This is a genomic window from Mesorhizobium sp. P2_F5, from assembly GCF_056403715.1.
The window spans coordinates 175494-232494 of the sequence record NZ_JBFUEY010000003.1 but is presented as its reverse complement, the minus strand read 5'-3'; the positions used below and the strand labels follow the sequence as shown (position 1 = coordinate 232494).

Sequence of the window (57001 nt, the reverse complement as noted above, 5' to 3'; positions counted from 1 at the left end):
GTCGGCCTCGTTCATGTGAGTGCGCCTCTACGGAACCGGGTCTAGCTGGCCGGCTTTATCGAAACGCCCGCGCCGACCGGCACTTCGGTGCCGTTCTGCAGTACCGCGATCAGGCCACTGCTGGCAAGCTTGACGGAAGCCACGACGCCCGTCGTCTTGCCGTCGGCGGAAGTGATCGAACGGCCGATCAGCGCGTCCGCCTGCGACAGCGCCGAGGACTGCATGATCTGGTCGAGCTTGGTGTTGGTCTGCACCGATTGCTCGACCTGCGAGAAGGTGGCGAGCTGGGCGACATACTGTGTCGAATCCATCGGTTTCGTCGGATCCTGGTTCTTCATTTCGGCGATCAGCAGCTTCAGGAACGACTGGTAGTCGACCGCTGTCTTCGAAGTCTGCTGGGTGCCCTGGTTGGCGCCCGTCGGGATTGTCGTCGTCATGTCCACATTCATCAGAATCGTGCTCCCACGGCCAGCGGGCGCTTCGCGCCCTGAACATCGTCATTGCCGCCAAGCGCGCGGCGTTCGAGCGGATAAAGCGCACGGATAGCCTTCAGCGCTTCATAGATATGGTCTTCGCCGACCATGCGGTCGATCTGCTTCAGCGCGCCGCTGATCTGCTCGTCCTCGAAGCTTGCCAAAAGCAAGGGCAGCGAGCGGCGGAACATGGCGCGGGCCTCGACGGCGCCGGCCGGGTTCATCAGCATGACCTGCAGGATGAAGTAGAGCTGCTTCAGCGGTGTCGAGGCCTCTTCGGCCTGGATGACATGGTTCTCGAGCAAAAACTGCACATCGTTCATCAGCTCGACGGTGACCTTGCGGTCGACACGGATGACGGCGCCGTTGATGTAGATCTTCTCGTTCGGCTTCAGCGATATCTTCAGCGTGTTGGTCATTGAATGCCATCCCGGATGATCTGGGACACTTCGATCAGGCCTTCGAAATTGTCGGTGCGGCCCTGACGGATGTCCTCGGCCTCGCGCAGCAGCCACAGGCCGATGGAGATGAGGTTGGCACGCAGTTCCTTGGGCAGGACATTGTCGCTGGAGCCGAGATCCTCGACGAAGGTGGTCCAGACCCGGTTGGTGAAGTGCAGCGCCTCGACCGCTTCCATCGAGGTGTGGCCGACAGCGGCCGCCGCCGCCAGCATTTCGATCGAGCGGGTCAAAAGCTGCCGCTCGCGATCCTTGGCATCGGTGACGGAGTCGGTCTGGACGTCGGCGTAGGAGAATTGGTACATCGTTTGGCTCTACCGTTGCGGTTGAGATTTTCAGGTCAGGTAGTTCAGCAGGCTCATCTGCTGCAGGCGCGCGGTCAGCGCGAAGGACGTCTCGATATGCTGGGTCAGATCCGCGACGCGGGTGGCGGCCTCGGCCGGGTCGACGCCTTCGAGATCGAGGATGTGGCGTTCGAACAGGTCGACCTGCGTTTTCATGCGGTCGCTGGCGTCGGACACACGCTTTTCGGCAAGGCCGGTCTCGGCCTGCAGCTGGCCGAGCCCGCCCAAGGCCTCGCCGACCATCGCCTGGGCGCGGCCGACAACGGTGGTCTTTGCCGCATCGCTGAGGTTGCCGGACAGCAGGCCCGTGACCATGGCGGAAGCCATGGCGAGCTTGCGGATGCTGTCGTCATTGGCGCTGGCCGAGGTCTGGGTGGTTTCGCCGAGCGAAATGCGGCTGACGATCTGCTGGTCGGTGGCGTTCGACCAATTGGCCTGCCAGCCCGCGCCCATGAACTGCGGCACGACATTGCTGGTGATGAAGCCGTCCATCTGGGCGGCGGTGATGTTGGCGGCGAGCGGATCGCTCTGCGTGAAGCCGAAATAGGACGAGAAGGAAGCGTCGAACGCCGCCTTGGCTGGCGAGCCGGTGGCGGTGAAGTCGTCGATCGGCTTGACGTCGGTGTTGGTGCCGGCAAACAGATATTCGCCGTTGACGCTGGCGTTGAGGATCGAGGTCATCTGCTGCACGGCGGCCTTGCCGGCTTGCTGTGTGATGGTGCTCGAGGAATTGCCGGCGGCGGTCAGCGCAGTCAGCAAATTCTGTGCAGTGTCGGAAAGCTGGCCAAGCGCAGCCTGCGTCGAGGACAGCCGGGCGGTGACCAGCGAATTGGAATCGATGATGACGTTCAACCGGTCGAGATCGCGCGAGAAGGTCACTGCCTGCGAGGTGCGCGCGCCGAGCGCAAGGCCGACATCGGCGACGGTGCCGGTCGTCGATTCCTTGGTGGCTTTGACCAGTTCGGCCTGCATACGCATCTGCTGATAGCGCGCGGCGTTGGAAAGGGCGGCTGAGGAGACGGATGTGGCTTTCATGGCTTATCCCACAGCATCGAGCAGGGACGACAGCATGTCGTCGACGGTTTTCATCATGCGCGCCGAAGCCTGATAGGTGTGTTCGAGGTCGAGCAGCAACGACATCTCCTGGTCGACATTGACGCCGGTGTCGTTGGACAGCGCCTCGGCGGTGCGCGAGGCCAGCGCTTCCTTGGCGTCGGCGTTGCTCGAGGCCTGCTGGCGCTGGCCCTCGAACCAGCCAATGGCGTTGGCGGCGTAGTCGGAGACGCTGGAGGTGACGGTGATGCCGGCCGAAGCGTCGAAAGGCATCGGCTTGTCGAGCTTGTCGCCATAGCCGATCAAGAGCTGCGAATAGGAGGCGTTGCCGGCGGTGTTGGCGATATAGGCGGCGCCATTGGCGCCGCCGTCGCGCAGCAGCACCGGATTACCGCCGACGCTCGGATCCATTGCGGCATTGACTTTGATCGAGCCGGCAAGGCCGTCGATCAGCGTGCCGGCGGCCGGAATGGCGGGCGCGCCCGACCAGGTGAACAGGCCGGTCCGGTCGGGCTGCGAAGGCGCGGTCTCGGCAAAGGCGGTGATGAGGCCGCGCGCGACTTCGTCGAGCTGGCTCTGCATGGTCGCGGCGACACCGTCACGCAAGGTGATCAGCCCGGCGAGCTTGCCGTCGGCGCTGGTGTTGCCGCCGGTGCCGGCGCTGACCGGCACATTGTCGATATAGATGGTGTTGCCGGGCGTACCGGCGGTGTAGCCCGCCGACGGCGCGAAACTGACCGAGCGCGGAATGGTCTCGAACAGCGTCGTGCCATCCTTGGTGGTGATGACCATGTCGTTGTCGCCGCGCGTGAAGGTCGACACCGGCACATAGTCCGCGATCTTCTTCAGCAGGGAGTCGCGCTGGTCTAGCGCGTCGGACGCATCCGTGCCCGAACGGGTTGCGGAGATGACCGCCTTGTTGGCGTCCTGGAACTGGCTGAGCAGCGAGTTGAGATCGTCGACTGCGGTGGCGATCTCGCCGTCGGCCTGGGTGCGGAAATCCTGGATCGCCTTGGTGCCGTCGTTCAGCGAGCGCACCACCTGCTGGGCCGCGTCGATGACGCTGGAACCGAGATTCTGGTTGGATGGCGTGGCGGCGTAAAGCTGCAGCGCGTTCTGCAGGTTGCCGATCGCGGTCGAGGCAGAGGAGGCATTGTCGACGCCGTTGACGGCAACGGCGAGGCGGTCAATGCCGCTGTAAAGCGTGCTCTGGCCGCTCCATGCCGATTGCGCGCTGAGGTTCTGGCGAAACAACAGGGCGTTGGTGGCGCGCTGGATCTCTACGGAGCGGGCGCCCGGCGCGGCGCTGATGACGACCGCCGTGCGGCGGGCATAGTCGGGATTGCTTGCGTCGGCAATATTGCGGGAAAGGACGCTGGTCTGCTTCGACGTGGTCTGAAGCGACTGTTGGGCGATGGTCAATGCGGAAGTCAGCGACATGCGGGTCTTTCACGAGGCCAGTGGGAGGGGGATGACGTTTCTGCCCTGTCGGCGGCGTCAGCGTTCGGAAACCTCCAATTCCAAACCACACCAGCCGGTTCGCCGGTGTGGCCTTGAATTCGAAATCCGCGCACCGCGCCGCTCTGGTTTGGGTTCATCCCACTAGCGCCCGTCGTTTATCTCTTCAGGTTGACAAGGACATCCATGAGGTCGGAACCGGTCTGGAATACTTTCGAGTTCGCGGTGTAGCTGCGCTGCGCCGCGATCATGTTGGTCAGTTCCTCGGCGATATCGACGTTGGAATTTTCCAACGCGCCGGAGATGATGCCGCCGAGCTTGCCTTCATTGGCGAAGCCGATGCGCACGGTGCCGGAGTCGGTGGATTGCGCATAGACATTGCCCGGCAGTGCGGTGAGGTTGTCGGGGCTCTGGACGTCGGCCAGCGGGATTTTGAAGAGCGGCTTGGTCGAGCCGTCCTGATACTGGGCATAGATCACGCCGTCTTCGCCGATCTGGATCTTTTCGATGGTGCTGGGGGCGTTGCCGTTGACCTTCGCCTCGGAGACGGTGAAGCCGGTGCCGAGCTGGGTCAGCTTGGACAGATCGAGGTCGAGCGACGCACCGCCAGGTACGGGGATCGTTATTGAGTCGACTGCGCCGGTGAGCTTGCCGGTGGTGTTGTCGAAGGTCAGGTTGGCTGTGGCCAGCGCGCCGCCCGTATAGGGGAAGGAGGTGCCGGGCGTCGCCTTGGATTGGTCGAACACCGAGACCGACCAGGTGCCGGTGCCGGTGTTGGTGAAATAGACGTCGAGCAGCTTCTTGTTGCCGAGATTGTCGTAGGTGACCATCGAGGATTTCGACGTGTATTCCGCGGTCGGGCTGTTGGTGGACGGCAGCGGACCTGCGGGTGGCGTGGCGCCGGCCGGCAGATTGGCGTTGAAGTTGCCCGTGGTGCTGGGCGTCGCCGTCATTTCCTGGTCGGAGATCTCGACCGGCACCAGTCCTTCGAAACCGTTGGCTGTCGCCGCCGGCGTGCCGTTGGCGTAGCTGTAGGCCATCAGCTGATAGCCGGCCGCATTGACCAGCCTGCCCTGGGCATCCGGAACAAAAGCGCCGGCGCGGGTGAGGAAAGGTGTGCCGCTGGGGTCCTGGACGACGAAGAAGCCGTTGCCGTTGACCGCGAGGTCGGAGACCGAGGTGGTGTATTGCAGCACGCCCTGGGCGCTGACCGCTGAGCGGATCGTGGTGTTGACGCCGCCGGAATTATAGGCACCGCCGACCTGCGGCATGACCAGCGTCGAAAACTCGGCCGAGGACCGCTTGTAACCGGTGGTGTCGGAATTGGCGATGTTGTCGGCCACGGCGGACAGGCGGTTGGCCTGTGCGTTCATCCCGGAAACGCCGGTCCGCATCATTCCGTAAAGGCTCATCGAAACGTCTCCTCAATGCCCATGTCTGTGGTCGCGAGGGTATAATTTCTGTCTTGCGCGAGGCTGGCGCGGACCGCCATCAGAACACCAGCCGGTAGCCGAGGAAGCGCTTGGAATCGATCGGGTCCTGGCCGAGCTTCTCGCGCAATTTCTTGCGCAATTTGCTGATGTGGCTCTCGACCACGTTCTCCTCGACCTCTTCGTCGAAGATGCCGTAGATGGCGTTGAAAACCTGGGTCTTGGTGACGCGGCGTCCGCGGTTGCTCGCCAGATATTCGAGGATGCGGCGCTCGCGGCGCGGCAGTGGCAGCGGCTGGCCATCGATCTCGGGATCGCGGCCATCCATGAAGATGCGCATGGCGCCGATCTCGGTGTAGCTGACGTCCTCATGGGCGCGGCGGCGGATGGCGGCAATGCGGGCCAGGATCTCTCTGATGTGGACCGGCTTGCGGATGACGTCGTCGACGCCGCTCTCGAACAGCCGCAGCGTATTTTCAAGCGAGTGCTGTTCGCTTAGCGCAATGACCGGAGCGCCGGTGCGGTCGCGGATCTGGCGTGGCGAGATGGCGCCTTCGCGGCAGTCGCCGATGAGGAAGGCGCGGACCGATTTCAAATCGGTGTCGGCCGCGGATGTCACCCACTCGCCGAATTCGCCAGGCGCGAAGCCCGCACAGGCGACCCCCTCGCGATCGAAAAGTGAGTTATACCCCTCAGTTACGAGCTCACGCTCGTCAACGATTACAATCATCGGCCCCGCCTCCGAATCAGATCATCTGCCCCGTGGGAAGAGGCGTAACCGGTGCCGGGAATCCTGAACAACCATCATTTCTTGTAGCTATTTTCTTGGGAGTTATTTCGGGTTTCGAAATAACAGCAGTCACGGAGTTGTATCGTTGGCGGCTGATACCGGGGACGTGCCGGGCACCGGCAGGGTTGGGGCCTGCTCATATTTTCGAAAGGCGGATGCATCTATGGGTTGCAGAAGGCGCGGGCGTTGGGCGTCCATTTGCCGAAGCCGGTGGCGACCATGTTGGCGATGACGCGGCAGACATAGAACTTCTGCGCGGGGTCATTGTCGGGGCCGGCGTGGTAGCGAGCGACGGCCATCGACCAGCTGACATGACGGGCATGAAGGCTGGCCAGGAAGCGCGCCGCATAGTCGACATTCTGGCGCGGGTCGAGCATGTCGTCGACGCTGCGAAAATGCGATGCGTGATAGTGATGGTTGATCTGCATGCAGCCGAGATCGATGAGCGTCTTGCCCTCGCGCCGGGCTGCTTCGAAGGTAGCCAGAGCCTCGCTACGGCTCCTTGGGAAGACAGCTTTTCCTTCTATATTCAAGGCATTAGGCTGCAAGCTACCCTTCTTGCCGGTCTCCGTCAGCCCGACGGCATAGAGGATGCCGGCGGGCACGCCATAGCGATCGGCGGCGCGCAGGATCTCGGGCTCGCAAGGGTTGGTGGCGGCGTTGGCCGGGCCGTTGGCGAGGCTAGATAAACATATCGTCGCCAGCACGCTCGCGAACAGGCACGCCAGGGCGGCCGAATTCCTGTGCATCGTCATTGCGGTTTCTTCCCGACTGCTGGCCGCCCGAACCCGCATTGTTGCCGCTCGAGTTCCCAGGCTGAAAAGCTGACTGGTCGCGGCCCTGCGGCATCGGCTGGGAGTTGCTTGCATCGCTGCGCACCGAAGCATGGACTGCTATCGAGGGTTGTAGAATGGTGACCTTGTCGACATCGAATCCGAGCCCGCGCAACGACTTGACGATGGCGTCGCTGTCGGTGGCGAGGCGGCGGTAAGCCTCATGGGTTTCGGGCTTCAACTCTATCGAAAGTTGTTCCCCGGCGAGCCTGAGACTGGCAGTGACCATGCCGAGTTCGGCCGGGTGAAGCTCGATCTTCAATATATGTGTCGGAACGGCAACAGAACCGGCCGTCTGGGCGGTCGTCGACGGCGTCGAAACCGCTTGCCGCAGCCCGTTGTCCGAAGCGAGTGCGTCGATCAGAGCCGACGTCGTCTGGTTCATCGGGCTCTGCGCCGGCGCCGGGAAGCTCTGCTCGGCGACAATGTCGACGCGCCCGGCGGACGGTGCCTGTTTTCCGGATGCGGATGTCGAGTTGGACTGGGCTCCATCAACGGCCTTTGTTGATAGCGCTGACCGCTTTGCATTGGGCGCGGAATGCTCGCTTGCCGACTCGTCCGCCGGCAGAGACGGCGTCGCAGCATCCTGGTGCGGCAGCTTGCCGGACTGGGGTCCGATCGCGCCCAGCTTTTGCCCCTGATCCTTTGCGGAAACGTCAACGCCGGCCTTGGCTCGTTCTGGTCGCGGCGTCGTGTCGAGGCTGTTGTCGGCGCCGGATGTCGCTCGGAATTTCTTCAACGACAGAGGCGGCGTCTGCGCAGAAACGGTCTCGCCGTCGAGCGCGGGCTGTTCAGTTTGTTCATTCGTGGCGGGGCCGTTTCCACCTGTTCTCGCAGCCGAGAAACGGATGATGTCATGCAGCGCCAACAGCAACGGCAAATGGTCCTGCAGCGGTGCTGTACCCGTGCCTTGTCCGGCCGCGTCAGCGTCGGCGGACGCTTTGTCCGGATCGCCGTCAATATGGTCTTTTGCGGCTTTCCCGACAACCGGTTTGGAGGCCGTCTTGCCCGTCTCTGCGTGTACAGTTTCGCCCTTGGCGGGAGCGGCCGCGCTGCGTCGGGTCCAGCGAGGCTCGTGCGGCGCGGCCTCGGTTGCTCCCTGGCCTTTTTGCGTCGGCGCATTGTCCTCGCCGCGCACCAGTTCACCGAAGCTTTTGTCGTCGCCCTTGGCGTTCGGCGCCGACTGCTTCGATCCGGCGTGCACGGGCGCAAATCCCGGCAGGGCCTGGCCAACATTGGTGGTCATTTCGGAGCTGCTCCAAGCATCTGGTCAATCAAATCGAGCTGGCGACGCGTCTTGGCCATGGCGGCGTCGGTGGCATCGGCGGGTTCGGCGCCAGCTGCAGGCGCCGATGCCGGTACGACAGGCGCCGCATCACCCGCGGCGGTGACTGCAGACGCTTCCGGCGCCTTTGTCTGGGGCGTGCTCTGTGCCTGCGCGGCTGGCTCGCCTGGCGCATTCGGCCCGTCGGTTGCGGCCGGTCCGCCTGATGCGCTAGCTGCTGGCTGCTCAGGCATTGCGCCTTCGACCGGCGGCAGCTCGGGCTCATCGGGGTTTGCCGCTGCCGCGGTCTTGACCGGCTGCTGTTTGACCGCCGCCGGCGCGGGCTTGTCGGCAGGCAGCGGCGCCGGCGGCGCGATCACTTCGCCGGCCACGGCCTGCGCGGCATCGAGCAAGTCGCGGTCGCTTTGCGAAAGTTGGCTGCGATCGATCTTGTCGAGCTTGGCGCGGACCTCGTCGATGGTTCCGGACGTCACCGTGGACAGGCTGGAATAGAGCTGGGCGCGCGGGTCGTCCTGATTGTGGATGCCGTCGCGGCCCTGTTCGGCCCTGGCCGAGGCAAAAGCGGAGAGATCGGCGAGGCCATCGATCGCGGCGCGGCGGGCAATGCGCAGATAGATCACCTTCTCGCGTTCCGGATCCATCATCGCGGTGATGTCGGCGAGCTTGTCCAGACTGATCGCCATGTGCAGCGTGATGACGCCGGACACGAAGGCGTCGGCGAATTGGCTGGCATAGGGCGAATAGAGGTAGTCCTCGACATATTGGGTCGAGGCAAGCGCGAAGCGCGCGCCATCGCCTTGCGCGGCGGCGATGCCGACCGAGCGGCGCAGCGCTGCTTCCTCGACCAGCGTGCCGGGGCTGAGCAGGCGCGCATCGTCGAGCAGCGCCAGCGCGGTGACCGGCTCTTCGGTGGCGAGCAGCGAGCCTTTGACCAGCGCCAGGAAAGCACCGAGATCGGCGGGCAGGGTCATCGGATCGATCGGCTTCAGCGCCTCGATCGCGGCGGCCGGGCGGCCGTTCAGATAATCGACAATGCCCCTGGCGATAGCCAGGCTTTGCGGGTCGGTCTTGGCGCGCGACACTGCCACCTCGACGCTGACGGGGTTGCCACCGCTCATGCCATAGACCAGCAAGGCGCGAAAATTCTTCGGGTCGCTGAAATCGTCCGCGTCCGCCGCGCGAAGCCTTGTGTCGGTCATTTCGAGCAGCTTGCCTTGCATCGGCAGCGCGGCATGGTCGCCGGCGGCGATGCGGTCCTGCACCAGCTGCAGCGAACGCACCAGCTGATAGGGCTGCAAGTCGTCCTCGGCAAAAGCCGCCGGCGAATGGACAGCGCTCAGCAGCAGCAGACCGATGGCGCGGCCGATGATGGCGGAGCGCCTCATCCGTCGGTCGCCATCAGGATTTCGATGCGGCGGTTCGCGGCAGCCATCGGGTCAGCCGCAACCTTCGGCTCGCGGTCGGCGAAACCGGCAACTTCGGTGATGCGGCGCTCGTCGACGCCGCCGCGCACCAGCATGTAATAGGCGGAATGGGCGCGCGCCGTGGACAGCCGCCAATTGTCGTAGGTGTCGCTTCGGAACGGCCGCGCATCGGTGTGACCGTTGATGCTGATCGTGCCTTTCTGCTCGTTGACGATGCGGCCGATCTTTTCCATCGCCAGCACCAGTTCACGGCGCGGCACTGCCGAGCCGATCTCGAACATGCCGAAATCGAACTGGTCGGTGATCGAGATGACGACGCCCTTGTCGGTGGCCTCGACGGAGACGCCGTCGTGCAATTTGTCGCCAGGCTTGAAGGCCTCGTCGAGTTCCTGCTTGACCTGTGCCGCGGCCTTGACGGCGGCGGCACTCGGTGCCTTTTCCGCGGCTTCGGGCTTGGGTGCGGGTTGCGCTTCGGCGGCTTCGGCCTTTGCCTCTTCCGCCTTTTTCGCTTCGGCCTTTGCTGCTTCAGCCTTGGCCTCTGCTTTGGCTTCAGCCTTGGTCTGCGGCTTGTCGGATGCGGATTTCGCCAACGGCTCCAGCGGCGCATCTACCACGGGCGGCGCGGGCGGCACGGCCTTCACTTCAGCCACTTGCGTCTGTGCCGCCTTGTCGCCGGGCTTGAGCGGATCGCCTTCGATCTTGCTGCGTTCGGCGGTGGCTTCGGCGCCAGGTGCTGCTACCTGTTGCGACCAGAAATCCGGCGCGAACGGGTCGCGGTAGGATTGGCCGCCGGATGCGCCGGTGGCCGGGCCGGACGGCTGCGCGCCGCCATCGCCCTTTTCGCTGACGTTCTGCATGACGCCGGTGTCGGTGGCGATTTCCGACAGCACCGCATAGGGATCGGCAAACAGATGCTCGTCGGAAAGATCGGTCTTCGGCGCCGATTCCTTCGGCTGCTTCTTGTTGGACGTGCCGGCCCCGCCGATGCCGTCCTGTCCGGCCTTGCTGGTCTTGTCCTTCGGGTCGTCAGCCGTCAGTCCGACCTTGCTCGGGCCATCGCCAAGGTCTTCGAGGCCCTTGCGGCTGGCGTTGCGGTCGACCAGCTTGACCGGGTTGAAATAGCTGGCGACGGCGGCCTTGGTTTGCTCGTTGGCGGCATTGATCAGCCACATGACGAGGAAGAAGCACATCATGGCGGTCATGAAATCGGCAAAGGCGATCTTCCAGACGCCGCCATGGTGGGCGTCGTCGTGGTCGTCGTGGTTGCGCCGCACGATGATGATTTCGTGCCTGGGCTCAGCGGCGTCGGCAACGCTCATGATAGGGCCTCGGACAAGGCAGACGACCATTCGGCAATGCGGGTTTCGAACACCGCCTCGTCAATGGCGACGGTAAGGTCGAAGCCGGGCGCCTCGACGAAATCGAGATTGGCCGCGCGTGGGCCAAGTGAAGCCTTAAGCGTTTCGAACAGCGACAGCGGTCCGCGCACGGCGATGCGCACCGCCTCGCTGTCGCCGATCGCCTCGCGGATCGTGCCGGCAAGGGCTTCCAGCGAACGCTTCTGCAGATCGTCGGTGACGATGCCGCCAATGATGCGGGCAACTGTGGCGCCGACAAGCTCGCTGACCTTCGCCTCCATGGCGTCGATACGGGCAGTGACGGCGGCGCCAAGGTCACCGCCGAAGCCTTCCAGGAAAACCCTCGCTTCCTCGGCGCTGGCCTGACGCTCCGCTTCGAGCTCCGCCTGATGGGCAACAGCAAGGCGCGCCTCGAGCGCCGCTTCGGCATCGATGACCGCTTCAGCGATCAGCGCGCCGATGTCTGCCTGCGGCGCCGGTGTGTCTGGCCGCGGCTCGGCCTTGGCGGTAGCCGGCGATTGACCGGCGCGCTGGGTGCGTGCGCCAAAGTCCGGAAGAAGATCGAAAAGCGCTGCTGAGGCCATAGTCTACACCGTGGCTTCCTGGGCCGCCCATTTGCGCAGGATCTGCGCGGTGCGCTCCTCGTTGAGATCGACCATGCGGGCAAGCCGTTCCTGCGGCGCCGGCCTGATCTTCTGGCGAAGATCATCGAGCGGGGTCGGGCCGGGGCGGCTGCCAGGCAACGCAGCCTGCGCGGGTTCGGCACTGGCGGTTTCGGGTGTCGGCAGCGAACGTTGGACATCGTCGAAGCTAGGGCCGGCAAGTGCGGGCGTCGGCCGAGCGGTCAGCGCAGCGGCCATCGGCCTCAAGCCGAAGAAGGCGACCAGGAACACCACGATGATGAACGCGCCGGCATTGATCATCGTGCCGGCATAGGTCCCGATCGACGCCATTATGCCCGGCTGCTCGACGGCCTCGCCGTCCAGCCCGTCGATGAACTCGACCGCCGAGACATCGATGATATCGCCGCGCTTGTCGTCGAAGCCGGTGGCCGAAGCCACCATCTTCTGGATGTCGGCGACGCGCTTGGCGATCTGCTCGGGCGTGGCGTCCTTGCCGAGAATGGTCATCAACCGCTGCTGGTTGACGACGACGGCGATCGACATTTTGGTGACGGAATAGCCGTTGGAGACGGTGGCGATCTTCTTGGAGTTGATCTCGTAATTGGTGATCTCCTCCTTGCGGTCGTTCGCCGATGTCGTCTGTGGGCCGTCGGTGCTGGTCGCCTGGGTCTCGGGCAGGTTCTGCTCGACGCTGGCCGGGGTCGAGGCCTGCTTCTGGTTGCTGTTTTCGTTGGCGCGCACCGACTGCACCGAACGCTCGACGCGCGACTCCGGATCGAAGATCGTCTCTTCGGTCTGGCGGGTGTCCGTGTTGACGTCAGCCTTGACGCTGGCGCGGAAATTGTCTGGGCCGAGATAAGGCGTCAGTGCGCGGCGGATGTTGTCGCCGATCTGCGCCTCGACGGTCTGCTCGACGCCGAGCGTGCGGGCAGCACTTGTGTTGGAAGGGTCGTCACCGGCGGCGAGCAGGTTGCCGTTGGAATCAAGCACGGTCACCTTGTCGGCCGACAGGCCGGGCACGGCGGCGGCGACGAGATGGCGGATCGACAAGGCGCTCTTTTCGGCGTCGATGCCGGAATAACGGATGACCACCGAGGCCGAGGGCTGCTGTTCGTCGCGGCGGAAGTTGGCGCGCTCGGACATGACGATGTGGACGCGTGCCGCCTTGATGCCAGCGATCGACTGGATGGTGCGGGCGATCTCGCCTTCCAGCGCGCGCACGCGGGTAATCTGCTGCATGAAGGATGTCAGGCCGAGCGAGCCGACATTGTCGAACAGTTCGTAGCCGGCATTGGCGCTGGTCGGCAGGCCCTTTTCGGCAAGCAGCATGCGCGCCTGCGCGGTGGTGCCGGCCGGCACCAGCACGGAGGTGCCGTCGGAGCCGACGTCGAAGCCAATGCCGGCCTCGCCGAGCACCAGGCCGATCTGGTTCACGTCGGAACGATCGAGGCCGACATAGAGCGTCTCATAGGCGGGGCGGTTGAGATAGACCGAGCCCACGCCGATGACGGCCATCACCAGCGCGGCGATGCCGGCCAGCATGGCAAGGCGCCTGACGCCAAATGCCCTGAGATTCGAGATGATGCTCTGGATCTGTTCCGGCACGATTCAAGCGCTCCCAGCATGATATTCCGTGGGAACACTAGACCGCGAAGCTTGTGCGAAGATGATAAGCATGTCGCCCGGAAGTGTGCAGCGGTTCCGGGCCAACGACATGCGTCAACACACAGCCACAAAGCGAAAGGGCTGCGCTGGCGGCGCGGCCCTTCAATTCAAGGGAAGGGGAAGCCGGGTCCGGCCTATTGCTTGAACAGCGCCAGGATCGACTGCGAGTTGCCGTTGGCGATCGACAGCGACTGGATGCCGAGCTGCTGCTGGACCTGAAGGGCCTGCAGACGGGTCGATTCCTTGTTCATGTCGGCGTCGACCAGAGCGCCGACACCCTTGTCGATGGAGTCCGACAGGTTCGACAGGAAGCTCTTCTGGGTGTCGATGCGCGACTTGGCGGCGCCGAGATAAGCGGCACCCGTGGACAGTTTGGCGAGCGCCGTTTCGACGGCTCCCAGCGCCGTGTCGATGGCTGCCGGAAGAACCTGGGTGGTGCTCGGATCGAAGAAGGTCGCGGCAAGCAGGCCGCCGACGATGCCGCCGGTGCCGGCAATGTCGAGAACCTGCGTATCGGCAGCCTTGACGTCGATGGTGTCGATGGCGACGGTCGTGCCAGTGCGGTTGTAAGAAGCGACGATCTTCAGGTCGGAGGCCGCGGTAGCATCGTTCTGCAGCAGGTTCGATCCGGCATAGGAGGCGTTGGTGACCGACGACTTGATCTGGTCCTGGATGGCCTTGATTTCGGTCGCGATCTTCTGCTGGTCGTCCTTGCTGGCGCTGCGGGCGGTGACCAGCTTGGCCTTGATCAGGTCGACCTGGTCCTTGATGTCGGTGATGGCGGTGTAGGCAGTGTCGACCTTGCCGGCGCCGAGGCCAAGCGCGTCCTGAACGGCCGAAAGCGCCTTGTTGTCGGATTTCATCGTGGTGGCGATCGACCAGTAGGCGGCGTTGTCGCTGGCGGTGGCAACGCGGTAGCCGGTCGAAATGCGGGCCTGCGTCTGCTCGAGGGATTTGTTGGTGTTGTTCAGGCTCTGCAGCGCGGTCAGCGCCGAAGCGTTCGTCATGATGCTAGCCAAGATATTTACCCCTTCTCAAAAACTGGCGTGTCCCGCACACGCCGGATCAACTTCATCAAGGGGGTAGGCATAAGCCCATCGACCGTCTGGTCTGCCCGCCATGGTATGGTTAACCATGACTACCGAGATATGGTTAATGGCCTGTTAAAACAGGCCGATCCGGGCGCTGGCCAAAAGCAAAATCGGCCGCCATTTAATGAGAAAATCAGCAGCCACAAAAGAAATCGGGCCGCGCTGTTGGCGCGGCCCGATCGGATCGTGTCAGCCGTAAAGTCGAGAGATCAGCCGCGGAAGAGCGACAGGATCGACTGCGAGTTGCCGTTGGCGATCGACAGCGCCTGGATGCCGAGCTGCTGCTGGACCTGGAGGGCCTGCAGGCGGGTCGATTCCTTGTTCATGTCGGCGTCGACCAGAGCGCCGACGCCCTTGTCGATCGAGTCCGAGAGGTTCGACAGGAAGCTCTTCTGGGTGTCGATGCGCGACTTGGCGGCGCCGAGCGAGGCAGCGCCGGTGGACAGCTTGCCGAGCGCGGTTTCAACGCTACCCAGTGCCGTGTCGATGGCGGCGGCGGTGACTGCGGTGGTGCTCGGATCGAAGAAGGTGGTGGCGAGCAGGCCGCCGACGATGCCGCCCGTGCCGGCGACGTCGAGAACCTGGGTATCAGCAGCCTTGACGTCGATGGTGTCGATGGTGACGGTCGCGCCGGTACGGTTGTAGGAAGCGACGATCTTCAGGTCGGAGGCCGCGGCAGCGTCGTTCTGCAGCAGGTTCGAGCCGGCGAAGTTGGCGTTGGTGACCGACGACTTGATCTGCGCCTGGATGGCGTTGATTTCGGTCGCGATCTTCTGCTGGTCTTCCTTCGAGGCGCCGCGGGCGGTGACGAGCTTGGACTTGATCAGGTCGACCTGGTCCTTGATGTCGTTGATGGCGGTGTAGGCGGTGTCAACCTTGCCGGCGCCGAGGCCGAGCGAGTCCTGAACCGACGAAAGCGCCTTGTTGTCGGACTTCATCGAGGTCGCGATCGACCAGTAGGCGGCGTTGTCGGAAGCGGTGGCGACGCGGTAGCCCGTGGAAATACGGGCCTGGGTCATTTCGAGCTGCTTGTTGGTGCTGTTCAGGCTCTGCAGCGCGGTCAGCGCCGCGGCGTTGGTCATGATACTGGACATGGCTACTCGTACCTTGTTTTTTTACAGGGTGTTTTTGACATACCGGCTTTTCCGGTATGACGGAGCGGCATCATGCCAATGATCGTGAGACCCGATCACCCGCCATCTGCGAGCAATATGCGGGCGAGTCCCTACCAAAGGGCTAAACGGGACGGTTAACCGGAAATATATTGCATAGAATTTTAGCTAGGGTGCCGTGCGCAGGTCGCTGGTGATCAGGTGAAGGATCGCACCAGGCTGCCGACGAGCAGGTTCCAGCCGTCGATGAGGACGAAGAACAGGATCTTGAAGGGCAGCGACACGACGGTCGGCGGCAGCATCATCATGCCCATGGCCATGGTGATGGTGGCGACGATCAGGTCGATGACGAGGAACGGCAGCACGATCAGGAAACCGATCTCGAAACCGCGGCGGATTTCGGAGATCATGAAGGCCGGCACCAGGATACGCAGGTCGACGGTTTCCTTGGCAACCACCTGGCCGCGTTCGCGGGCGAGATCGGCGAACAGATCGAAATCCTTGTCGCGGACATTGTGCAGCATGAAGGTGCGGAACGGGTCGGAAATTTTTTCGAAGGCCTCGGTCTGGCTGATCTGATTGTCCATCAGCGGCTTGACGCCGGTGTTCCACGCCTGGTCGAAGGTCGGCGCCATGACGTAGAAGGTCATGAACAGCGACAGCGAGATCAGGATCAGATTGGCCGGCGTCGACTGCAGGCCGATGCCGGCGCGCAGGATCGAGAAGGCGATGACGAAGCGGGTGAAGCTCGTCACCATGATCAACAGGCCCGGCGCCACCGATAGCACGGTGAGCAGGCCGAACATCTGGATGATGTAGCCGACGGTGGCGCCGTCGGCCTTGCCGATACCGCCGAGATCGAGCTGCTGGGCAGCGGCGACAGAAGTGGCGGCGACGACGATCGCGGCGGCGAGAACCAGTTTTCTCATTCGAGCAGCAATGTCCTGATCAGAACCTGTTTGGCATGGCCACCGCTGCGGATCGCGGCGCGCTCCTCGAGGTCGGCTTTCAAATGCTGGTAGCCGCTGGCGCCTTCGATCTGATGCATCTTCAGGGTACGGACCATGGCCAGCAGGTCCTGGTGAATGCTCTCGGTGAGCTCCGGCGGTTGCGGCGCATCGTAGACCACCGAGGCTTCCAGCCTTATCCAGATATCGGCAGGCGCGGCCAGATTGGTGGTGATCGGCGCCAGCTGCACGAGCGTCGGCCCGGTGCCCGGCTCATGCGCGGTGGTCGTGCTCGGCTGCTCGGCGTTGGACTGGTTCTCGGGTGCGGCAGGCACCGGTACCGGCCCGCCGACGCCCTTCAGGTAGCCGCCGGAGACCCAGCCCATGCCGATGGCAGCGCCCGTCACCGCCAAAAGCATGGCGAGTTGGATGACAAGCGACGGACCCTTTTTGGGCTGGACCTGTTCGACATTTGCCACGGCGCCGTTCTCCTGATCCTAGAAGGGGAGGACTTGGTCGAGGATCTGCTGACCGTAGGCAGGTTGCTGGATCTCTGCAATTCGGCCGCGGCCGCCATAGGAGATGCGGGCCTCGGCGATGCGTTCGTAGGAAATGGTGTTTTCGGCGCCGATGTCCGAGGGACGCACCATGCCGGCGATGGTCAGCACCCTGAGCTCGTAATTGACGCGCACTTCCTGCGAGCCGCGGATCATCAGATTGCCGTTGGGCAGGACTTCGGTGACGACGGCGGCGACATTGAGCTCGAGGTTTTCCGAGCGCTTGATTTCGCCGTCCGCATTGGTTTCGGTGCTGGAGCTCAGGCCGGCGTCGCCCTTGCCGCTGGTGCTGGCATCTTCCCATCCGAGCTTGACGTCATAGCCGAGCTTGCGCGCGGCGGTGCGGCTGCGGTCGTTCTGGTTCTTGAAGTTGGCCTTGTCATTGAGCTTGATCCTGACAGTCAGGATGTCGCCATCGCGCAGCGCGCGCGGGTCGGTGAACAATCGGCTCTGGCGATCGTCCCACAGCGAGAATTTCTTCACCGGCGCCCGCGGCTCTTCCGGGTATGAGTAGGGCGCATTGACGCTGCCGGTGATGCCGGTGCCGACCGGCGACAGCGCCGGCTCCCTGCCGATCTCCTTCGGGTCGACCGCGCAGCCAGACAGTGCTGCGGCGGCGACCAGGACGAGCAACTGCAACTTCATGACGGATCTACCCTTCGGGCCGCGCTGGCCATGATGCCGGTGAGCGCGGCGGCCGCCTTCTGGTCCATTTCATTGAGAATGACGCCGGCCTTGCGCGAATCGAGTTTCATCAGGATGGCGGCGGCCAGATCGGGGGTGACCATGGCCAGGCGCTCTGCCGCGGCGTCCGGTTTCATGCCGGCATAAATCTTGACGACGCCGTCCTCGGCGCGGGCCAGAAAAACTTCGCGCCGCTTCAGCCATTGCTCGTATTCGGCGCGCTTCTCGTCCAGCGCCTTCATACGCTGGTCGATGCCGGCCTGCAGTTGCTTCAGCTCTTCGGCCTGCAGCGAGTAGCGGCGGTCGCGGGCGGCGTCGGCGATGTTGGAGCAGAAGCGCTGGATTTCACTTTCGTCCGGGGCTTTCTCGCGGACCAGCTGCTGAGGTGCGGCGGGCGCCTGTGCGCCGGGCAAAACTTGCCGCACCGCTTCTTCCGCGCGAACCGGCATGACTGAGACGAGCGTGGCGACGGCGCAAGCTGCCAGGGCTGCGTTGCGACGGTGCTTGAGGGAAAGGCGAGCGGTCATCGGCATGGCCTATTGGAGAACCAGATCGGCTTGCAAAGCGCCGGCCGACTTGATGCCTTGCAGGATGGCAATGATGCCGTCCGGCTTGACGCCGAGACGGTTGAGGCCGGACACCAGCGTTTCGAGGTTGGGCCCGTCGAGTACGGCGACGCGCGCATCGGGCCGGGTTGCCTCGATGGTGGTGAAGGGTTCCTCAGCCGTCACGCCCTTGGAGAAGGGTTCCGGCTGGACGATTTTCGGCTGTTCGGTGATGCGCACGGTGAGCGTGCCGTGGCTGATCGCCACCCGCGAGATCTTGACCTCGTTGCCGATGACGATGGTGCCGGTGCGCTCGTCGATGACGACGCGCGCCGGTGTGTCGGATTCGACGACAAGATTCTCGATCTCAGCATAGAAGCGCGCCGCCGAAACATTCTTCGGCCGCCTGATCTGGACGGTGCGCGCATCGCGCTCCGCCGCCACGCGCATGCCGAAGCGTTGCGAAGTGTAACCGTTGATGGCGTCGGCGATGCGAACGGCGGTGGAGAAATCGGGATTGCGCAGCTGCAAGGTGAGCAGCGCCTGGTCTTCGAACTCGGCGCGCACGGTGCGCTCGACAATGGCGCCGTTGGGCACGCGGCCGGCCGTCGGCACGCCTTGCGTCAACTGTTCGGCCTGCCCTTGCGCGGTGAAGCCGGAAACGATGACCGAGCCCTGTCCGACAGCGTAGATTTCGCCGTCGGCCGCCTTCAGCGGCGTCATCACCAGCGTGCCGCCGGCAAGCGATGTGGCGTCGCCCATCGAGGAGACGTCGATGTCGATGCGGGCGCCCGACTGGACATAGGGCGGCATGTTGGCGGTGACGATGACGGCGGCGACGTTCTTGGCCCGCGCGCTGCCGCCTTCGGTGGCGATGCCGAGATTTTCGAGCATGGCGCGGATCGACTGTTCGGTGAAGGGCGAGTTGCGCAGGCTGTCGCCCGATCCGGCGAGGCCGATGACAAGGCCGTAGCCGACGAGCTGGTTGTCGCGCGAGGCCTGCAGTTGCGCGATGTCCTTGATGCGCGAGGCAACCTGGCCAGGCGGCAGCGAGCTTGGGCCGTTGGACACCCTGAACATGCGGCTTGTGGTGGCGGGATCATATTCAGGATCGACAAAGACGCCGCCATTCTGGCCGGCCAGATCGCGCTTTTGCTTCGGCGTAAGCCCGTCGGCCAGCGCCGGCTGCAGACCAAGAATGGCCGCGAGCAGAAGGGCAGGTCCGCGTCTCATGAAGCGCTGACCCGGATAGTGCCGTCGGCCATCACCGTGCCGGAAAAGATCTTGCCGCTGTCGGTGTTGCGGACCTTGATCAGATCGCCCGCGGCGCCCGGCTGCAGCGACACCGCCGTGGCCGAAATGGTGAGGTCGCCAGCGATGAAATAGACCTGGACAGCTGCACCCTGTTCGACCAGCCAGGCATCGCGGATGGCGGCGACCGGAATGTAGCGGCCAGGCAGCAGCGTGCGCTTGGCAACCTTGCCCTGGAGTTCCTCGGCCTGCGTGGCAACCGCATCCGGCCTGTGCTTGCCGGGGAGCAACGTCACCGGCTTCAAGGCACCTGTATCGATCATCTCGCCGGGATAGATGACCCGGTTCGGGATCAGCACGACCTCGCCGGCCGCTTGGTTGCTGGCGATCTGCGTTGCCTGCTGGTCTGCACTCTCCTGCGCAAAGGCCGGCACGCTGCCGGCCACCAGCGCGAGGATCAGCGCGGTGCGGCAAAGCGCGGAGCGGGAGGCCGGAGAGACCATCAAACCTTACCTGATGTTCTTGGACACGACCGAGGCCATGTCGTCGGCGGCCTGGATGACCTTGGAGTTCATCTCATAGGCGCGCTGCGCCGAGATCAGCTCGGTGATTTCCTTGACCGGATCGACGTTGGAGGCCTCGAGATAGCCTTGCTGGACCGTGGCGAAGCCGGGATCGCCGGGCACGCCGACATTGGCTGGGCCGGAGGCCGGCGTTTCCTGGAACAAATTGTCGCCGAGCGGCGCCAGGCCCGCTTCGTTGGCGAAGTTGGCGAGCTGCAGCTGGCCGAGCAGCTGGAGATCGGTCTGGCCGTCGATGCGGGCAAAGACCTGGCCGGTCTTGTTGACGATGACCTCGATGGCATCTGTCGGCACCGTGATGGCCGGGATGACATTGGCGCCGTCGACGGTCACCAGTTGGCCGGTGGCGTTGGTGTTGAAGGCGCCGGCGCGGCTGTAGAGCGTGCCGCCATCGGCACCCTCGATCTGGAACCAGCCGCGGCCGGTCAGCGCCATGTCGAAACTGTTGCCGGTCGAGGTCAGCTCGCCCTGCGTATGGACGTTGCGCACCGCGGTTGTCTTGACGCCGAGACCGATCGACACGCCTTCCGGCACCAGCGAGGAATTGGAACGGTTGGGCACGCCTTGCGAGCGGTCGACCTGGTAGAGCAGGTCGGAGAATTCGGCGCGCGCGCGCTTGTAGCCGGTGGTGTTGATGTTGGCGATGTTGTTGGCGATGACTTCCAGATTTGTCTGCTGGGCGTTCATGCCGGTCGCTGCAATGGCGAGTGCTTTCACGGCAAGTCTCCTCAGATGCCCATACGGCTGATTTCGAGATAGGCGGAGACGACCTTGTCGCGGATGGCGATCGTGGTCTGCAGGGCCTGCTGGGCACTCATGACGGCGTCGACGACCTGGCGGGTATCGGCGTCGCCCTTGAGCGCCTGGATCGAAACCTGCTCGGCATTCTGCAAGGTGTTGACGGTCTTTGAAGCGGCCTGGCTCAGCGCCTCGGCGAAGGTGCCGCCGATTTCGCCGCCGGCCATTGGCGCCTTGGTGCCCTGAAACAGGTCGGTGGCGGCGTCGGTGCCGCCGATCTCCGGCTTGAGTGGAAGCGATCCGATACCGCCAATGCCGCTGATCATTACTGGTTCCTCATCAGGTCGATGGTCATGGAGATCAGATCACGCGCCTGCTTGATGACCTGAAGGTTGGCTTCGTAGGAGCGGTTGGCTTCGCTCATGTCGGCCATCTCGACCAGCACGTTGACGTTGGGCATCTTGACGTAGCCCTTGTCGTCGGCGGCTTCGTTGCCGGGCTGGAATTCGACGGGAAAGTCGCTGGGATCGCGGTCGATGGAGTTGACCTCCACCATCGTGCCGCCGGAAGCACGGTCGAGCTCGGAGACGAAGCTGATGGTCTTGCGGCGATAAGGGTCGGCGCCCGGCGTGTCGCCGGTCGACTGCGCGTTGGCAAGGTTTTCCGAAACGACGCGCAAACGGTCCGACTGGGCGCCGAGGCCGGATGCGGCAATCTTGAGGGCTGCGGTGAGCGCGTCCATGGTCAGGTCTTAACCGCCATCATCATCATCGAATGGAAGGCCTTGACGATCGCTGTGTTGAGCTCGAAGGAGCGGCGGACCTCGCCGGCCTTCATCAGCTCGTTCTCGACCACCACGGTGTTCTTCGACGGCATGATGGCGCCGGTCGTTTCTTCGGGCTTGACCGTGAAGCCGGCATTGGTGGCAGCAGTGCCGAGGTGGCCTTCCTGTGTGGCGGTCAGCGACACAGCGGTGCGGTCGAGCACCTTCTCGAACGGCTCGACATCGCCGGCGGTGTAGCCCGGCGTGTTGACGTTGGCGATGTTGCCGGCAATGGCGGACTGACGCACGGACAGCCATTGCGACTGCTTGGCTGCAAGATCGAAAAGGTTGACGGGCTCCATGGGGATCTCCAGGCTGGTACGCACCAGACTAGGCCGCCAGTCTTGCGCGGACCTTGCGCGGGCCCGGTGGTAAGCCGCATGTTCCGCTACTTGGAGAGTTCAATCACCTGGTCGGCGCTGGTGACCATGACCCACTTGCCGCCGCGCTGCTCGATCGACGACACGATGCTGGTATCAGGCAGCTTCGAGCCGCGTTGAACGATCCAAAGGCCGGCATCGTCCTCGATCATGGCGCGGCCATTGGCGACATGAACCATGCGGAATTTGGGGTCGGCCGGAAAGGGCTGCTCGTCGACGCCTGGGGGCTGGGCCTTGTCCTCCGGATCCTGCAGCGTGCCGGTGGCGAACAGGTCGACATCGGGAACATCGTTTGCCGTCAGCGGCTGGCCGGAATTTTCCATTTGCGAGCCGCCGCTGACACGGCCGGCATTGGTGCCGCTGCCGCCGAACTTGATCGCCTGCACGCCGAATTGGTCCTGATTGAAGAAGATATACCAGGGGAACAGTGCGCAGATCAGGCCGAGCGTGATGCCCAGCGCAGCGAAGACGATATCACTGCGCCGGTCATCTTTCTTTTTCACCTTGGGAAACGGCGCCCTTGGCGGCTGCGGCCAGTCGACATTGGGGAAGAGCCCGTCGAGCAGCGAGTCACGGCTAGCCGCGATCGCCTCGTTGAGTTCGGCATGCGGAGCCTTGGGCAGTGTGGGTTTGGCGAAAGCGGGCGGAGCAGGTCTGGCGGCCTCGGGGAAGGCAGGTTTGCTGACATCGCGCAATGCAGGTTCGACTGTCCTGAGCGAGGCTGGCTTGGCTTCGCCGGTCGATACAGTCTTGGCGATCTTGCGCGAGGCAGACTTGGCCGCTTTACGCGCCGCCAGCTTGGAGGCGTTGATCGATATGAGTTTCGCGCTGCCCAATGCAAGCTTGGACACACTGCGCAAGGCAGCCTTCGGCGCACCGACCAAGGCAAGCCTGAACGCGCCGGGTGTGGATGGCTCACCCATGCCGGGCAAGGCTAGGTTGGCTACGCTCGGCAAGGCAGCCTCGGGCGAGCCGAGCAAGGCTGGTTCGGGCACGCTGCGCAACGCAGGCTGGACCAGTCTCGGCAAGGATGGCTTGGCCGCTCTTGCCAATGCGGCCTCGGTTTTGGCTGCCTTGGCGCGATCAGCTTTCGCTTTGGCAGCCCTTGCTTCGTCAGCCCTGGCTTCCTCGGCGGCGGTGGCCTCGGCCAGCATCTCGCGCAAAAGCCGTTCGGTGTATTGGCGCTCAGTCTCCGGCATCGACATTCTGCTTGCCTTTCAGATGACGGGCGAGGTCGGAGAATGCATCGGCCGAGGCGCGATCCCTAGGCGACTGCGTCAGCGCCTCGTAGATCAGCGGCACCTGGCGCACCGCAATGTCGAGCTCGGCATCGGCGCCGCCTTGGTAGGCGCCGAGCAGGCGAATATCGCGCGTGTCCTCGAAGCGCGAAATCATCGACTTCAGCCTGGTCACCAGCATGCGCTGCTCGGGGCTCCATGCCTTGTCGGCGAGGCGCGAAATCGACGACAGCGGATTGACCGGCGGATAGCGGCCCTGTTCGGCAATGGCGCGATCGAGCACGACATGGCCGTCGAGGATGCCGCGCACCGAATCGGCGACCGGATCGTTGTGGTCGTCGCCGTCGACCAGCACCGAGATAATGGCGGTGATGGACCCCTGGCCTTTGACACCTGGGCCTTCAGCGCCGGGTCCGGCACGCTCGAGCAGCTTCGGCAGGTCTGTGAAAACCGAAGCGGGATAGCCGCGCGCCACCGGCGGTTCGCCGGTTCCGGTCGCCACTTCGCGCAGCGCGTGGGCAAAGCGGGTGATCGAATCCAGCACCAGGAGCACGCGGTGACCCTGATCGCGAAAATGTTCGGCGACGCGCATGGCGGTGTCGGGCGCGCGCCGCCGCATCATGGCGCTCTCGTCGCTGGTGGCGACGACGGCGACGGTCTTGGCCAAGCTTTGCGCGCCGATCGTGTCTTCGAGGAATTCGCGCACCTCACGGCCGCGTTCGCCGATCAGCGCCACGACCACGGTGTCGAAGGCATCGGCGCCGGCCAGCATGGCAAGCAGCGTCGACTTGCCGACGCCGGAACCGGCGAACACGCCGAGGCGCTGACCGAAGCAGAGCGGCGTGAAGATGTCGATGACCTTGACCCCGGTCGTGAAGGCGGTGCCGACGCGCTGCCGCGCCATGGCACCGGGCGTGGTGCCGTCGCCGCTTGCCGCTTCGCCGTTCCTGATCAGCGGCGGACCGCCGTCGATAGCACGGGTCAGCGCGTCGATGGCCCGCCCGCGCCAGGAAGCGTGCGGCGTCACCACCAGCGGGCCACGGCGAAACACGGCGTCGCCGATGCCGGCATCGGCGCTGCGTTCGAAAGGCGCGATGACGACCTCGTCGCGGCCGATCCTGACGATCTCGCCGCGGCGTGTGCCGGCTTTGCCGCGTTGCTCGACGAGGTCGCCGAGCCTGGCGATTTCGGAAAGGCCGCGCACCGTGTAGTGCGTCGGCGAAACCTCGGCGACGCGGCCGCCGCGCCGCAGCAGCGTTTCGGTATCGTCGAAGCGTCGCCAGATCCGCTCCAACGCAGCCAGCCGGTTTTCCGGCGCCGCTTCCGGCTGCCTTTCAAGCGCGCGTATCGATGATTGGCTGCTCGACATGCCGCTACGACTTGGAGCCGAGCGTCTTGATGGCGTCGTCGGTCGAGGCGTCCGTCTGGCGCATCAGCGCAGCCGTGTTCTCGAAGGCACGCTGAACCATGATCAGGCGCGTCATCTCCAGCACCGGATTGACGTTGGATTCCTCGACAAAGCCTTGCGCGACGCCAAGATCCGAGCGGTCAGTGACCGGCTCCGGCGTGCGTGCCGGAATGATGCCCGAATTGCCGTAGCGGACGAAGTTCAGGCCGGGGTCGAAATTGAACAGGCCGATGGCGCCAACAAGCTTGTCGCCTTGTCGAAGCGAGCCGTCCGCGCCCGCCTTGGGCGGGCCGTCGCGCGGGTCGAGCTGGATCGGCGCGCCGCCGGCATCCAGAACCGGATGGCCTTCGAGCGACATCAGCTCGCCGTTCTCGTTCATCGAAAAACGCCCGTCGCGCGTCATCACAGTGCCGGCCGGCGTATCGATGCCGAACCAGGCATCGCCCTGGACGGCGAAGTCGAACGGGTTGCCGGTCTGCGTCATCGCGCCATGCGCGCCCGACAAATAGGTTTTGCCGGAGGAGGCGAAGGACACCGATTTGGGACCCGTACCGGAGACGACATCCTCGAACTTCACGCCGGTGGCGCGAAAGCCGATCGTCGAGGCGTTGGCGACATTGTCGGCGATGGTGTCGAGACGGCGCTCGAGCGCGATCTGCGAGGAAAGGGCGACGTAAAGGCTGTCCTGCATGGTGCTCTCAGAATTTCAGTTTCTGCATGGCCATCATCAGATCGGTCGAGATGCCGACGGTGGTCGGTTGTGCAAAGAGCACGCCAACCGAGGTCTGGGCAGTCGATGTCGGATGATTGATTTCCCACAGGCTGGTGAAGCGGGTCAGGAATTTATCGAGCTTGGCCGGGTCGGTGAAATCGGTCAGGTCGAGCTTTGCCTCGAAGGCCTGCGCCTGCTTGTCGATGTCGGCGGTGGCGAAGGAATCGGGCAGGCCGATCGCGGTGCGCACGACGCTGGCCAATGCCGTGTCGGCAAGCACGTCGTACCAGTTGGTGATGGTCGGAGCCTTACGCTCGAAATAGAGCGCAAGGCGCACGCCCTCATTGGTCTTGCCGGCATCCTCTTCCAGCGTCTGGCGCATGTATTTTTCGACGACCGGCTGCTGCGACGGGTTGCGGGTCGTCGCCGCTTCGCCGTAAGCCTCGAAATTCAGCGAGGTGGCGAGCCTGGCATAAGCCTTGTTGGAGAGCTTGTTGGCGATGCTGTTCGGGTCGCTGACGCCGCCCTCCAGGACATCGCGGACGAGATCCTTGTTGGTGGTTGCCGGATCGAGCCCGCTGGCCGACAGCGCGTAATTGTACAGCCGGCTGTCGGCCATCAGATCGTCGATCGACTTCACCTTGGTGATGTTGGCGAGGTAGTAGCTGGTCTCGGCCTGGACGGCGTCCGCACTCGGCTTGATGAGACCAAGACTGGACTCGGTCGTGTAAAGCTTTGGCGTGGTCTTCAGCACGGCGTCGCGCGTGGTCGTCTGATCGCCATATTGGGCGAAGTCGAAGGCGCTGACGAAGTTGGCGTAGCTTTTGTTGGTCAACAGGTTGGCGGGGCTGAACGGATCGGTGACGCCGCCGTTGACCATGGTGCGGATCTGCCTCGGCGTTTCGGTGGATGCATCCAGACCATACGAAGCCATGGCGAAGGTCAGCAGGCGCTTGTCCTTCAGCAGGTCTTCGATCGACTTCACCTTGGAGATGTTTGCCGCGTAGTAGTCGGCCTCGCCCTTGATGTATTGCGCGGTCGGCTTGACGAGCACCAGCCCGGTTCCGGCCATGATGGCCTTTGGAACTGCCTGCTGGACGGCGTCGCGCGCCGTTGCCTGGCCGCCATACTGGACGAAGTCGAAGGCGGCGACAAAAGCTGCATAGCCCTTGTTGGTCGACGTGTTCGCAGGGCTGTTCGGGTCGGTGACGCCGCCTTCCAGCATCGCCCGGACGGTCGCAGGTGCTTCGGCGTCGGCATCGAGGCCGAAGGCGGCCATCGCATAGGTGAGCAGGCGGTTGTCGCCCATCAGATCGTCGATCGATTTGACGTTGGAGATGTTGCTCACGAAGTAGGAGGTCTCGCCCTTGTAGTAGTCGAACCCGTTCTGCAAGGCGCCGAGCCCAATCTGGGCCGTGTAGTTCTTGGTCACGCCCTGCTGCGCCGGGTTGTAACTGGTGGCATCCGCACCGAGCGCCGCAAAATTGAAGGCCGAGACGAATTCGGCATAGCGCTTGTCGGTCAATTTGTTGGCGAAGCTGTCGGGGTCGGAGACGCCTTCCTTCAGGGCCTTGACCATGAAGGCCTTGGCGTAAGCCATGTCGCCAAGGCCATAGGCCTTCATGGCATAGGTGAACAGCCGGGTGTTCTTGACGAAATCGTCGATCGATTTCACGCTGCCGATGTTGGCGAGATAGTAGTCGGTGTCGCGCTTGGTGACCGGGTCCGCCTCGATGCGGTCGATCGCCTTGGGGATATCCCTGGCGATGAGCTGGTAGCTGGTAAAAGTGCTCAACACGACATGCCTCCGGTCGCAGCTTCTGAGTCAGAGTATGCCGGTTTGCTTGCGCGAGGCTGAATCGGTTCGCCACGCACGATTCAAGCTTCACACAAGGCACGGGGGCTATCGGTTAGGCCTGACGTGATGTGGAAGGATCTGGCGTGGGCATTCTGATCGGACTGGTGGTGACGCTCGGCTGTGTTCTCGGCGGCTTCATGGCCATGGGCGGCCATCTGCATGTGCTTATGCAGCCCTGGGAAGCAGTGGTCATCTGCGGCGCCGCGCTTGGCACCTTTCTCGTCGCCAACCCGATGAAAACCGTCAAGGACACCGGCAAGGGCATTCTCGAAGCCTTCAAGCAGGCGGTGCCTAAGGAGCGCGACTATCTGGAGACGCTGGGCGTGCTGCACAGCCTGATGCGCGAGCTGCGCTCGAAGTCTCGTAGCGAGGTCGAGGCGCATATCGACAACCCCGAGGAATCGGCGATCTTCCAGGCGTTCCCGACCGTGCTCAAGAATCATGATCTGACGCATTTCATCTGCGACTATTGCCGCATCATCATCATCGGCAATGCGCGCTCGCACGAGATCGAAGCGCTGATGGACGAGGAAATCCAGACCATCAAGACCGACAAGATGAAGGCCTATCACGCGCTGGTGGCGGTGGGCGACGGTCTGCCGGCACTCGGCATCGTCGCGGCCGTGCTCGGCGTGGTCAAGGCCATGGGCGCGCTCGACCAGTCGCCGGAAATCCTCGGCGGCCTGATCGGCGCCGCGCTCGTCGGAACCTTCCTCGGCATCTTCCTGTCTTATGCGGTCGTTGGACCGGTCGCGACCAAGATCAAGACGGTGCGCGAGAAGAAGAACCGCCTCTACATCATCGTCAAGCAGACGCTGCTCGCCTACATGAACGGCGCCTTGCCGCAGGTGGCAATCGAGTTCGGCCGCAAGACCATCTCGTCCTATGAGCGGCCGACGATCGACGCCGTCGAGCAGAGCACGATGAACACAGCCTCCGCCGAGAAGAAAGCGGCCTGAGCCATGCATGACGACAGACAGGTCCGCACGCCGTCATGACAAGTCCTGGTAGCCCCTCACAAGCTCGCTCGCTGATCATCGAGCGTCTGGTCGGTGACAGCGGTGAGGCCGGTCATGTCATCGGCACCGGGCGCTCGATGGGTGAGCGTGCGCTGCCGCTGCTGCAGAAGAGCCTGGCCGGCGAGCTCGGCGCTCAAGTAACCGTCGACCTGCGCGCGGTCGAGGTCAGCCGCGTGCCGGATGCGCGCATGCATGCCGGCGAGAGCTTTGCCTTGACCATCATCCCATCGCCGACATCGTCGGATGCGATGACGCTGGTGATCGATGCGCCGGCCATCGCGGTCATGGTCTGCGCGCTGTTCGGCGGCGATCCGGATCAGCCGGTGGCGCCGATCGAGCGCGAGCTGTCGCAGATCGAGACGGATGTGGCGACGACGGTGTTCCAGGAGGTTGCGCAGGCGCTGAACGGATCGGGCCGCCGCTCGCTCGAATTGCGGCTGCCGGTGCCGCGGGCGCTTTCGGGCAACGAAGCCAGGCGCCGCGTGCTGCGCGATGGCGCGGCGGTGCGCATCGTGTTCGGCATCTCGACGCCGACCGACAGCGGTACGGTCACGGTGATGATCCCGCAGCGCATCCTGCTGGCGACCCGCGGTATCGCCGATGTCCATGACAGCGAAGGCACGACCGACTGGCGGGCACGCTTTTCGGAAGAGGTGATGCGCTCGACGGTGACGCTCGAAGCGACCATGCCGTTGGCACGCCTGACGCTCGGCGACATCGCCGGCTTCGAGCCGGGCCAGGTCATCGAGTTCGAGGAAACGGCGCAGTCGCACGCCAGGCTAAGCGCGCGCGACAAGACGCTGTTTGTCTGCGAGTTTGGTAAACTCGGGCAGAATTACACCGTCCGGATCAGGCACCCTTACGATGCCGGTCAGGATTTTATCGATGGGCTCATGCCAGGCTGACGCCGGGCAAGCTCAAGCATTTGGAGACGACTTATGGCCAAGACCAAGGTGGAAGCCAATATCGACCAGCCTGACGAACAGCTCGACCGCGCCATCGAGGAATTGCGCGGCGTCCTCCAGGAGGAGGAAAAGCGCCCCGACGCCGCCTTGCGGGCCGCCATGTCCGGCACCAATTCGAACGTCATCATGAGCATCCCGGTCGACGTGCAGATCATCCTCGGCAGCACGGAAATGCCGGTGTCGGACCTGATGGCGCTGCAGAAGGGCTCGACGGTGGCGCTGAACCGGCGCATCGGTGAGCCGGTCGACGTGGTGGTCAATGGCCGCAAGATCGCGCGCGGCGAGATCACCGTGCTCGAAAGCGATCCGTCGCGCTTCGGCATCAGGCTGACCGAGATCATCGCTGCCACCAAGAGCGCCTGAGGGATAGACGGTATGCGGTCTCAGCAGCGATCGGAGCTTATGCCATGACGACGCAGGTGACGCTCACGCGCCCGCAAAAGGCTGCCGCCATCCTGGTGGCGATGGGCAAGCCATCGGCCAGCCGCCTGCTGAAATTTTTCAAGCAGGAAGAGCTGAAGGCGCTGATCGAAGGAGCGCGTCTGCTGCGAACCATTCCGCAGAGCGATCTCGAACGCATCGTCGCCGAATTCGAAGCCGAATTCACCGAGGGTGCTGGCCTGCTCGATTCCGCCGACCGGATGGACACCATCCTGAATGAATCACTGTCGCCCGAAGAGATGAGCGCCATCATGGGCGACAAGCGCTTCGAGGTTGCGCCGGAAGGACCGCCACCGATCTGGCCGGAGCTGGAAAAGCTCGAGCCGACGCGTCTCGGTACCTTCCTTGCCGGCGAACATCCGCAGACCGCAGCCATGGTGCTGTCGAAGCTTGCGCCGCAGGCTGCGGCCAACATTCTGCTGACCCTGGAAAAGCCGATGCGCAGCGAGATCATCAGGCGCATGGTGACGATGGCGACCATTCCTGACACAGCCACCAGGATCATCGAGAACCAACTGCGCGCCAGCGTGCTGGCGCAGACCTCCACCAAGGACATATCGGCCGGACAGGCGCGCGTTGCCAGCGTGCTCAACGAGATGGACAAGCCGCAACTGGAAGAGGTCATGCAGGACCTGGAAGATGCCGGCACGCCCGATCTCGGCGGCGTCCGCTCCAGGCTGTTTGCCTTCGACGATCTGCCGCTTCTGACGCAGAAGGCGCGGGTGCTTCTGTTCGACGGGCTGTCGACCGAACTGATCACGCTGGCGCTGCGCGGCGCGCCGCCCGGATTGACCGAATCGGTGCTGTCGGCAATCGGCGCCCGGTCGCGACGCATGATCGAGTCCGAGCTCGGACAGGGTTCGGAAGGCATCCAGCTTGCCGACATCATGGCGGCGCGCAAGAACATTGCGGTGGCGACAATCCGGCTTTCGCGCGAGGGGGCTTTCGAACTTCCGTCCTCGTCGCAGCAGAGCGAAGCGGCTTAACTCTATCTCTTTTCACGCAATTCCGGACGGAAAACCGCTCACACTTTTCCTGGAATTGCTCAAGGCGGCTGACCCAAAATGGCTGAAGCGGCAGACAAAGACTCCAAAACCGAAGACGCAACAGAAAAAAAGATCCGCGACACCATCGAACAGGGCAAGCTGCCCCATTCGCGGGAAGCCGCACTTCTGGCGTCCTTCATCGCCATATTGGTGTTCACCGTCTTCTACGCCAAGGACGCCGTCGTTAATCTCGGCATGTTCCTGTCCATGTTCCTGGAAAAGCCCGAGGCATGGCCGATGGACACCGAGACCGACGTCATCGCGCTCTACAAGACCGTAATGATGGAGATCGGCCGTGCCGTCGTCAGCCTGCTGGTGCTGCTGGTGGTGGCCGGCATCGGCGCCTCGGTGCTGCAGAACATGCCGCAATTCGTCGGCGAGCGGATCCGGCCGCAGCTATCACGCATCTCGATAGCCAAGGGCTGGACCAGGACGTTCGGTGTCCAGGGCTGGGTCGAATTCCTGAAATCTCTGGGCAAGCTGGGCTTTGCCAGCATCGTGCTCTATTTCACGCTGTCGCAAGATCACCGTCAGCTGCTGGCTGGTATGATCACCAACCCGGTCGCCTTCGGCCTGGTCATCAGAAGCATCACCGTCGACATATTGGTGTCGATCGTCTTCGTCATGGGCCTGATCGCAGCTGTCGATATCGTCTGGTCGCGCTTCCACTGGAAGCAGGATCTGCGCATGACCAAGCAGGAGGTCAAGGACGAGTTCAAGCAGTCCGAAGGCGATCCGATCATCAAGTCGCGGCTGCGCTCGCTGGCGCGTGACCGGGCGCGCAAGCGGATGATGACGGCGGTGCCGCGCGCGACGCTGATCATCGCCAATCCGACACACTTTTCCATCGCGCTCAAATATGTCCGCGACGAGGATTCAGCACCCGTGGTGCTGGCCAAGGGCCAGGACCTGGTGGCGCTCAAGATTCGCGAGATCGCCAAGGAGCACAACATCCCGATCTTCGAGGACGTGGCGCTCGCCCGCTCCATGTACAAGCAAGTTTCGGTTGATAGCGTAATCCCGTCGCAATTCTACCAGGCCGTCGCCGAACTGGTGCGGATCGTCTATTCGAAAAAGGCTGAGCGCAGACAGATCTCATGAACCGTCAACCGCACGCAAAATCCCGCGAACTCATCGTCGCCAAGGCCATCGAGCAGGTGGTGGACGAGTTGCGCCTGATCGATGTCGCCGACTACATCGCCTTCATCCGGCTCGAGCATTTCGCTTGCCTGTCGGACCTGGTGGATTCAGCGGTTGAGCTTTACTTCCTGCCAGGCACGCTCAGGCTCGGCCATGGCGGCGAAGCGCATGTCGACTGGAGCGGCAGTCCGCGCATCGTGCTCGATCTCGAGCTCAGGCCGCCCGGCGTCACCGTCTATTTTCAGCTGACGCTGAGCGAGAAGAGGTCTTCAGTCGCGGTCAACTACGTGTCGTTCGAAAAGCCCGGCGAGGATCCCGAGCACAACACCGCCTTGCTGGAGACGGTGATCGAAGAGGCGCGCATCCGCAGGATCGAGCCGCTCGCCTATCGCTGATTTTTGTCCGTTATCCCAATCGTCTGAGCAAGCCGGCCTGAAGGCAGGCGGGCATCACTCGATCAGCCCCAGCCGCAGCGCCTTGGCCACCGCCTGGTTGCGGTTGACCGCGTTGAGCTTCTGGGTCGACTGGGTGAGATATTGGTTGGCGGTGTGAACCGACAGCTTCAGCAGCCTGGCGATCTCTTCGCTGGTGTTGCCGTTGGCGGTCAGCTTCAGGCACTCCAGCTCGCGCTTGGAGATCGAGCGCATCCGGGAGGCATCGTTCGGACGAATGCGGGCGACGGCGGCGAACAGCGAGAAACAGCGGGCGTGGATTTCGTAGAGCGTGTCCTCCGGCAGAGCGATCGTCGAGCCGAGGAACACCACCAGCCCGCAATGGCCGTGATCGGCATGGACGGGAAAGGCAATGCCGTTGGTGCCGGGCGCCAGCGGCGCCGTGCGCTCTGCCCAGGTGAGGTTCTGGAAGACGGCGTCCGAGCCGGCGATGCCGTCATCGGCCCACCAGCGCGGCGCCGTGGAAGTGCCGCTGTGGCGCACCATCTCCTCGCCATTGGCGCCGGCGATGAACTTGGTCGTTACCGCGGTGGCGGGATAGTCGGAATCGAAGCCCGGCACCAGGCGCGCGCGTTCCGGCGAAGGGCTGACGAAGTAGAGGCCGAAGGCCGACGCGTTGATGTCGACGGCGATCCAGCGGCAGCGGCGCACGGCGTCCGGGATGGTGACGGCGTGGTGCGTTTCGGAACTGATGGAGAAGGCGCCGAATGGATTGCGCTGCTCGTTGAAAAGGGCTTCGGCAGCCGCCTTGATATCAGCGTGTTTCAAATGATGCCGCTCCTGATCGCCGTGGCGATGGCCATCGCGCGGTTCGAGGCCGCGAATTTCTGGATGGCATGGGTGATGTAGCTGTTGACGGTGTTGGAGGAGACCCCGAGGATCACCGCGACCTCATCGGTGGTCTTGCCTTCCGACACCCAGAACAGGCATTCGCGCTCGCGGTCGGACAGCGGGTCCTGCATGGCGGCGGCGGCGACCAATTGCGGAATGGTGGACAGCGCATAGCAGCACTTCAGCTGCGCCTTCATCAGCGCCGGCTGGTCGATCTTGCCGGCCTCGGCGGCCGAGAACAAAGCGAACAGCCGCTGGCGGCCGACATTGAGCCGCAGCGAATAGACTTCCGCATGGCCAAGCACGTCGAGCAGGCGCGCCTCTTCGCCGGTGAGCAGCCCGCCGGCGTTGGGCGCTTCGGCCGCGACCAGCGGCTTCGGGCGGATGCCGGGTGCTACGGTCAGCGGCCCCTGGGCAAGGCCGGCGATCAGCCGCTTGCCGATGAGTTCGATGGCGTCGAAAATCCAGTTTGAGGAGACGATGCGGGCGTCGTTGCGGTCCTGGTCGTGAACGATGGCGACGAGCATGTAGCTGTCGGCGCCGATCTCGGCGGCAAGCTGCATGAAAAATGAGGTGAGATCGCCGCGGGACGCGAGGCGCGAACCTAATGTGTCGGATTGCAGAAGCGCGGCGGAGCTGCTCATTGGATGCTTTGGTTGTAGGTCATGGCCGGAATCTTTTCATGAGCCCGGATGCTGGGGTCACCAGCGGCCGAACTTGAAGACGCATCACATTTACGAAGCACGCACGCGGCGCGGTGTCGCGCAGATCGCCGAATCCATTCAGGGAACGCGAAGCCGTCCGCGTCTGGTGCCGGACGATGCCGGAACTTGAGACTTTGGGTGGTCGCCGCGCCCCCCAAGGACCGGCTGATTCGGGTCTAATCTACCTGCAGATGAATCCGACATCAAACGCGATTTGACAAAATAGATTTTTTTGGACTCAGGCGACTCAGAGGCAGACTCCGAGGCACTTTTCCTGCCTCAGGCGACCCGAAACGCCGACACGAAAAAGCCTGAGGGTGTTGCGACACTGCCGTATCGAGGGCCGATCGATTCCGATAGGTTCTCGGCGACCGACTGGGGTGGGCATCCCATTGGTCGTAGACGGCGGATTTGGCGGCGCTTGCTTCGCGGCCATCAGCATCGGGGGTAATCATGAAGCAGGTTTTCCTGGCGTTCACGGTGGTGCTTGCGGTGTTTGCCGGTATGGCGGCGATGGCGGCACGACACGGGCGGTACACTCCTGCGTAGGCGACAAGGACTGCGGCGCACAGATCCACGCCGATTGATTGATCGGTTCGACGCGCGGCCGCCGGCCGCGKTGAAATTTTGGGCAACTTTGTTTCGGGGGAAACGATGAGTGAATCATTTCGGGAAGTCACATCCGTCTCGTGGTTCGGGCGGATCAAGCGCGCGGTCGGCGGGGTCATCTTCGGCCTCATCCTGATCGTGCTGATGGTGATCGGGCTGTTCTGGAACGAGGGCCGCGCCGTGCAGACGGCGCGCTCGCTGGCCGAAGGGTCGGGCGCGGTCGTTTCGGTCGGCGCCGACAGCGTCGATGCCGCCAACGACGGCAAGCTGGTTCATGTCAGCGGACCGGTGACGGCGGACAGCGGCCTGTCGGATCCGGATTTCGGCATTGCGGCGCAGGGCCTGCGGCTGTCGCGCAGCGTCGAGATGTACCAGTGGAAGGAAGAGTCCAAGTCGGAGACGACGAAGAAGCTCGGCGGCGGCGAAGAGACGGTGACGACGTACAGTTATTCGAAAGTGTGGGACGACAGCCAAATCGACTCGTCCGATTTCAAGAAACCGGACGGCCACCAGAATCCGTCGATGGCGATCCACGGCCGGACGTTCCAGATCCCACAGGGCAAGCTGGTCGCGTTCGATCTCGATACGCCTGTGCTCGATCGCATCGAGGGCGACATGGAGTATTCGCTGTCGGCCGATCAGTCGGCTGCGATAAAGGCCGCCTATACCGGGACGAAACCGCTCAGCATCGTCGATGGCAAGATCTATCTCGGCAGTGACAACACGACGCCCGCTCTGGGCGACTACCGCATCGGTTACGAACTGGCGCCGCTTGGCGTGGTCAGCATCGTCGCGCGCCAGGCCGGCAGCCGGTTCGAGCCCTACCAGACGCAAGCGGGCGATGCGTTGCTGATGGTCGATACCGGCAACGTGCCGGCCGAAAAGATGTTCGCCGACGCGGTCAGCGCCAACACGCTGATCACCTGGCTGCTGCGCGGCGCCGGCCTGCTGTTGCTGACCATCGGCTTTGCGCTATTCCTCAGCCCGATCGGGGTGATCCTCGACGTCATTCCCTTCCTCGGCAGCATGGCGCGGATGGGCACCGGAATCATCGCCTTCGTCCTGGCGATCCTGGTCGGCACGACGACAATCGCGATTGCCTGGTTCTGGTACCGCCCGTTGCTGGCGGTCGCCATCATGGCGGCAGGCGTGATCGCAGCGGCAGCGGTCTACTATATCGGCCGTTCACGCAAGGCAGCCGCACCGATGGCCACACCAATCACCGGCGCACCGGCCTAGGTCGTGGACCGATAGGTCGGAAATGACCCGAGATTGGTGGAAAGCGGTCAAAGGCGAAGAAACCCTGCGATCAAAAGCAATGATAGAAGTAGCGCTTGCAGGCCGAAACCGCCCACATATCCCCAGAAGGTTCTTGGATATTCTGAGCGAGTAATTGGCGACGAAGATCTGAGATGCGTCGACCAAACTCTGCCACGTAAACAGGCACTTGCTACATACGCAATGCAAAAAACATCCCAAATTATTAGGAAGACCGATGCACCGATCGTCATGCGTCAGGTAGCCCGTTTGGTGGTGATAGGAACGAACATAAGCTATTTCCCGAATGTCCACAAATGGGTCGTTTGCCGACTGGTGGCTTCTATCTCGCGCCGGATCCTGATTCGGGCTAAGCGCGAGCCGTATGGTACGGCCTAACGGACTTCGAATGCCGACACCGCCAACAAGCCGCGAGGCGTGCCGCGTGTCGAACGAGGGGGCGCCTGCAAACCGCCCCATATGTTTCCTACCGATCCTCGAAGCCGGTCAGCACGCCGACGGCGTTGATGCCGATCTCCTCGACGGCGTAACCACCTTCCATCACGAACAGCGTCGGCAGGCCGAGCTTTGCGATGCGGCGGCCGATCTTCGGATAGTCCGGGCTCTTCAGCTTGAACTGGCTGATCGGGTCTTTCTCGAAGGTGTCGACGCCGAGCGAGACGATGACGATATCGGGTGCGTAAGCGGCGAGCTTGGCGCAGGCATCCTCCAGCGAGGCGTTCCAGGCGTCCCAGTTGGTGCCGAAGGGCATGGGATAATTGACGTTGAAGCCTTCACCGTCGCCGGCGCCGCGCTCATCGGCATGGCCGAGGAAGAACGGGTATTCGACCATCGGATCGCCATGCAGGTTGAGAACCTGCACGTCGGCCCGGTCATAGAAGATTTCCTGCGTGCCGTTGCCGTGGTGGTAGTCGACGTCGAGGATCGAGATGCGCTTGGCGCCATGGTCAAGGAACCACTGTGCCGCCACGGCGGCATTGTTGATGAAGCAATAGCCGCCCATGAAGGCAGCGCCGGCGTGATGGCCGGGCGGGCGGCAGAGCGCGAAGGCCGACCGCTCTCCGCCCTTGACCAAAGCGGCCGCCGTCAGCGCCACGTCATAGGACGATTTGATCGCGGTCCAGGTGCCTTCGACGAAGGTGGCGCCGGCATCGAAGGAATAGTAACCGAGCAGCGCATCGACGCGCTTGGGCGGCACGTCGCCGCGCAGGCCCCGCGTCGGCCATGTGAAGGGCATCGCGGTACCCTCGAAGCCGGCGGCCTTCCATGCCGGCCAGACGGTCGGCAGGAAGTCGATATAGTCCGACCTATGAATGCGCTTGGCGGCGGAGAGATCATGTTCGACCGGTCCGATGATCGGCCCAAGCTTCTCGCTCTCGACCCGCGCCTTGATGAACTCGGCCCGCGACGGCTTTTCGAAACCCGGCACGATGGCTGATGTGACCAGTTCCATCTGGCCGGCATGGCCGGCGTGAAGCGGCGAATAGACAGTCTTCATGAAATTCCTCTCGAAATAGCGAAATCAGTCAAGGTTGAGATAGGGGGTCACCAGAGCGAGCCACATTCTTTCGACATCGTCCTCGATGAGGTCGTATGTCTTGCGATCTCTTTTCAACCCTACGAGCCGGCAGGCGTGGCCGACGTCCATCATCAGCACGCCGAGCCGGCTGGCGATCTTGTCTTCAAGCGCCGGGTTCACATGCTGCAGCCATGCGGCGTAGAGCGCGATGATCTGCTCGTCATATTCGTCCTGGATAGGCCTGAGGTCGGCGTTGCCAGATATGGCCTCGATCACCGGCATCAGTGTCGCGTTCTCGAGATAGATACGGGATGTGTCGATAAAGAGCTTGCGCACTTCCTGGCGAAACTCGTCGCGGTTGGTGGGTGGGGTCACTTCGATGCGCCTTGCGATCACCTCGGGAAAGGATGACAGCCAGCGCCGGGCGAGGTCGAGGAGAATGGCTTCCTTGTTGGGAAAGTACTGATAGAGCGAACCGACCGACAGGCCTGCGCGTCGGGCAATGGCGAGCGTCGTCGGTGTCTTGGTTCCTTGCTCCCGCGTCAGGATCAAAGCCGCGTCGAGAATCCGGTCGACCACCTTGCTCGACCGTTCCTGCCGCGGCTGCTTGCGCGGTTCGAGCGCCATCCTGGTTTCGCGGCTGAGACTGCGCTTCACGGCTCGACGTCCTCGTTCCCACCCGGTCTCAAGCTGTCCACAATACATTCGAAATTCGGCACGTTGACAAACGCGAATAATTAGTCGCATTCTTTTATCCACGCTGTTTTTGGAGATCACAAGGGGAATTTCAAAACAGCGCACTGGCATCAGTTTTCGTCCGATAGCGCCGCTCCAGCGGAGTGGAAGGTTGTCGGACAAGAGGGTTGCCGGTCTCAGTCAGTCGTCAAAAGCGCGGAGTCGCGATGTCTGTCACGGGTGCGGGTGCTGGTCTGATCGTCATCAATGGTCGCGTGCAGACCATGGACGATGACAATCCCGCCGCCGAGGCCATTGCCGTTAGGGATGGCGCCATCATCGCCATCGGTAGCCGCGCCGCCATCGAAGAGCTCAAGGGACCGGCCACTAGGGTGATCGACGCCAAGGGCGGTTCGGTGATCCCGGGCTTCATCGAAGCCCACATGCATCTGTTCTCGGGAGGGGCCGAGCTCGCGCATCTTCAGCTTGGCGGTATCCATGGCTTCGAGGCGCTGCAAAAGGCGATCCGCGATTATGCAACGACGCGGCCGGAGGCGAAAATGCTGGTCGGGCAAGGCGTCGACTACACCGTGCTCGGCGACGAGCGGGTGACGCGCCATCATCTCGACGCCATCCTGCCGGATCGCCCCTTCTGCATGGCTGCGCCGGACCATCATACGATGTGGGCCAACACCAAGGCGTTGGAGATGGCCGGCATTCTGCAAGGCCGCACGCTTGGTCCGGGCAATGAGATCGTCATGGGAGAGGACGGCCTGGCCGCCGGCGAATTGCGCGAGGGCGAGGCCTTCGGTCCGGTGCTCGACCTTGCCGGCGAAAGCCGCGTGCGGCTTGGGCTGTCGACCGGCGGCGAGCCCGACCCGATGCCGTSGGSGGCCGAGCGGGCCGCCGACCGCGACATCATGCGGCGCGGGCTTGCATGGTGCGCCCGCCACGGCATCACCTCGATCCAGAACATGGACGGCAATCTCTACCAGCTCGAACTGCTTTCCGAGATCGAGGCCGAGGAAGGCTTGCCCTGCCGCGTCAAGATCCCGTTCCACTACAAGAATTTCATGACGCTCGACATGCTCGACAAGGCGTCTGTCATGGCAAAGCGCTATGACAGCGAGTGGCTGTCATCGGGCATGGTCAAGGTGTTCTATGACGGCGTGCTCGATTCCTGGACGGCGGTCATGGTCGATCCCTATGCCGACCGCCCCGACTGGGTCGGCGAGCCGCTGTTCACGCCGCGGCAGTTCATCGATCTCGCCGTGGCCATCGACAAACGCGGGTTGCAGATCGCCGTGCACTCGATCGGCGATGGCGCGGTGCGCGCGGTGCTTGATGGCTACCAGGCGGCGCAGAAGGCCAATGGCAAGCGCGACAGCCGGCACAGGGTCGAGCATATCGAGGTCACCACCGCCGCTGATGTGCCGCGTTTCGCCGAACTCGGCGTCATCGCCTCGATGCAGCCGCCGCATCCGCCCGGCGCCATGGATTTTCCGCTGGAGCCGACCGTGTCGCGCATCGGGCCGGCTCGCTGGCCGCTGAGCTATGCCTGGCGCACCTTGAAAAGTGCCGGCGCCCATGTCGTGTTCGCGTCGGACTGGCCGGTGTCGCCGATCGACCCGATCCTGGGCATTCAGGCGGCATTGCTGCGCAAACCATGGGCAGAAAGCGATCCCGACCAGAGTTTCTCGCTGCAGGAGGCGCTTGCCGCCTACACGGTCGAGGGCGCCTATGCCGAATTCGCCGAGGATCGCAAAGGTGTGCTGAAACCGGGCTATATGGCGGATCTGGTGGTTTTGTCGGCGGATATCGAGAAGACGGCGCCGGCCGATCTGCACAAGGTTCGCCCGGTGACGACGGTCTGCGGTGGCAAGGTCACCTACCTGGCCTGAGAATGGCATGCGGCTTGCGAAGCATGCGGTTTGCAAGACGAATTGACTGACTGAACTGTGATTCAATGCCGGACTTGCCAACCTACCGGCCGTGTGGTCACATCGAACAGGGGAAAAACTCCGCCGACAAGAGCGGGGTCAACAGTGAGGCGTATCGTGCCGGAAAAACCGGATCGGAATGCAATTGAAGTCGTAAACGTCAGTAAAATTTTCGGATCAGGGGAAGGGCAGGTCGCGGCCCTCGACACGGTCTCAGTATCCATCCGCGAGAACGAGTTCTTCACCCTGCTGGGACCATCCGGCTGCGGCAAGACCACCTTGCTGCGGCTGATTGCCGGCTTCGACTTTCCAACCGCCGGCGAAATCCTGCTCTACGGCCAAGATATCGCGCCACTGCCGCCATTCAAGCGGCCGGTCAACACCGTGTTCCAGTCCTATGCGCTGTTCCCGCACATGACCGTCGCCGACAATATCGGCTTTGGCCTCGAAATGCTGGGCAAGCCGAAGGCCGAGATCAAGGCGCGCGTCGACGCGATGCTGAAGCTGGTGAAGATGGAGGCGCTGGCGGGTCGCCGCACCAGCCAGATCTCCGGTGGCCAGCAGCAGCGCGTGGCACTCGCCCGCGCACTGGCGCCACAGCCCAAGGTGCTGTTGCTCGACGAACCGCTGTCGGCGCTCGACTACAAGCTGCGCAAGGAAATGCAGATCGAACTGAAGCGGCTGCAGCACGAGACCGGCATCACCTTCATCTTCGTCACCCACGACCAGGAAGAAGCGCTGACCATGTCGGACCGCATCGCGGTGATGTCGTCGGGCAAGATCCTGCAGGTCGGCTCGCCTCGCGACATCTACGACCGGCCGGCCGAGCGTTTCGTCGCCGACTTCATCGGCGAGTCCAACTTCCTCAAGGCGGATGTGGTTAGCGCGACTGGTGGCCGGGCGACAGTGAAGTTGTCCTCGGGCGTGGAAATCCCGGCCTCGCTGCCGGAAAGATTCAGCCCCAGCGGCAAGGTCACCATTGTCGTGCGCCCCGAACATGCGCAGCTGGGCGCGGCCAGCCCAAGCGCCTCGCTGTCTGGCACTGTCGAGAACATCGTCTATCTCGGCACCGACACGCACTTCCATCTGCGCCTTGCCGGTGGCGAACCGTTCATTGTGCGGCGCCAGAACAGCCGCGGCGCTGGTGACGGCATCGTGCAGGGCGGCCAGGTCGGCATAATGATCGGCAGCGACGCCGCGCAAGTGCTGAAGGACTGATCATGGCGACCGCGGAAGAAGTCGCCAAGGCAGCGGAGCGGCGTGATGTGCGCGACCGCTGGCTGCTGTCAGCGCCAGCTTTGCTGGTGATTTTCCTCGCCGCGACCGGCCCCTTGCTGATCGTGCTGATCTACTCGTTCCTGACGCCCGGCTCCTATGGCGATGTGAAGTGGCAGTTTTCGCCCGACGCCTGGCTGTCGGTGTTCATGGAACGCGACATTTTCGACGATACGCTTTCGCTTGCGGCGGCGCATGTCACTATTTTCTGGCGCTCGATCAAGCTCGCAGTGGTGACGACGATCGCCACTTTGGCGCTCGGGTTTCCCACCGCCTATTTCATGGCGACGCGCAGTGAGAAGACGAGGGATCTCTGGCTGTTCCTGATCACCATTCCGTTCTGGACCAACCTTCTGATCCGCACCTTCGCCGTGCTGCAGATCATCCGCAACGAAGGCATCATCAACACCATCCTGCTCAAGCTCGGCATCGTCTCGGCGCCGGTGCAGATCCTCTACACCGACACCGCGATCCTGATCGGTATGGCCTATGTCTACCTGCCGCTGATGGTGCTGCCGATCTACGCCAGCATGGAGAAGCTCGATTTCCGGCTGGTCGAGGCGGGCTACGACCTCTACGCGACACGCTTCAAGGTGCTGCGGAAGATCATTTTCCCGCTGGTCAAACCCGGTGTCATTGCCGGCTCCATCCTGGTCTTCATTCCCGCCCTTGGCGCCTATGTGACGCCCAGCGTGCTTGGTGGCGGCAAGAACATGATGCTGTCCAATCTGATCGAATTGCAGTTCGGGCAGGGCCGCAACTGGCCGCTCGGCTCGGCGCTGTCGATCACGGTGATGATCATCGTCATGGTGGCGCTGCTTGCCTATGTGCGCAATGCCGGCAAGTCGGGGGTGCGGCATGGCTAAGAACTTTTCCATCAAGCACCAGACCGGCTTCACGGCGATCGCCGCCACCTGTTTCATCGTGCTCTATCTGCCCATCATCGTGCTGGTCGCCTACGCCTTCAACGCGGCGAACTCGACGTCCGAATGGGGCGGCTTTTCGATGCGCTGGTTCCAGTCGGCGTGGCAGAACGTGCAGGTCATCGACGCGACGCTGCGCTCGTTCCAGATCGGCGCCGTCGCGGCGGTGCTGTCGACGATCTTTGCCACCATGGCCGCGCTTGCCACCACGCGAACCGCATCCTATCCGGGTCTGACCTTCAAATATGCGGCCATCAACCAGCCCTTGATGGTGCCCGAGATCGTCACCGGCGTGGCGCTGCTGATCTTCTTCTCGCGCATCAAGATCTTCACCGGCTATTCCGGCCTCGGTTACCTGATTGCGGCGCACACGGCGTTCTGCATTCCGTTTGCCTATTTGCCGATCCGGGCGCGGCTGGAAAACATGGACCTGACGCTGGAACGTGCCGCGGCCGATCTCTACGCGACGCCGTGGAAGACTTTCCGGCGCATCACGCTGCCGCTTTTGTGGCCCGGCATACTTGCCGGACTGATGCTGGCCTTCGTCATCTCGCTCGACGACGTCGTCATCACCGAGTTCGTCAAATCCGGTGGCCAGGACACGCTGCCCACCTACATGCTCGGCCAGATCCGCCGCGGCATCACACCCGAGATCAACGCGATATCGACCGCCTTCCTGCTGCTTTCGGTCGCGATCGTCACGTTGTTTTTCTTTGTCAGCAGGAAACGAGACTGAACCTACAAATGGGAGTTAAAACCATGAACTGGAAAACAACGACAGCCGCCATGGGGTTGGCGCTGCTCGCAACGACGGGCCTGGCCCGGGCCGATGGCGAGCTGAATATCTATAATTGGGGCAACTACACCAGCCCCGACGTGATCAAGAAGTTCGAAGCCAAATACAACATCAAGGTGACCATCACCGACTATGATTCCAACGACACGGCCCTGGCCAAGGTGCGCCAGGGCGGCACCGGTTTCGACATTGCCGTGCCGTCGCAGACCTACGTGCCGATCTGGATCAAGGAAGGCCTCGTGCTCGAGACCGACCCGGGCAAGATGGAGAACTTCAAGAACGTCGCGCCGGAATGGGCCAATCCCGATTTCGACCCCGGCCGCAAATATTCGGTGCCGTGGGCGCTGGGCACTGTCGGCGTCGTCGTCAACACCGACGCCTACAAGGGACCGGCCGACTCGTGGGGCATCATCTTCAACACGCCGGACGAGTTGAAGGGCAAGGTCAATGTCGTTCCCGAGATGAATGACGTTATCTTCGCGGCGATCAAATATGTCGGCGGCCAGCAGTGCACCGACGACAAGGCGGTGCTGAAGAAGGTGCGCGATACGCTCGTCGCGGCCAAGCCGAACTGGATCGCCATGGAATACAACACCATCGAGAAGATGGGCGCCGGCGACTTCAAGGCGACCAGCGACTGGAATGGTTCGGCGCTGCGCCAGCGGCTGGCCAATCCGGCCATCCACTATAACTATCCGAAGGAAGGCTATGGCCTGTGGAGCGACAACGTCGTCGTTCTGAAGGAGGCCAAGAACGTCGAGAACGCCAAGCTGTTCCAGAACTTCATCATGGATCCGGAAAACGCGGCGGGCCTCTCGGCCTTCCATCGCTACGCCAACGCCATCACCGGCTCGGACAAGTACATGCCGGCCGACATGAAGGATGCCCCGGAAGTCGTCATTCCGGAGGCTGCGAAGGCACAGGGCGAATTCCAGACGATGTGTGCGCCTGAGATCCAGGACATCTACACCAAGATCTGGACCGAACTGCAGAAGTAATCGCTTCGCGAGGGGACCCGGCGGCCTACGCCGCSGGGTCTTTTCTTTTCCGGAATGGCATCATGGACTCTTACCGCAATTCCGATCCGCGGCCGCCGATCATGCAAGGCTCGCCGCCGCAAATGGCGTTGCCGAAGCTCGATTGGGACCGGCCGCCCTGGAACCGCTGGGCCTTCCAGCACATCCGCGAATTCCTGCCGACCATCGAGGTCTGGCGCGGCAATGGCCATCGCCATCGTCTCGAACGCGCCGAGACCGACCTCGATGCGCTGCCGGTGGAGGATAGCGAGGGCCGCCCGACGACGCTCGCCGGTCTGCTCGACGAAACCTATGCCGACGGTTTCCTGGTGCTCAAGGACGGCAAGGTCGCCTATGAGCGCTATTTCAATGGCATGGACGAGCGCACGCTGCATCTGTCGCAATCGATGGCGAAGTCGGTAACCGGCACTGTGTTCGGTATTCTGGTCGGGCGCGGCCTGATCGATCCTGCCAAACCGGTGACCGCCTATTTGCCGGAACTCGGCGAGACCGGCTGGGCCGGCGCCAGCGTGCAGCATGTGCTGGATATGACCACCGGCGTGCGCTTTTCCGAGGAGTACACCGATCGCTATTCCGATATCGGCCAGGTCGATGTCGCCACCGGCTGGAAGCCGGTGCCGCCGGACAGCGATCCGGATTTCCAATGGCCGTCGCATCTGTTCGAACTGATCCTGCGGCTGAAGGACAAGGTGCGGCCGCATGGTGCTGAATTCGAATACCGCTCGATCGAGACCGACGTGCTTGCCTTCATCATGGAGCGGGTGACCGGCAAGCGGCTGGCTCAACTGGTGTCCGAGGAGCTGTGGCAGAAGCTCGGCGCCGACGAGAGCGCCTGCTTCACCGTCGACAGCGCCGGCTATGCGCTGGCCGATGGCGGTTTCAACGCGACGCTGCGTGACTATGCCCGCTTCGGCCAGCTGATCCTCGACAATGGCCGCGGCATCGTGCCCGCCGACTGGATCGAGGCGACGCGCAACGGCAAGCATGGGCTGGACTTCAATCCGAGCCTGCCGGAAGGCAGCTACCGCAACCAGTTCTGGATCGAGAACCCGCGCTCACGCGCTCTGATATGCCGAGGCGTGTTCGGGCAAATGATCCATATCGACTGGGAAACCAACATGGTCGTGGTCAAGCTCTCGACCTACCCGGATTTCAGCAATGTCGCCTATTCCGTGGCGACGCTGAAGGCGGTGCATGCCATAGCCAAGGCGCTTGGCTGATCCCAAACAAACCATGCTTTGAGGAACGTTCATGACCGGCAAGACCGCGTTCGAGACCCGCTACGGCTTTCGCCGCAACGAGGTGCTGCTTTCCAACTGGCGCGAAAGCCCGTTCAACCGCTGGTCATTCCAGAACCTTGGCGAGCTGGTGCCGACCGCCCCCGTGGCAGCGACGCCGGGAAGCGTCGAGGCGCCGGCGCGGGACATGAGCGGCCTGCTCGGCGAAAAGGTGTCCGTCGCCGGCGCGCCGGAGACGGTGGCCGAATTCCTGGTGCGTTCGAGCAGCGACGCACTGACGGTGATGAAAGGCGGCAAGATCGTCGGCGACTGGTTCGCGCCGCGTATGGATTTCGGCGCTCGTCACATCATCTTCTCGATCAGCAAGTCGGTCACCGCCATCATCGCCGGCATACTGGAAGGCGAGGGCGTGTTCGATCCGGAAGCGCCTGTGACGCAGTACATCCCGGAAGCCGCCGGCTCGGCCTATGGCGATGCGAGCTGCCGGCATGTGCTCGACATGAGCGTCAGCCTCGATTTCGAGGAGGCCTATCTCGATCCGGAAAGCGCCTTTGCCCGCTACCGTCGCGCCACGCTGTGGAATCCGGGCGGCGGCACGGAAAGCCTGCGCGAATTCATTCTGACCCTGCAGCGGCTCGCCGACCCGCATGGCGAAACCTTCCGCTATCGCTCGCCCAATTCCGATCTGCTCGGCCTGTTGCTGGAGCGCGCTGCCGGCCAGCGCATCCCCGACCTGATGCGCGAAAAACTGTGGCTGCCGCTCGGCGCTGTCAGCGAGGCATCGATCGGCGTCGACATGGAAGGCACGGCGCGCACCGCCGGCGGCATTTCGGTGACACCGCGTGATCTCGCACGTATCGGCGAGATGATGCGGCAGGGCGGCACTGCCAATGGCCGCCGCATCGTACCGGAGGCCTGGGTGCGCGACACGGTCGTTGCCGGCGGCAGCGCGGAGGCCTGGCAGCGCGGCACAATGGTGTCGTTGTTCCCGAAGGGCCGTTACCGCAACAAATGGTACCAGACGGGTCACGAAAACGGCGCCTTCTGCGGCATCGGCATCCATGGCCAGTGGCTCTATGTCGATCCAAGGAACGAGGTGGTGATTGCAAAAATGGGATCGCAGCCGGTGCCTGAGGACCATGCGCTGGAAGGCGAGATCGTTGCCTACTTTGAAGCGCTTAGCCGGATGGTCTGACCGGCGAAAGCACGGCGCTTTCCTGTGGACCTCTTTGACGGTTGAGAACGCTGCGGTTGGCGGACTGCATGTCAGCGCCTATGGTCGCCGCTCTTTTTGAAGAGAGCAGGAACGACATGGCATCCGACATCAAGCGCATCGCAGCCATCATCGCGGCCGAAATCGGCGCGCGGCCCGAGCAGGCTGCGGCAGCTATCGGCCTGCTCGACGAAGGTGCGACGGTGCCGTTCGTGGCGCGCTACCGCAAGGAGGTCACCGGCGGGCTCGACGACACGCAATTGCGCGACCTTGCCGAGCGGCTGGCCTATCTGCGCGAGCTCGACGCGCGCCGCGACACCATCCTTGGCTCGATCCGCGACCAGGGCAAACTGACCGAGGAGCTTGAAGCCAAGATCGTCGCCGCCGTCACCAAGGCGGAGCTGGAAGACATCTATCTGCCCTACAAGCCGAAGCGCCGCACCAAGGCCGAGATCGCCCGGGAGCGCGGGCTTGGTCCGCTGGCAGAGGCGATCCTTGCCAACCGCTCGCTGGTGCCTGCCGAGGCCGCGCTGGCCTTTGTGACTGAGGAAGTGGCGGACGCCAAGGCCGCTTTGGAGGGCGCGCGCGACATCCTGTCGGAGCAGTTTGCGGAAAATGCCGATCTGGTCGGCAAGCTGCGCAGCTACATGAAGGAACGCGCCTTCATGCGCGCCCGTGTGGTCGACGGCAAGCAGGAGGCGGGCGCCAAATTCTCCGACTATTTCGACCATGTCGAGCGCTGGGCGAATGTGCCCAGCCACCGTGCGCTGGCCATGCTGCGCGGCCGCAACGAAGAGGTGCTGTCGCTCGACATCGAGGTCGATGCCGACGATGCCTCGCCGGTGAAGCCGGTCGAGCGGATGATCGCCAATGCCTATGCCATCGGCGCCAGCCTGCCGGGCGATCGCTGGCTGATGGACGTTGCCGGCTGGACCTGGCGGATAAAACTGTCGCTGCATCTGACGCTCGATCTGATGCGCGACCTGCGTGAGCGGGCGGAGGAAGAGGCAATCCACGTCTTTGCCCGCAATCTCAAGGATTTGCTGCTGGCGGCCCCTGCCGGATCGCGCGCCACGATGGGGCTCGATCCCGGCATCCGCACCGGCGTCAAGGTCGCGGTGGTCGACGGCACCGGCAAGGTGCTGACAACGACGACAGTCTATCCGTTTCCGCCGAAAAACGATGTGCGCGGCACGCAGGCGGAACTCGCCAGGCTCATCCGCCTGCACAAGGTCGAGCTGATCTCGATCGGCAACGGCACCGGCAGCCGCGAGACTGAAAAGCTGGTCGCCGACATGCTGTCCGACCTACCTTCGGATGGTGGGCCGAAGCCGCTCAAGGTGATCGTCAGCGAAGCCGGCGCTTCGGTCTATTCGGCCTCGGCGACGGCGGCTGCTGAGTTTCCCGGCCTCGATGTGTCGCTGCGCGGTGCGGTGTCGATCGCCAGGCGCCTGCAGGATCCGCTGGCCGAGCTGGTCAAGATCGAGCCGAAGTCGATCGGCGTCGGCCAATACCAGCACGATGTCGACCAGTACCGGCTGGGCCGCTCACTGGAGGCGGTGGTCGAGGACGCGGTCAACGCCGTCGGCGTCGATCTCAACACCGCCTCGGCGCCGCTTTTGGCCCGCGTGTCCGGCCTTGGCGCATCGCTGGCCGACGCCATCGTCGCGCATCGCGATGCGACCGGGCCGTTCGCCAGCCGCAAGGAGCTGCTCAAAGTGGCGCGACTCGGGCCGCGTGCGTTCGAACAATCCGCCGGCTTCCTGCGCATCGCCAATGGCAGCGAGCCGCTCGATGCCTCGTCGGTGCATCCGGAAGCCTATGGCGTGGCCAAGAAGATCGTCGCCGCCTGCGGCCGCGATGTGCGCGCGCTGATGGGCGACAGCGCCGCGCTCAAGGCACTCGACCCCCGCGTCTTCGTCGACGAACGTTTCGGCCTGCCGACGGTGCGCGATATCATTGCCGAGCTGGAAAAGCCCGGCCGCGACCCTCGGCCCGGCTTCAAGACCGCGACCTTCGCCGACGGCGTCGACGACATCAAGGATCTGAAGCCTGGCATGCTGCTTGAAGGCACGGTGACCAATGTCGCCGCCTTCGGCGCCTTCGTCGATATCGGCGTGCACCAGGACGGGCTGGTGCATGTCTCGCAACTGGCCGATCGCTTCATCAAGGACGCGCATGAGGTGGTCAAGGCCGGCGATGTCGTGAAGGTGCGGGTCGTCGATGTCGACATTAAGCGCAAGCGCATCGCGCTGTCGATGCGCAAGGATGGCGGCGAGGGCGGTGCCTCGAAAGGTCCGCGCGACGGCAGGCCAGCGCCACGTGCGCCGGCGCCACAGCGCCAGCCGGAACGGCCGTCGCAGGGCGCGTTTGGCGCTGCGCTGGCGGACGCGCTGAAGCGGAAGTAGCTACCACGCCAGAACAGCCGGCTCCTTCTCAACCTGGCCCAGCAGCCAGTCGCGAAAACTGGCGACTGGCGGGTGGCCGCGCTTGTCGTTCGGCACGACGAGATAGTAGGCGCTGCGGCTTTGCATCGGCTGGCCGGGCGTCGGCACAAGCTGACCGCGCTGCAATTCGCCCGCAATTAGAATCTGCGGCAGGAGCGCGACGCCAAGCCCCGCCATGCAGGCCTGGGCGACGGTGCCGAATTGTTCGAACTGCATGCCGGGCCCGGTCGGCGCACTGAGACCTTGCTGTTCGAACCATTCGCTCCAGGCGCCGGGGCGGGTCGCCATGTGCAGCAACGGGAGGCGGCTGATATCGGTCGCCTTGGCGATGGCGCGGCTGGCGAGGAACTCGGGGGAAACCACCGGTATCACGGTTTCGCGCATCAGAAGCGTGGAGTCGGCGTCCGGCCAGTCGGGCAGGCCGTGGTGGATGGCGGCGTCGAGCCGCTCGCGGGCGAAATCGAAGCGGCCGATGCGGGTGACGAAGTTGATGGTAACGTCGGGGTTGTTGGCGACGAAATCCGGGATCAGCGGCATCAGCCAGCGCGTACCGAAGGTCGGCAGTATGGCAAGGTTCAGCACGCCACTATGCCGATTGCTCATCAATCCGAGTGCCGCGTCGCGCAACTGGCCAAGTGCGGCGTGCACCGCCTCGGCGTAGATTTCGCCCGCTGTCGACAGCCGGACATTGCGGCTGTCGCGCTCGAACAGCCGGCGGCCGAACTGCTCTTCCAGCAGTCCTATCTGCCGGCTGATGGCGCCCTGGGTCAGATCGAGTTCCTGCGCAGCGGCGGTGAAAGAGCCGAGACGGGCCACCGCCTCGAAGGCGGCAAGGGCGCTGGTGCTTGGCAAAAGACGGCGCTGGACGTTCATGATCCATTACTACAGCTCATTGATCGGTGATGCAATTTCGTTTGATTTTTTCGGGGCGGAGGCGGATAAGCCCGGCATCCAATATTTTTTGTTTGTGCATGTCGTTGTCCCAAAACCGCTGAACACTTTGGGCGACATGCATTTGGGAGAGACCGAGCCATGGCCGCCGACAAGAACGCGTTCGTCTGGGAAGACCCTTTCCTGATCGAGAACCAGCTCTCCGAGGACGAGCGCATGGTGCGCGATGGCGCCGCCGCCTTTGCCGCCGACAAGCTCGCGCCGCGCATCGAGGAGGCCTATCTCGAGGAAAAGACCGATGCCGGCATTTTTCGCGAGATGGGCGAGGCGGGCCTGCTCGGCATCACCATCCCTGAAGAATATGGCGGCCTCGGCGCCAACTACGTCACCTACGGGCTGGTGGCGCGCGAGGTCGAGCGCGTTGATTCCGGCTATCGCTCGATGATGTCAGTGCAGTCGTCGCTGGTGATGTATCCGATCCATGCCTATGGCTCGGAGGAGCAGCGCAAGAAATACCTGCCGAAGCTGGCCTCGGGCGAATGGATCGGCTGCTTCGGCCTGACCGAGCCGGATGCCGGCTCCGATCCCGGAGGCATGAAGACGCGGGCCGAGAAGACGGCGGACGGGTACAAGATCTCCGGCTCGAAAATGTGGATCTCCAACGCGCCGATCGCCGATGTGTTCGTCGTCTGGGCGAAGTTGAAGGGCGAGAACAGCAAGGACGAGATCCGCGGCTTTGTGCTGGAAAAGGGCATGAAGGGGCTGTCGGCGCCGAAGATCGGCGGCAAGCTGTCGCTACGCGCGTCGATCACCGGTGAGGTGGTGATGGAAGGCGTCGAGGTCGGCGAAGACGCGCTGCTGCCTAACGCCAAGGGCCTCGGTGGCCCGTTCGGCTGCCTAAACCGCGCTCGCTACGGCATTTCCTGGGGCGCGATGGGCGCGGCCGAGGATTGCTGGCACCGGGCCCGGCAATACGGCCTCGACCGCAAGCAGTTCGGCAAGCCGCTCGCCGGCACGCAGCTGTTCCAGAAAAAGCTCGCCGACATGCAGACCGAGATCGCGCTCGGCCTGCAGGGTAGCTTGCGGGTCGGCCGTCTGATGGACGAAGGCAAGATGGCGCCGGAAATGATTTCGATCGTCAAGCGCAACAATTGCGGCAAGGCGCTCGACATCGCCCGCCAGGCCCGCGACATGCATGGCGGCAACGGCATCCAGATCGGCTATCACGTCATGCGCCACGCGCAGAACCTGGAGACGGTCAACACCTATGAAGGCACGCACGACGTGCATGCGCTGATTTTGGGAAGGGCCCTGACGGGTATCCAGGCATTCTTCTAAGGCACACCTTGAGCCGGCTTCTGCTGCTTAAATTAGGTGCACCGCAACATCTCTGCTTGGAGATTGGCCAGCAGATGTGTCAGGGTTCAGCGAATTCGTTTGAAACGCCGATCTCCGGGGCCCCATGGCAATTCTGGCAGCCGTCTACCACCTGACCCATTACAAATATGACCGGCCCGTGGTTCTCGGGCCCCAGGTCATCAGGCTGCAGCCGGCGCCGCATTCCCGCACCAAGGTGCTCAGCCATTCGCTGAAGATCGGGCCGGCAAACCATTTCGTTAATCTGCAGCAGGACCCCTACGGCAATTTCCTCGCCCGCTTCGTCTTCCCGGAGCCGGTGACGGAGCTGAAGATCGAGGTCGACCTTGTCGCCGACATGACGGTCTATAATCCTTTCGATTTCTTCGTCGAACCGTCGGCCGAGACCTTCCCGTTCGAGTACCCGGAAGAGATCAGGGACGATCTTACCATCTACCGCACGCCGGAGCCGGCGGGGCCGCTGCTGGCGGCGTTCCTCAAGACCATCGACCGTAGCGCCACCAACACCGTCAATTTCGTCGTCGACCTGAATGCGCGGCTGCAGCGCGAGATCGCCTATATCGTGCGCATGGAGACCGGCGTGTTTTCGCCGGAGGAGACGCTGGCCGCGAAAAAAGGCTCATGCCGGGATTCGAGCTGGCTGCTGGTGCAGATCCTGAGGAACCTCGGCATCGCCGCGCGCTTCGTCTCCGGCTATTTGATCCAGTTGAAGCCCGATCTGGTGGCGCTCGACGGCCCGGCCGGAACCGCCGTCGACTTCACCGACCTGCATGCCTGGTGCGAGGTCTATCTTCCGGGCGCCGGCTGGATCGGCTTCGACCCGACTTCGGGGCTGCTCACCGGTGAAAGCCATGTGCCGCTGGCGGCAACGCCGCATTTCCGCAATGCCGCGCCGATTTCCGGCATGGCGAGCTTCGCCAATGTCGAGTTCGGCTTCGACATGCGGGTCGACCGCATCGCCGAACATCCGCGCATCACCAAGCCGTTCTCCGATGAAAGCTGGCAGGCGCTGGATGCGCTGGGCAACAAGGTCGATGCAGCGCTGCAGGCGGGTGATGTCAGGCTGACCATGGGCGGTGAGCCGACCTTTGTCTCGATCGACGATTTCGAGTCGGCCGAATGGAACACCGCCGCCGTCGGCCCGACCAAGCGGGAAAAGGCCGATGCGCTGATCCGAAAACTGCGCGAGCGCTTCGCGCCGGGCGGCTTTCTCCACTACGGCCAGGGCAAATGGTATCCGGGCGAGAGCCTGCCGCGCTGGACCTTCTCGCTCTATTGGCGCACCGATGGCCAGCCGGTGTGGAGCGATCCGTCGCTGATCGCGCGCGAAAAGAACGATGCGAAGGTCGGACCGCAGCAGGCCGAAAGCCTGCTGACGGCGATTGCCGGCGAACTCGGCATCGACAAGGCGATGGTCAGCGAGGCCTATGAAGACCCGGCCGAATGGCTGCTCAAGGAAGGCAAGCTGCCGGATAATGTCGACCCGTCCAACTCCAAGCTGGAGGACCCGGAAGAGCGCAGCCGCATGACGAAAGTTTTCGAGCGCGGGCTGACCAAGCCGTCAGGCTATGTGCTGCCGGTGCAGCGCTGGAACAGCCAGGCTTCGGATCCGCGCTGGCGCTCGGAAAAGTGGAAGACGCGGCGCGGCCGGCTGTTCCTGGTGCCGGGCGATTCACCGGTCGGCTACCGCCTGCCGCTGGGCACGCTGCCTTACGTGCCGCCGGCGCAGTTCCCCTATATCGTGCCGGTCGATCCTTCGCTGCCGCGCGGCGCGCTGCCGGCGCGAGAGGCGATCTTGCCCTCTACCGCTCCGGCCGAGCTGGAGGGCGCCGACGAAATGGCGCGCCGCCAGCAGGCGATTTCTTTCACCGCGACGACCGGTCAGCAGGATCGGGTGGAGCAGGAGATCACCGAGATCGGCGGTGCGGTGCGCACAGCACTTTCGGTCGAGCCGCGCGACGGGCGGCTCTGCGTGTTCATGCCGCCGGTAGAGGCGCTGGAAGACTATCTCGAACTGGTCGCAGCCGCCGAAAACGCGGCCAAGGCGATCGGGCTTCCCGTGCATATCGAAGGCTATAGCCCGCCGCACGATCCGCGCCTCAACGTCATCCGCGTGGCGCCAGACCCCGGCGTCATCGAGGTCAACATCCATCCGGCTGCCAATTGGCAGGATTGCGTGGCGACGACGACGGCGATCTACGAAGAGGCGCGGCAGACGCGGCTTGGCGCCGACAAGTTCATGATCGATGGCCGCCACACCGGCACCGGCGGCGGCAACCATGTGGTCGTCGGTGGCGCGACGCCGAATGACAGCCCGTTCCTGCGCCGGCCCGATCTCTTGAAGAGCCTGGTGCTGCAATGGCAGCGGCGTCCGTCGCTGTCCTATCTGTTTTCCGGCCTGTTCATCGGTCCGACCAGCCAGGCGCCACGCTTCGACGAAGCCCGGCATGACTCGCTCTACGAACTCGAAATCGCCATGGCGCAGGTGCCGCACCCTGATCAGGGCAATGCACCCTTGCCGTGGCTGGTCGATCGGCTGTTCCGCAATCTGTTGACCGACGTCACGGGAAATACGCATCGCTCGGAAATCTGCATCGACAAGCTGTTTTCGCCTGACGGTCCGACCGGCCGGCTCGGCCTGGTCGAGTTCCGCGGCTTCGAAATGCCGCCCAATGCGCGCATGAGCCTGGCGCAGCAATTGCTGGTGCGCGCCATCATCGCCCGCGCGTGGAAGAACCCGCTCGACGGCCGCTTCGTGCGCTGGGGCACCTCGCTGCACGACCGTTTCATGCTGCCGCATTATGTCTGGGCGGATTTCCTCGACGTGCTCGACGACCTCAAGCTCAATGGCTTCGAGTTCCGTCCGGAATGGTTCGACGCGCAGCTCGAATTCCGTTTTCCGTTCTGTGGCGAAGTCCAGCACGCCGGCATCAAGCTGGAACTGCGACAGGCGCTTGAGCCGTGGCACGTCATGGGCGAACAGGGCGCCATTGGCGGCACCGTGCGCTTTGTCGATTCCTCGGTCGAACGGCTGCAGGTCAGGACCGAAGGTCTCAACCCGGAACGTCATGCCATCGTCTGCAACCGCCGCGTCGTGCCGATGAAGGTGACCGACAACAGGGAGGTCGCGGTGGCGGGCGTGCGCTTCAAGGCCTGGCAGCCGGCGTCGGGCCTGCATCCGGCGCTGCCGGTCAACACGCCGCTGGTCTTCGACATCTACGACCGCTGGTCGGGTCGGGCGGTTGGCGGCTGCGTCTACCATGTCGCGCATCCCGGCGGGCGCAGCTACGATACCTTCCCGGTCAACGGCAACGAGGCCGAGGCGCGGCGGCTTGCCCGCTTCGAGCCGCGCGGCCACACCCCGTCGGCCTATGTGCTGCGCAACGAAGAAGCCTCTGAAGACTTCCCGATGACCCTTGACCTCAGGCGGCCAGCAAGACTCTGATCAGCGATGGCAAAGGGGAATCACAAAAAGCTGCGCGGCAAGCCGCTGAGGCACAGTCTGCTGGAGCACTACCAGCCGATTGACGGCGTCGTCGACGAGATGGTCGATGCTTCAGGCAATCCGCGTCCGGCCTGGGCGCCCTTCATTGAGGCGCTGGAAGAGCTTGGCCCGGAAAAACTCGGCCAGCGGTTTGCCCGTGCCGACCAGTATCTGCGCGATGCCGGCGTCTATTACCGCGTCTACGACAAGGCCGGCGCCAATGAGCGCGAATGGCCGCTGGCGCATATTCCGCTGCTGATCGAAGACAAGGAATGGGCCGAGATCAGCGCCGGCCTCGTCCAGCGCGCCGATCTGTTCGAGGAGATAGTCGCCGATATTTACGGGCCGAACCGGCTGATCGAGAAGGGCATCTTGCCGGCCGGCCTGATTGCGGCCAGTCCCGAATATCTGCGCCCCGTCGCCGGCACCGTACCGGCCAGCGGCCATTTCCTGCATTTTTGCGCCTTCGAGCTCGGCCGCGGGCCGGACGGAAGCTGGTGGGTGCTGGGCGATCGCACGCAGGCACCGTCGGGCGCCGGCTTTGCGCTGGAAAACCGCGTCGCCACCACGCGCGCGCTGTCCGACATCTATGGCGAGATGCATGTGCATCGCCTGGCCGGTTTCTTTCGCCGCTTTCGCGATGCGCTGATCGGCATGGCCAAGGAGAATGACGGCCGCGTCGCCATACTGACGCCGGGGCCGCTCAACGAGACCTATTACGAGCACGCCTATATCGCCCGCTATCTCGGCATCATGCTGCTCGAGGGCGAGGATCTGACCGTCTCCGGTGGCAAGCTGATGGTGCGCACCGTTTCCGGGCTGATGCCGATCAGCGTGCTGTGGCGGCGGCTCGATGCCGCCTTCGCCGATCCGCTGGAACTCAGACCAGACTCGCAGATCGGCACGCCGGGCCTGGTCGAGGCGATCCGCCGCGGCGCCGTTTCGGCGGTCAATGCGCTGGGTTCAGGCCTGATGGAAACGCGGGCGCTGCTCGCCTTCCTGCCAAAAATTTCGCGCGAATTGCGCGGCGAAGAGCTTTTGTTGCCAAGCGTTGCCACCTGGTGGTGCGGGCAGGACAGCGAACGCCGGCATGTGCTCGCCAATCTCGACCGCATGGTGGTCGGCCCGGCGCTATCGACGCGGCTTGCCTTCGAAGACGACGACCAGACCAGGCTCGGTTCGGCACTTACGGCTGACGAACGTGCCGCGTTGATCGCGCGCATCGAGCGCGACGGCGGCGGTTTCGTGGGCCAGGAAGCGGTGACGCTGTCGACGACGCCGGTCTATGTCGGCGGCTGGCTGGAGCCGCGGCCGGCGAGCCTGCGCGTCTATCTGGCGCGCACGCCGGAAGGCTGGACGGTAATGCCCGGCGGTTTCGCTCGCGTCGGCCTGTCGCTCGACCCGACGGCCATCGCCATGCAGCGCGGTGGCCAGGCGGCCGACGTCTGGGTGGTCAGCGACCGGCCGGTCGAGCGCGAGACGCTGCTGCCGCAGGAGCATGACAGTTTTGCCCGCACCATGCCGGGCAGCCTGCCCAGCCGTGCCGCGGAAAACCTGACCTGGCTCGGCCGCTACATCGAGCGCTCGGAAGACACGGTGCGCATCCTGCGCGCCTATCATGTGCGGCTGGCCGAGACGTCCGATCCGGAGATGCCGCTGCTCGCCGATGTCAGGGATTATCTCGAACCGTTCGGCATCGACCTCGAATCGGCCATTCCGCCCGCATTGATCGGTACGCTGGACAGCGCCGTCTACAGCGCCGGGCAGATCCGCGACCGGTTTTCGCCCGACGGCTGGCTGGCGCTGAAGGACCTGTCGAAGACAATCCACCAATTCGCCACCACAGTCGCGCCGGGCGATGATGCGACGCGGGCGATGACGGTCATGCTGCGCAAGCTCGCCGGCTTTTCCGGCCTGCTGCACGAGAACATGTACCGTTTCACCGGCTGGCGTTTCCTCGAAATCGGCCGGCGCATCGAGCGTGGTATCCAGATCGCCCGCACGCTTGCCTGTCTTACCCGCTCCGGCGCGCCGGACGGCTCGCTCGACATGATGCTGGAGATCGGCGACAGCGTCATGACCCACCGCCGGCAGTATCCGGTGCGGGCCGGGCGCCGAACGGTGATCGACCTCCTGGCGCTCGATCCCCTCAACCCGCGCTCGATCCTGTTCCAGCTCGAACGGCTGAAGGCCGAGATCGGCCTGTTGCCGTCGGTTGGTCCGGAGGGGCACATGTCGGTGGCGGCCAAGGAAATCCTGCAGCTCAACACAGCAATCGCCGTCATGGAGCCATCGGAGATGTCGGCGGAGGTGCTGGACGATCTCGCCACGGAGATCGGCAACCTCTACAACAGCCTCGCCAAAGCGTATTTCGGCTAAGCAGGCTCCGCAAAAGTGTCGCGCGGTTTTGCGAGAAGAGCCTGCGCCAAAACAAGAAAAGTAGGCATGCTGTACGATATCAGGCTTCATCTCAGCTACGATTATGACGCCGCGGCCGGTGGCAGCCGACATCAGGTGCGTGTGTTGCCGCCGACCATTGCCGGCGTGCAGCGCGTGGTCGCCGCCTCGCTTTCGTTTGTGCC

The 57001-nt window shown here is 63.6% G+C and carries 54 protein-coding genes (2 of these 54 only partly in view); 19 read left to right on the top strand and 35 right to left on the bottom strand.

Features of this window, described 5'->3' with window-relative positions:
* The 30 genes from fliQ to AC1DYO_RS04985 form a co-directional block, all read right to left on the bottom strand.
* Positions 1–15, bottom strand: the 5' portion of a protein-coding gene (fliQ, locus tag AC1DYO_RS05130) for a flagellar biosynthesis protein FliQ (protein ID WP_127853917.1). It extends 252 nt beyond the left edge of the window; only the first 15 of its 267 coding nucleotides appear in the window; its start codon is at positions 13–15; its stop codon lies beyond the left edge, outside the window.
* Positions 16–41: 26 nt separating this feature from the next.
* Positions 42–449 (bottom strand): flagellar hook assembly protein FlgD, encoded by a 408-nt coding sequence (gene flgD / locus AC1DYO_RS05125; RefSeq protein ID WP_477260926.1) that lies wholly within the window; start codon positions 447–449, stop codon positions 42–44.
* The gene (gene flbT / locus AC1DYO_RS05120) at positions 449–892 is read right to left on the bottom strand and encodes a flagellar biosynthesis repressor FlbT (RefSeq protein ID WP_477260924.1); all 444 of its coding nucleotides are present in this window, start codon (positions 890–892) and stop codon (positions 449–451) included. Before flbT ends, flgD begins: the two co-directional genes overlap by 1 nt.
* Positions 889–1236, bottom strand: coding sequence for a flagellar biosynthesis regulator FlaF (gene flaF, locus AC1DYO_RS05115; RefSeq protein ID WP_477260922.1), 348 nt, complete (start codon positions 1234–1236; stop codon positions 889–891). The genes flbT and flaF overlap by 4 nt, the downstream gene beginning before the upstream one ends.
* Positions 1237–1266: 30 nt before the next feature.
* The gene (locus tag AC1DYO_RS05110) at positions 1267–2310 is read right to left on the bottom strand and encodes a flagellar hook-associated family protein (RefSeq protein WP_477260920.1); all 1044 of its coding nucleotides are present in this window, start codon (positions 2308–2310) and stop codon (positions 1267–1269) included.
* A 3-nt stretch (positions 2311–2313) separates the two neighbouring features.
* Entirely contained in the window at positions 2314–3768 is a 1455-nt protein-coding gene (gene flgK / locus AC1DYO_RS05105; protein ID WP_477260918.1) for a flagellar hook-associated protein FlgK, read from the bottom strand.
* Positions 3769–3944: 176 nt separating this feature from the next.
* Positions 3945–5198 carry a flagellar hook protein FlgE gene (locus AC1DYO_RS05100; protein ID WP_181057516.1) on the bottom strand — a complete coding sequence of 418 codons (1254 nt, stop codon included), beginning with the start codon at positions 5196–5198 and terminating at the stop codon, positions 3945–3947.
* Between the two features lie 79 nt (positions 5199–5277).
* Positions 5278–5946: a response regulator transcription factor gene (locus AC1DYO_RS05095; protein WP_477260916.1), complete on the bottom strand. Its 669-nt coding sequence runs from the start codon at positions 5944–5946 to the stop codon at positions 5278–5280.
* Positions 5947–6167: 221 nt separating this feature from the next.
* Entirely contained in the window at positions 6168–6755 is a 588-nt protein-coding gene (locus AC1DYO_RS05090) for a transglycosylase SLT domain-containing protein (RefSeq protein WP_477261463.1), read from the bottom strand.
* Positions 6688–7977, bottom strand: coding sequence for a flagellar hook-length control protein FliK (gene fliK, locus AC1DYO_RS05085; RefSeq protein WP_477260914.1), 1290 nt, complete (start codon positions 7975–7977; stop codon positions 6688–6690). The genes AC1DYO_RS05090 and fliK overlap by 68 nt, the downstream gene beginning before the upstream one ends.
* A 104-nt stretch (positions 7978–8081) precedes the next feature.
* Complete coding sequence (locus AC1DYO_RS05080; RefSeq protein WP_477260912.1) at positions 8082–9509, bottom strand: chemotaxis protein MotC; 1428 nt, start codon at positions 9507–9509, stop codon at positions 8082–8084.
* Positions 9506–10867 (bottom strand): MotB family protein, encoded by a 1362-nt coding sequence (locus AC1DYO_RS05075; protein WP_477260910.1) that lies wholly within the window; start codon positions 10865–10867, stop codon positions 9506–9508. The genes AC1DYO_RS05080 and AC1DYO_RS05075 overlap by 4 nt, the downstream gene beginning before the upstream one ends.
* Entirely contained in the window at positions 10864–11490 is a 627-nt protein-coding gene (locus AC1DYO_RS05070; RefSeq protein ID WP_477260908.1) for a hypothetical protein, read from the bottom strand. The genes AC1DYO_RS05075 and AC1DYO_RS05070 overlap by 4 nt, the downstream gene beginning before the upstream one ends.
* A 3-nt stretch (positions 11491–11493) precedes the next feature.
* Positions 11494–13134, bottom strand: coding sequence for a flagellar basal-body MS-ring/collar protein FliF (gene fliF / locus AC1DYO_RS05065; protein WP_477260906.1), 1641 nt, complete (start codon positions 13132–13134; stop codon positions 11494–11496).
* A 194-nt stretch (positions 13135–13328) separates the two neighbouring features.
* The gene (locus tag AC1DYO_RS05060; RefSeq protein WP_477260904.1) at positions 13329–14213 is read right to left on the bottom strand and encodes a flagellin N-terminal helical domain-containing protein; all 885 of its coding nucleotides are present in this window, start codon (positions 14211–14213) and stop codon (positions 13329–13331) included.
* A gap of 281 nt (positions 14214–14494) precedes the next feature.
* Entirely contained in the window at positions 14495–15379 is an 885-nt protein-coding gene (locus AC1DYO_RS05055) for a flagellin N-terminal helical domain-containing protein (protein ID WP_477260902.1), read from the bottom strand.
* A 215-nt stretch (positions 15380–15594) separates the two neighbouring features.
* The gene (gene fliP, locus AC1DYO_RS05050) at positions 15595–16326 is read right to left on the bottom strand and encodes a flagellar type III secretion system pore protein FliP (protein ID WP_477260900.1); all 732 of its coding nucleotides are present in this window, start codon (positions 16324–16326) and stop codon (positions 15595–15597) included.
* Entirely contained in the window at positions 16323–16823 is a 501-nt protein-coding gene (locus AC1DYO_RS05045) for a flagellar basal body-associated FliL family protein (protein ID WP_477260898.1), read from the bottom strand. The genes fliP and AC1DYO_RS05045 overlap by 4 nt, the downstream gene beginning before the upstream one ends.
* An 18-nt stretch (positions 16824–16841) precedes the next feature.
* Positions 16842–17546 (bottom strand): flagellar basal body L-ring protein FlgH, encoded by a 705-nt coding sequence (gene flgH / locus AC1DYO_RS05040; RefSeq protein ID WP_477260896.1) that lies wholly within the window; start codon positions 17544–17546, stop codon positions 16842–16844.
* A complete protein-coding gene (locus AC1DYO_RS05035) occupies positions 17543–18118 on the bottom strand; it encodes a MotE family protein (protein WP_477260894.1) in 576 nt (191 codons plus the stop codon). Before AC1DYO_RS05035 ends, flgH begins: the two co-directional genes overlap by 4 nt.
* A gap of 3 nt (positions 18119–18121) precedes the next feature.
* Complete coding sequence (locus AC1DYO_RS05030) at positions 18122–19363, bottom strand: flagellar basal body P-ring protein FlgI (RefSeq protein ID WP_477260892.1); 1242 nt, start codon at positions 19361–19363, stop codon at positions 18122–18124.
* Positions 19360–19884, bottom strand: coding sequence for a flagellar basal body P-ring formation chaperone FlgA (gene flgA, locus AC1DYO_RS05025; protein ID WP_477260890.1), 525 nt, complete (start codon positions 19882–19884; stop codon positions 19360–19362). The genes AC1DYO_RS05030 and flgA overlap by 4 nt, the downstream gene beginning before the upstream one ends.
* Positions 19885–19890: 6 nt before the next feature.
* The gene (gene flgG, locus AC1DYO_RS05020) at positions 19891–20679 is read right to left on the bottom strand and encodes a flagellar basal-body rod protein FlgG (RefSeq protein WP_181057529.1); all 789 of its coding nucleotides are present in this window, start codon (positions 20677–20679) and stop codon (positions 19891–19893) included.
* Positions 20680–20690: 11 nt separating this feature from the next.
* Positions 20691–21026, bottom strand: coding sequence for a flagellar hook-basal body complex protein FliE (fliE, locus tag AC1DYO_RS05015; RefSeq protein WP_181057530.1), 336 nt, complete (start codon positions 21024–21026; stop codon positions 20691–20693).
* Positions 21026–21442: a flagellar basal body rod protein FlgC gene (gene flgC, locus AC1DYO_RS05010; RefSeq protein ID WP_477260887.1), complete on the bottom strand. Its 417-nt coding sequence runs from the start codon at positions 21440–21442 to the stop codon at positions 21026–21028. The genes fliE and flgC overlap by 1 nt, the downstream gene beginning before the upstream one ends.
* 2 nt (positions 21443–21444) lie before the next feature.
* Positions 21445–21825 (bottom strand): flagellar basal body rod protein FlgB, encoded by a 381-nt coding sequence (flgB, locus tag AC1DYO_RS05005; protein ID WP_477260886.1) that lies wholly within the window; start codon positions 21823–21825, stop codon positions 21445–21447.
* A gap of 86 nt (positions 21826–21911) precedes the next feature.
* Positions 21912–23102, bottom strand: a complete 1191-nt coding sequence (locus tag AC1DYO_RS05000) for a hypothetical protein (protein WP_477260884.1) — start codon at positions 23100–23102, stop codon at positions 21912–21914.
* Positions 23089–24510: a flagellar protein export ATPase FliI gene (gene fliI / locus AC1DYO_RS04995; protein ID WP_477260882.1), complete on the bottom strand. Its 1422-nt coding sequence runs from the start codon at positions 24508–24510 to the stop codon at positions 23089–23091. The genes AC1DYO_RS05000 and fliI overlap by 14 nt, the downstream gene beginning before the upstream one ends.
* Positions 24511–24514: 4 nt before the next feature.
* Positions 24515–25240, bottom strand: coding sequence for a flagellar basal-body rod protein FlgF (gene flgF, locus AC1DYO_RS04990; RefSeq protein WP_477260880.1), 726 nt, complete (start codon positions 25238–25240; stop codon positions 24515–24517).
* 7 nt (positions 25241–25247) lie between these two features.
* Positions 25248–27059, bottom strand: a complete 1812-nt coding sequence (locus AC1DYO_RS04985; protein WP_477260878.1) for a DUF1217 domain-containing protein — start codon at positions 27057–27059, stop codon at positions 25248–25250.
* Positions 27060–27202: 143 nt separating this feature from the next.
* On the opposite strand from AC1DYO_RS04985, the gene motA reads away from it, so the two are divergent.
* From motA to AC1DYO_RS04955, 6 genes are all read left to right on the top strand, one after another.
* A complete protein-coding gene (motA, locus tag AC1DYO_RS04980) occupies positions 27203–28078 on the top strand; it encodes a flagellar motor stator protein MotA (protein WP_181057535.1) in 876 nt (291 codons plus the stop codon).
* A 35-nt stretch (positions 28079–28113) separates the two neighbouring features.
* Positions 28114–29043 (top strand): FliM/FliN family flagellar motor switch protein, encoded by a 930-nt coding sequence (locus AC1DYO_RS04975; protein WP_477260876.1) that lies wholly within the window; start codon positions 28114–28116, stop codon positions 29041–29043.
* 33 nt (positions 29044–29076) lie between these two features.
* On the top strand, positions 29077–29466 hold the full coding sequence (gene fliN / locus AC1DYO_RS04970; protein WP_454574569.1) for a flagellar motor switch protein FliN: 390 nt from the start codon (positions 29077–29079) through the stop codon (positions 29464–29466).
* A gap of 44 nt (positions 29467–29510) precedes the next feature.
* Positions 29511–30530, top strand: a complete 1020-nt coding sequence (locus tag AC1DYO_RS04965) for a flagellar motor switch protein FliG (protein ID WP_477260874.1) — start codon at positions 29511–29513, stop codon at positions 30528–30530.
* A 78-nt stretch (positions 30531–30608) separates the two neighbouring features.
* Positions 30609–31691, top strand: a complete 1083-nt coding sequence (flhB, locus tag AC1DYO_RS04960; RefSeq protein WP_477260872.1) for a flagellar biosynthesis protein FlhB — start codon at positions 30609–30611, stop codon at positions 31689–31691.
* Positions 31688–32125: a hypothetical protein gene (locus tag AC1DYO_RS04955; protein WP_477260870.1), complete on the top strand. Its 438-nt coding sequence runs from the start codon at positions 31688–31690 to the stop codon at positions 32123–32125. The genes flhB and AC1DYO_RS04955 overlap by 4 nt, the downstream gene beginning before the upstream one ends.
* A gap of 54 nt (positions 32126–32179) precedes the next feature.
* Here the strand turns inward: AC1DYO_RS04955 and AC1DYO_RS04950 are convergent, their stop codons facing one another.
* Both AC1DYO_RS04950 and AC1DYO_RS04945 read right to left on the bottom strand, forming a co-directional pair.
* Entirely contained in the window at positions 32180–32950 is a 771-nt protein-coding gene (locus tag AC1DYO_RS04950) for a helix-turn-helix transcriptional regulator (RefSeq protein ID WP_477260868.1), read from the bottom strand.
* Positions 32947–33657 carry a helix-turn-helix transcriptional regulator gene (locus AC1DYO_RS04945; RefSeq protein ID WP_477260866.1) on the bottom strand — a complete coding sequence of 237 codons (711 nt, stop codon included), beginning with the start codon at positions 33655–33657 and terminating at the stop codon, positions 32947–32949. Before AC1DYO_RS04945 ends, AC1DYO_RS04950 begins: the two co-directional genes overlap by 4 nt.
* A gap of 714 nt (positions 33658–34371) precedes the next feature.
* On the opposite strand from AC1DYO_RS04945, the gene AC1DYO_RS04940 reads away from it, so the two are divergent.
* Positions 34372–35565 (top strand): TMEM43 family protein, encoded by a 1194-nt coding sequence (locus AC1DYO_RS04940; RefSeq protein ID WP_477260864.1) that lies wholly within the window; start codon positions 34372–34374, stop codon positions 35563–35565.
* Positions 35566–36070: 505 nt separating this feature from the next.
* On the opposite strand, the gene AC1DYO_RS04935 is transcribed toward AC1DYO_RS04940, so the two are convergent.
* Both AC1DYO_RS04935 and AC1DYO_RS04930 read right to left on the bottom strand, forming a co-directional pair.
* Positions 36071–37102 carry a histone deacetylase family protein gene (locus AC1DYO_RS04935; protein ID WP_477260862.1) on the bottom strand — a complete coding sequence of 344 codons (1032 nt, stop codon included), beginning with the start codon at positions 37100–37102 and terminating at the stop codon, positions 36071–36073.
* A gap of 24 nt (positions 37103–37126) precedes the next feature.
* Positions 37127–37780, bottom strand: coding sequence for a TetR/AcrR family transcriptional regulator (locus tag AC1DYO_RS04930; protein WP_477260860.1), 654 nt, complete (start codon positions 37778–37780; stop codon positions 37127–37129).
* Between the two features lie 245 nt (positions 37781–38025).
* Here AC1DYO_RS04930 and AC1DYO_RS04925 point away from each other — a divergent pair, with 245 nt between their 5' ends.
* The 8 genes from AC1DYO_RS04925 to AC1DYO_RS04890 all read left to right on the top strand — a co-directional run bounded on the left by AC1DYO_RS04925 (position 38026) and on the right by AC1DYO_RS04890 (position 48628).
* The gene (locus tag AC1DYO_RS04925; protein WP_477260858.1) at positions 38026–39699 is read left to right on the top strand and encodes an amidohydrolase; all 1674 of its coding nucleotides are present in this window, start codon (positions 38026–38028) and stop codon (positions 39697–39699) included.
* Positions 39700–39855: 156 nt separating this feature from the next.
* On the top strand, positions 39856–40956 hold the full coding sequence (locus AC1DYO_RS04920; RefSeq protein WP_477261461.1) for an ABC transporter ATP-binding protein: 1101 nt from the start codon (positions 39856–39858) through the stop codon (positions 40954–40956).
* 2 nt (positions 40957–40958) lie between these two features.
* Positions 40959–41879, top strand: a complete 921-nt coding sequence (locus tag AC1DYO_RS04915; protein WP_455858291.1) for an ABC transporter permease — start codon at positions 40959–40961, stop codon at positions 41877–41879.
* Positions 41872–42672, top strand: coding sequence for an ABC transporter permease (locus AC1DYO_RS04910; RefSeq protein ID WP_477260856.1), 801 nt, complete (start codon positions 41872–41874; stop codon positions 42670–42672). The genes AC1DYO_RS04915 and AC1DYO_RS04910 overlap by 8 nt, the downstream gene beginning before the upstream one ends.
* 23 nt (positions 42673–42695) lie before the next feature.
* Positions 42696–43730 (top strand): ABC transporter substrate-binding protein, encoded by a 1035-nt coding sequence (locus AC1DYO_RS04905; protein WP_477260854.1) that lies wholly within the window; start codon positions 42696–42698, stop codon positions 43728–43730.
* Between the two features lie 62 nt (positions 43731–43792).
* Positions 43793–44989: a serine hydrolase domain-containing protein gene (locus AC1DYO_RS04900; RefSeq protein WP_477260852.1), complete on the top strand. Its 1197-nt coding sequence runs from the start codon at positions 43793–43795 to the stop codon at positions 44987–44989.
* A gap of 31 nt (positions 44990–45020) precedes the next feature.
* The gene (locus tag AC1DYO_RS04895; RefSeq protein ID WP_477260851.1) at positions 45021–46202 is read left to right on the top strand and encodes a serine hydrolase domain-containing protein; all 1182 of its coding nucleotides are present in this window, start codon (positions 45021–45023) and stop codon (positions 46200–46202) included.
* 116 nt (positions 46203–46318) lie between these two features.
* On the top strand, positions 46319–48628 hold the full coding sequence (locus AC1DYO_RS04890) for a Tex family protein (RefSeq protein WP_477260849.1): 2310 nt from the start codon (positions 46319–46321) through the stop codon (positions 48626–48628).
* Here the strand turns inward: AC1DYO_RS04890 and AC1DYO_RS04885 are convergent, their stop codons facing one another.
* A complete protein-coding gene (locus AC1DYO_RS04885) occupies positions 48629–49540 on the bottom strand; it encodes a LysR family transcriptional regulator (RefSeq protein ID WP_477260847.1) in 912 nt (303 codons plus the stop codon). It abuts the gene before it with no gap.
* A gap of 159 nt (positions 49541–49699) precedes the next feature.
* On the opposite strand from AC1DYO_RS04885, the gene AC1DYO_RS04880 reads away from it, so the two are divergent.
* From AC1DYO_RS04880 to AC1DYO_RS04865, 4 genes are all read left to right on the top strand, one after another.
* On the top strand, positions 49700–50896 hold the full coding sequence (locus tag AC1DYO_RS04880; protein ID WP_477260845.1) for an acyl-CoA dehydrogenase: 1197 nt from the start codon (positions 49700–49702) through the stop codon (positions 50894–50896).
* A gap of 124 nt (positions 50897–51020) precedes the next feature.
* Positions 51021–54380, top strand: coding sequence for a transglutaminase family protein (locus tag AC1DYO_RS04875; protein ID WP_477260843.1), 3360 nt, complete (start codon positions 51021–51023; stop codon positions 54378–54380).
* A 6-nt stretch (positions 54381–54386) separates the two neighbouring features.
* The gene (locus tag AC1DYO_RS04870; protein ID WP_477260841.1) at positions 54387–56798 is read left to right on the top strand and encodes a circularly permuted type 2 ATP-grasp protein; all 2412 of its coding nucleotides are present in this window, start codon (positions 54387–54389) and stop codon (positions 56796–56798) included.
* A gap of 66 nt (positions 56799–56864) precedes the next feature.
* Positions 56865–57001, top strand: partial view of a transglutaminase family protein gene (locus tag AC1DYO_RS04865; protein ID WP_477260839.1) — the 5' portion only. Its footprint extends 748 nt past the window's final position; 137 of the gene's 885 nt are visible here — the first part of the coding sequence; the start codon lies at positions 56865–56867; the stop codon falls past the right edge of the window.

Excerpts from the sequence above, each read along its gene's own strand:
- flgD (WP_477260926.1), bottom strand. The coding sequence starts at position 449 with ATGAATGTGGACATGACGACGACAATCCCGACGGGCGCCAACCAGGGC.
- flbT (WP_477260924.1), bottom strand. The coding sequence starts at position 892 with ATGACCAACACGCTGAAGATATCGCTGAAGCCGAACGAGAAGATCTAC.
- flaF (WP_477260922.1), bottom strand. The coding sequence starts at position 1,236 with ATGTACCAATTCTCCTACGCCGACGTCCAGACCGACTCCGTCACCGAT.
- AC1DYO_RS05110 (WP_477260920.1), bottom strand. The coding sequence starts at position 2,310 with ATGAAAGCCACATCCGTCTCCTCAGCCGCCCTTTCCAACGCCGCGCGC.
- flgK (WP_477260918.1), bottom strand. The coding sequence starts at position 3,768 with ATGTCGCTGACTTCCGCATTGACCATCGCCCAACAGTCGCTTCAGACC.
- AC1DYO_RS05100 (WP_181057516.1), bottom strand. The coding sequence starts at position 5,198 with ATGAGCCTTTACGGAATGATGCGGACCGGCGTTTCCGGGATGAACGCA.
- AC1DYO_RS05095 (WP_477260916.1), bottom strand. The coding sequence starts at position 5,946 with ATGATTGTAATCGTTGACGAGCGTGAGCTCGTAACTGAGGGGTATAAC.
- AC1DYO_RS05090 (WP_477261463.1), bottom strand. The coding sequence starts at position 6,755 with ATGCACAGGAATTCGGCCGCCCTGGCGTGCCTGTTCGCGAGCGTGCTG.
- AC1DYO_RS05080 (WP_477260912.1), bottom strand. The coding sequence starts at position 9,509 with ATGAGGCGCTCCGCCATCATCGGCCGCGCCATCGGTCTGCTGCTGCTG.
- AC1DYO_RS05075 (WP_477260910.1), bottom strand. The coding sequence starts at position 10,867 with ATGAGCGTTGCCGACGCCGCTGAGCCCAGGCACGAAATCATCATCGTG.
- AC1DYO_RS05070 (WP_477260908.1), bottom strand. The coding sequence starts at position 11,490 with ATGGCCTCAGCAGCGCTTTTCGATCTTCTTCCGGACTTTGGCGCACGC.
- AC1DYO_RS05055 (WP_477260902.1), bottom strand. The coding sequence starts at position 15,379 with ATGTCCAGTATCATGACCAACGCCGCGGCGCTGACCGCGCTGCAGAGC.
- fliP (WP_477260900.1), bottom strand. The coding sequence starts at position 16,326 with ATGAGAAAACTGGTTCTCGCCGCCGCGATCGTCGTCGCCGCCACTTCT.
- flgH (WP_477260896.1), bottom strand. The coding sequence starts at position 17,546 with ATGAAGTTGCAGTTGCTCGTCCTGGTCGCCGCCGCAGCACTGTCTGGC.
- AC1DYO_RS05035 (WP_477260894.1), bottom strand. The coding sequence starts at position 18,118 with ATGCCGATGACCGCTCGCCTTTCCCTCAAGCACCGTCGCAACGCAGCC.
- AC1DYO_RS05030 (WP_477260892.1), bottom strand. The coding sequence starts at position 19,363 with ATGAGACGCGGACCTGCCCTTCTGCTCGCGGCCATTCTTGGTCTGCAG.
- flgA (WP_477260890.1), bottom strand. The coding sequence starts at position 19,884 with ATGGTCTCTCCGGCCTCCCGCTCCGCGCTTTGCCGCACCGCGCTGATC.
- fliE (WP_181057530.1), bottom strand. The coding sequence starts at position 21,026 with ATGATCAGCGGCATTGGCGGTATCGGATCGCTTCCACTCAAGCCGGAG.
- flgC (WP_477260887.1), bottom strand. The coding sequence starts at position 21,442 with ATGGACGCGCTCACCGCAGCCCTCAAGATTGCCGCATCCGGCCTCGGC.
- flgB (WP_477260886.1), bottom strand. The coding sequence starts at position 21,825 with ATGGAGCCCGTCAACCTTTTCGATCTTGCAGCCAAGCAGTCGCAATGG.
- AC1DYO_RS05000 (WP_477260884.1), bottom strand. The coding sequence starts at position 23,102 with ATGCCGGAGACTGAGCGCCAATACACCGAACGGCTTTTGCGCGAGATG.
- fliI (WP_477260882.1), bottom strand. The coding sequence starts at position 24,510 with ATGTCGAGCAGCCAATCATCGATACGCGCGCTTGAAAGGCAGCCGGAA.
- flgF (WP_477260880.1), bottom strand. The coding sequence starts at position 25,240 with ATGCAGGACAGCCTTTACGTCGCCCTTTCCTCGCAGATCGCGCTCGAG.
- AC1DYO_RS04975 (WP_477260876.1), top strand. The coding sequence starts at position 28,114 with ATGACAAGTCCTGGTAGCCCCTCACAAGCTCGCTCGCTGATCATCGAG.
- fliN (WP_454574569.1), top strand. The coding sequence starts at position 29,077 with ATGGCCAAGACCAAGGTGGAAGCCAATATCGACCAGCCTGACGAACAG.
- AC1DYO_RS04965 (WP_477260874.1), top strand. The coding sequence starts at position 29,511 with ATGACGACGCAGGTGACGCTCACGCGCCCGCAAAAGGCTGCCGCCATC.
- flhB (WP_477260872.1), top strand. The coding sequence starts at position 30,609 with ATGGCTGAAGCGGCAGACAAAGACTCCAAAACCGAAGACGCAACAGAA.
- AC1DYO_RS04955 (WP_477260870.1), top strand. The coding sequence starts at position 31,688 with ATGAACCGTCAACCGCACGCAAAATCCCGCGAACTCATCGTCGCCAAG.
- AC1DYO_RS04945 (WP_477260866.1), bottom strand. The coding sequence starts at position 33,657 with ATGAGCAGCTCCGCCGCGCTTCTGCAATCCGACACATTAGGTTCGCGC.
- AC1DYO_RS04940 (WP_477260864.1), top strand. The coding sequence starts at position 34,372 with ATGAGTGAATCATTTCGGGAAGTCACATCCGTCTCGTGGTTCGGGCGG.
- AC1DYO_RS04935 (WP_477260862.1), bottom strand. The coding sequence starts at position 37,102 with ATGAAGACTGTCTATTCGCCGCTTCACGCCGGCCATGCCGGCCAGATG.
- AC1DYO_RS04915 (WP_455858291.1), top strand. The coding sequence starts at position 40,959 with ATGGCGACCGCGGAAGAAGTCGCCAAGGCAGCGGAGCGGCGTGATGTG.
- AC1DYO_RS04910 (WP_477260856.1), top strand. The coding sequence starts at position 41,872 with ATGGCTAAGAACTTTTCCATCAAGCACCAGACCGGCTTCACGGCGATC.
- AC1DYO_RS04905 (WP_477260854.1), top strand. The coding sequence starts at position 42,696 with ATGAACTGGAAAACAACGACAGCCGCCATGGGGTTGGCGCTGCTCGCA.
- AC1DYO_RS04900 (WP_477260852.1), top strand. The coding sequence starts at position 43,793 with ATGGACTCTTACCGCAATTCCGATCCGCGGCCGCCGATCATGCAAGGC.
- AC1DYO_RS04895 (WP_477260851.1), top strand. The coding sequence starts at position 45,021 with ATGACCGGCAAGACCGCGTTCGAGACCCGCTACGGCTTTCGCCGCAAC.
- AC1DYO_RS04890 (WP_477260849.1), top strand. The coding sequence starts at position 46,319 with ATGGCATCCGACATCAAGCGCATCGCAGCCATCATCGCGGCCGAAATC.
- AC1DYO_RS04885 (WP_477260847.1), bottom strand. The coding sequence starts at position 49,540 with ATGAACGTCCAGCGCCGTCTTTTGCCAAGCACCAGCGCCCTTGCCGCC.
- AC1DYO_RS04880 (WP_477260845.1), top strand. The coding sequence starts at position 49,700 with ATGGCCGCCGACAAGAACGCGTTCGTCTGGGAAGACCCTTTCCTGATC.
- AC1DYO_RS04875 (WP_477260843.1), top strand. The coding sequence starts at position 51,021 with ATGGCAATTCTGGCAGCCGTCTACCACCTGACCCATTACAAATATGAC.
- AC1DYO_RS04870 (WP_477260841.1), top strand. The coding sequence starts at position 54,387 with ATGGCAAAGGGGAATCACAAAAAGCTGCGCGGCAAGCCGCTGAGGCAC.